The organism is Hymenobacter chitinivorans DSM 11115, assembly GCF_002797555.1.
GTDB lineage: Bacteria > Bacteroidota > Bacteroidia > Cytophagales > Hymenobacteraceae > Hymenobacter > Hymenobacter chitinivorans.
In genome coordinates this window covers 628,775-685,069 of the sequence record NZ_PGFA01000001.1, presented here as the reverse complement: position 1 = coordinate 685,069, position 56,295 = coordinate 628,775, and the positions used below count along the sequence as shown (strand labels likewise).

53 protein-coding genes and 2 tRNA genes (2 of these 55 only partly in view) are annotated in these 56,295 nt (G+C 59.6%); 39 read left to right on the top strand and 16 right to left on the bottom strand.

The features are described from left to right. From CLV45_RS02770 to paaE, 7 genes are all read left to right on the top strand, one after another. Positions 1 to 376 carry the 3' end of a sensor histidine kinase gene (locus CLV45_RS02770; RefSeq protein ID WP_100334863.1) on the top strand. It extends 962 nt beyond the left edge of the window, so 376 of the gene's 1,338 nt are visible here — the last part of the coding sequence; the start codon falls outside the window, past its left edge; its stop codon occupies positions 374 to 376. 651 nt (positions 377 to 1,027) lie between these two features. Continuing rightward, positions 1,028 to 2,296: a cation:proton antiporter gene (locus CLV45_RS02760; protein WP_100336937.1), complete on the top strand. Its 1,269-nt coding sequence runs from the start codon at positions 1,028 to 1,030 to the stop codon at positions 2,294 to 2,296. A 78-nt stretch (positions 2,297 to 2,374) separates the two neighbouring features. After that, on the top strand, positions 2,375 to 3,268 hold the full coding sequence (locus tag CLV45_RS02755; protein WP_100334861.1) for a YitT family protein: 894 nt from the start codon (positions 2,375 to 2,377) through the stop codon (positions 3,266 to 3,268). Between the two features lie 73 nt (positions 3,269 to 3,341). Beyond that, positions 3,342 to 3,572 carry a hypothetical protein gene (locus CLV45_RS02750; RefSeq protein ID WP_157807247.1) on the top strand — a complete coding sequence of 77 codons (231 nt, stop codon included), beginning with the start codon at positions 3,342 to 3,344 and terminating at the stop codon, positions 3,570 to 3,572. 399 nt (positions 3,573 to 3,971) lie between these two features. After that, positions 3,972 to 5,153: an AMP-binding protein gene (locus CLV45_RS02745; RefSeq protein WP_211289894.1), complete on the top strand. Its 1,182-nt coding sequence runs from the start codon at positions 3,972 to 3,974 to the stop codon at positions 5,151 to 5,153. Between the two features lie 95 nt (positions 5,154 to 5,248). Continuing rightward, positions 5,249 to 5,830, top strand: coding sequence for a TetR/AcrR family transcriptional regulator (locus CLV45_RS02740; RefSeq protein ID WP_100334858.1), 582 nt, complete (start codon positions 5,249 to 5,251; stop codon positions 5,828 to 5,830). A 114-nt stretch (positions 5,831 to 5,944) separates the two neighbouring features. After that, positions 5,945 to 7,024 (top strand): 1,2-phenylacetyl-CoA epoxidase subunit PaaE, encoded by a 1,080-nt coding sequence (paaE, locus tag CLV45_RS02735; protein ID WP_100334857.1) that lies wholly within the window; start codon positions 5,945 to 5,947, stop codon positions 7,022 to 7,024. 115 nt (positions 7,025 to 7,139) lie between these two features. On the opposite strand, the gene CLV45_RS02730 is transcribed toward paaE, so the two are convergent. Continuing rightward, a complete protein-coding gene (locus CLV45_RS02730; protein WP_100334856.1) occupies positions 7,140 to 7,430 on the bottom strand; it encodes a GIY-YIG nuclease family protein in 291 nt (96 codons plus the stop codon). A gap of 161 nt (positions 7,431 to 7,591) precedes the next feature. Between CLV45_RS02730 and paaA the strand changes: the two genes are divergently transcribed. The 10 genes from paaA to CLV45_RS02680 all read left to right on the top strand — a co-directional run bounded on the left by paaA (position 7,592) and on the right by CLV45_RS02680 (position 17,006). Next, positions 7,592 to 8,545 (top strand): 1,2-phenylacetyl-CoA epoxidase subunit PaaA, encoded by a 954-nt coding sequence (paaA, locus tag CLV45_RS02725; RefSeq protein WP_100334855.1) that lies wholly within the window; start codon positions 7,592 to 7,594, stop codon positions 8,543 to 8,545. Positions 8,546 to 8,724: 179 nt separating this feature from the next. Further along, complete coding sequence (paaB, locus tag CLV45_RS02720) at positions 8,725 to 9,012, top strand: 1,2-phenylacetyl-CoA epoxidase subunit PaaB (RefSeq protein WP_100334854.1); 288 nt, start codon at positions 8,725 to 8,727, stop codon at positions 9,010 to 9,012. A gap of 48 nt (positions 9,013 to 9,060) precedes the next feature. Continuing rightward, entirely contained in the window at positions 9,061 to 9,864 is an 804-nt protein-coding gene (gene paaC, locus CLV45_RS02715) for a 1,2-phenylacetyl-CoA epoxidase subunit PaaC (RefSeq protein ID WP_100334853.1), read from the top strand. Next, complete coding sequence (gene paaD, locus CLV45_RS02710; protein ID WP_100334852.1) at positions 9,858 to 10,364, top strand: 1,2-phenylacetyl-CoA epoxidase subunit PaaD; 507 nt, start codon at positions 9,858 to 9,860, stop codon at positions 10,362 to 10,364. Before paaC ends, paaD begins: the two co-directional genes overlap by 7 nt. Positions 10,365 to 10,476: 112 nt before the next feature. Beyond that, complete coding sequence (locus CLV45_RS02705) at positions 10,477 to 11,658, top strand: 3-hydroxyacyl-CoA dehydrogenase NAD-binding domain-containing protein (protein WP_100334851.1); 1,182 nt, start codon at positions 10,477 to 10,479, stop codon at positions 11,656 to 11,658. Next, positions 11,633 to 12,070, top strand: coding sequence for a hydroxyphenylacetyl-CoA thioesterase PaaI (gene paaI / locus CLV45_RS02700; RefSeq protein WP_100334850.1), 438 nt, complete (start codon positions 11,633 to 11,635; stop codon positions 12,068 to 12,070). Before CLV45_RS02705 ends, paaI begins: the two co-directional genes overlap by 26 nt. A 98-nt stretch (positions 12,071 to 12,168) precedes the next feature. Next, on the top strand, positions 12,169 to 13,374 hold the full coding sequence (gene pcaF, locus CLV45_RS02695) for a 3-oxoadipyl-CoA thiolase (RefSeq protein ID WP_100334849.1): 1,206 nt from the start codon (positions 12,169 to 12,171) through the stop codon (positions 13,372 to 13,374). Then, a complete protein-coding gene (locus tag CLV45_RS02690) occupies positions 13,371 to 13,964 on the top strand; it encodes an acyltransferase (RefSeq protein WP_100334848.1) in 594 nt (197 codons plus the stop codon). The genes pcaF and CLV45_RS02690 overlap by 4 nt, the downstream gene beginning before the upstream one ends. A gap of 118 nt (positions 13,965 to 14,082) precedes the next feature. Further along, positions 14,083 to 16,134, top strand: coding sequence for a phenylacetic acid degradation bifunctional protein PaaZ (gene paaZ, locus CLV45_RS02685; protein WP_211289893.1), 2,052 nt, complete (start codon positions 14,083 to 14,085; stop codon positions 16,132 to 16,134). A 95-nt stretch (positions 16,135 to 16,229) separates the two neighbouring features. Beyond that, entirely contained in the window at positions 16,230 to 17,006 is a 777-nt protein-coding gene (locus tag CLV45_RS02680) for an enoyl-CoA hydratase/isomerase family protein (protein WP_100334847.1), read from the top strand. A 205-nt stretch (positions 17,007 to 17,211) separates the two neighbouring features. On the opposite strand, the gene CLV45_RS02675 is transcribed toward CLV45_RS02680, so the two are convergent. The 5 genes from CLV45_RS02675 to mltG all read right to left on the bottom strand — a co-directional run bounded on the left by CLV45_RS02675 (position 17,212) and on the right by mltG (position 20,252). Next, positions 17,212 to 17,296 (bottom strand) — tRNA-Ser (locus CLV45_RS02675). Between the two features lie 67 nt (positions 17,297 to 17,363). Continuing rightward, positions 17,364 to 17,450 (bottom strand) — tRNA-Ser (locus CLV45_RS02670). A 148-nt stretch (positions 17,451 to 17,598) separates the two neighbouring features. Next, positions 17,599 to 18,540, bottom strand: a complete 942-nt coding sequence (locus tag CLV45_RS02665; protein WP_100336935.1) for a YihY/virulence factor BrkB family protein — start codon at positions 18,538 to 18,540, stop codon at positions 17,599 to 17,601. Positions 18,541 to 18,547: 7 nt separating this feature from the next. Beyond that, on the bottom strand, positions 18,548 to 19,063 hold the full coding sequence (locus CLV45_RS02660) for an acyl-CoA thioesterase (RefSeq protein WP_100334846.1): 516 nt from the start codon (positions 19,061 to 19,063) through the stop codon (positions 18,548 to 18,550). A gap of 115 nt (positions 19,064 to 19,178) precedes the next feature. Then, positions 19,179 to 20,252 carry an endolytic transglycosylase MltG gene (mltG, locus tag CLV45_RS02655; RefSeq protein WP_100334845.1) on the bottom strand — a complete coding sequence of 358 codons (1,074 nt, stop codon included), beginning with the start codon at positions 20,250 to 20,252 and terminating at the stop codon, positions 19,179 to 19,181. Positions 20,253 to 20,662: 410 nt separating this feature from the next. Here mltG and CLV45_RS02650 point away from each other — a divergent pair, with 410 nt between their 5' ends. Together CLV45_RS02650 and CLV45_RS02645 are read left to right on the top strand one after the other, a co-directional pair. Continuing rightward, a complete protein-coding gene (locus CLV45_RS02650) occupies positions 20,663 to 21,694 on the top strand; it encodes a T9SS type A sorting domain-containing protein (protein ID WP_100334844.1) in 1,032 nt (343 codons plus the stop codon). A 194-nt stretch (positions 21,695 to 21,888) separates the two neighbouring features. Then, a complete protein-coding gene (locus tag CLV45_RS02645) occupies positions 21,889 to 22,518 on the top strand; it encodes an L-threonylcarbamoyladenylate synthase (RefSeq protein WP_100334843.1) in 630 nt (209 codons plus the stop codon). A 245-nt stretch (positions 22,519 to 22,763) separates the two neighbouring features. On the opposite strand, the gene CLV45_RS02640 is transcribed toward CLV45_RS02645, so the two are convergent. Both CLV45_RS02640 and CLV45_RS02635 read right to left on the bottom strand, forming a co-directional pair. Next, entirely contained in the window at positions 22,764 to 23,663 is a 900-nt protein-coding gene (locus CLV45_RS02640; RefSeq protein ID WP_170061800.1) for a lysophospholipid acyltransferase family protein, read from the bottom strand. Next, positions 23,660 to 24,532 carry a hypothetical protein gene (locus CLV45_RS02635; protein ID WP_100334842.1) on the bottom strand — a complete coding sequence of 291 codons (873 nt, stop codon included), beginning with the start codon at positions 24,530 to 24,532 and terminating at the stop codon, positions 23,660 to 23,662. Before CLV45_RS02635 ends, CLV45_RS02640 begins: the two co-directional genes overlap by 4 nt. A 185-nt stretch (positions 24,533 to 24,717) precedes the next feature. Here CLV45_RS02635 and CLV45_RS02630 point away from each other — a divergent pair, with 185 nt between their 5' ends. The 6 genes from CLV45_RS02630 (at position 24,718) to CLV45_RS02605 (ending at position 32,793) form a co-directional block, all read left to right on the top strand. Further along, a complete protein-coding gene (locus tag CLV45_RS02630; RefSeq protein ID WP_245882580.1) occupies positions 24,718 to 25,338 on the top strand; it encodes a WbqC family protein in 621 nt (206 codons plus the stop codon). 122 nt (positions 25,339 to 25,460) lie between these two features. Then, entirely contained in the window at positions 25,461 to 28,061 is a 2,601-nt protein-coding gene (locus CLV45_RS02625; protein WP_100334841.1) for an ATP-dependent Clp protease ATP-binding subunit, read from the top strand. A 166-nt stretch (positions 28,062 to 28,227) separates the two neighbouring features. Beyond that, entirely contained in the window at positions 28,228 to 29,796 is a 1,569-nt protein-coding gene (locus CLV45_RS02620; RefSeq protein WP_100334840.1) for an acyl-CoA carboxylase subunit beta, read from the top strand. Positions 29,797 to 29,928: 132 nt separating this feature from the next. Then, positions 29,929 to 30,999 (top strand): M42 family metallopeptidase, encoded by a 1,071-nt coding sequence (locus CLV45_RS02615; protein WP_100334839.1) that lies wholly within the window; start codon positions 29,929 to 29,931, stop codon positions 30,997 to 30,999. A 103-nt stretch (positions 31,000 to 31,102) separates the two neighbouring features. Then, positions 31,103 to 31,975 carry a glycosyltransferase family protein gene (locus CLV45_RS02610; protein ID WP_100334838.1) on the top strand — a complete coding sequence of 291 codons (873 nt, stop codon included), beginning with the start codon at positions 31,103 to 31,105 and terminating at the stop codon, positions 31,973 to 31,975. Positions 31,976 to 31,992: 17 nt separating this feature from the next. Beyond that, positions 31,993 to 32,793: an ABC transporter substrate-binding protein gene (locus tag CLV45_RS02605; RefSeq protein WP_100334837.1), complete on the top strand. Its 801-nt coding sequence runs from the start codon at positions 31,993 to 31,995 to the stop codon at positions 32,791 to 32,793. Here the strand turns inward: CLV45_RS02605 and CLV45_RS02600 are convergent. Together CLV45_RS02600 and aroB are read right to left on the bottom strand one after the other, a co-directional pair. Continuing rightward, the gene (locus CLV45_RS02600; RefSeq protein ID WP_317045091.1) at positions 32,790 to 34,052 is read right to left on the bottom strand and encodes a 3-phosphoshikimate 1-carboxyvinyltransferase; all 1,263 of its coding nucleotides are present in this window, start codon (positions 34,050 to 34,052) and stop codon (positions 32,790 to 32,792) included. The genes CLV45_RS02605 and CLV45_RS02600 overlap by 4 nt on opposite strands. A 43-nt stretch (positions 34,053 to 34,095) precedes the next feature. Beyond that, a complete protein-coding gene (aroB, locus tag CLV45_RS02595) occupies positions 34,096 to 35,142 on the bottom strand; it encodes a 3-dehydroquinate synthase (protein ID WP_100334836.1) in 1,047 nt (348 codons plus the stop codon). 120 nt (positions 35,143 to 35,262) lie between these two features. On the opposite strand from aroB, the gene CLV45_RS02590 reads away from it, so the two are divergent. Beyond that, complete coding sequence (locus tag CLV45_RS02590) at positions 35,263 to 35,700, top strand: hypothetical protein (RefSeq protein ID WP_100334835.1); 438 nt, start codon at positions 35,263 to 35,265, stop codon at positions 35,698 to 35,700. A 7-nt stretch (positions 35,701 to 35,707) separates the two neighbouring features. On the opposite strand, the gene CLV45_RS02585 is transcribed toward CLV45_RS02590, so the two are convergent. Continuing rightward, positions 35,708 to 36,805, bottom strand: a complete 1,098-nt coding sequence (locus CLV45_RS02585) for a bifunctional 3-deoxy-7-phosphoheptulonate synthase/chorismate mutase type II (RefSeq protein ID WP_100334834.1) — start codon at positions 36,803 to 36,805, stop codon at positions 35,708 to 35,710. 175 nt (positions 36,806 to 36,980) lie between these two features. Here CLV45_RS02585 and CLV45_RS02580 point away from each other — a divergent pair, with 175 nt between their 5' ends. The 6 genes from CLV45_RS02580 (at position 36,981) to lysS (ending at position 45,258) form a co-directional block, all read left to right on the top strand. Further along, a complete protein-coding gene (locus tag CLV45_RS02580) occupies positions 36,981 to 38,171 on the top strand; it encodes a proline dehydrogenase family protein (protein ID WP_100334833.1) in 1,191 nt (396 codons plus the stop codon). A gap of 138 nt (positions 38,172 to 38,309) precedes the next feature. Continuing rightward, on the top strand, positions 38,310 to 38,654 hold the full coding sequence (locus CLV45_RS02575) for a hypothetical protein (protein ID WP_317045089.1): 345 nt from the start codon (positions 38,310 to 38,312) through the stop codon (positions 38,652 to 38,654). A gap of 196 nt (positions 38,655 to 38,850) precedes the next feature. After that, positions 38,851 to 39,672 carry a hypothetical protein gene (locus CLV45_RS25575; RefSeq protein ID WP_394338473.1) on the top strand — a complete coding sequence of 274 codons (822 nt, stop codon included), beginning with the start codon at positions 38,851 to 38,853 and terminating at the stop codon, positions 39,670 to 39,672. Between the two features lie 345 nt (positions 39,673 to 40,017). Further along, positions 40,018 to 42,159: a carboxy terminal-processing peptidase gene (locus CLV45_RS02565; RefSeq protein WP_100334831.1), complete on the top strand. Its 2,142-nt coding sequence runs from the start codon at positions 40,018 to 40,020 to the stop codon at positions 42,157 to 42,159. Positions 42,160 to 42,401: 242 nt separating this feature from the next. Beyond that, positions 42,402 to 43,442, top strand: a complete 1,041-nt coding sequence (locus CLV45_RS02560) for a hypothetical protein (RefSeq protein ID WP_100334830.1) — start codon at positions 42,402 to 42,404, stop codon at positions 43,440 to 43,442. 253 nt (positions 43,443 to 43,695) lie between these two features. Next, on the top strand, positions 43,696 to 45,258 hold the full coding sequence (lysS, locus tag CLV45_RS02555; protein ID WP_100334829.1) for a lysine--tRNA ligase: 1,563 nt from the start codon (positions 43,696 to 43,698) through the stop codon (positions 45,256 to 45,258). A 932-nt stretch (positions 45,259 to 46,190) separates the two neighbouring features. Here lysS and CLV45_RS02550 read toward each other — a convergent pair. Beyond that, a complete protein-coding gene (locus CLV45_RS02550; protein WP_100334828.1) occupies positions 46,191 to 46,571 on the bottom strand; it encodes a YtxH domain-containing protein in 381 nt (126 codons plus the stop codon). 161 nt (positions 46,572 to 46,732) lie between these two features. Then, entirely contained in the window at positions 46,733 to 47,167 is a 435-nt protein-coding gene (locus CLV45_RS25530; RefSeq protein WP_100334827.1) for a YtxH domain-containing protein, read from the bottom strand. Positions 47,168 to 47,461: 294 nt separating this feature from the next. On the opposite strand from CLV45_RS25530, the gene CLV45_RS02540 reads away from it, so the two are divergent. From CLV45_RS02540 to CLV45_RS02525, 4 genes are all read left to right on the top strand, one after another. Next, on the top strand, positions 47,462 to 47,665 hold the full coding sequence (locus CLV45_RS02540; protein WP_245882851.1) for a Kazal-type serine protease inhibitor domain-containing protein: 204 nt from the start codon (positions 47,462 to 47,464) through the stop codon (positions 47,663 to 47,665). Positions 47,666 to 47,686: 21 nt separating this feature from the next. Then, positions 47,687 to 48,055 (top strand): cupin domain-containing protein, encoded by a 369-nt coding sequence (locus CLV45_RS02535; RefSeq protein WP_100334825.1) that lies wholly within the window; start codon positions 47,687 to 47,689, stop codon positions 48,053 to 48,055. Between the two features lie 74 nt (positions 48,056 to 48,129). After that, the gene (locus tag CLV45_RS02530) at positions 48,130 to 48,402 is read left to right on the top strand and encodes a Kazal-type serine protease inhibitor family protein (RefSeq protein WP_100334824.1); all 273 of its coding nucleotides are present in this window, start codon (positions 48,130 to 48,132) and stop codon (positions 48,400 to 48,402) included. A gap of 153 nt (positions 48,403 to 48,555) precedes the next feature. Further along, complete coding sequence (locus CLV45_RS02525; protein ID WP_100334823.1) at positions 48,556 to 49,413, top strand: dienelactone hydrolase family protein; 858 nt, start codon at positions 48,556 to 48,558, stop codon at positions 49,411 to 49,413. A gap of 63 nt (positions 49,414 to 49,476) precedes the next feature. On the opposite strand, the gene CLV45_RS02520 is transcribed toward CLV45_RS02525, so the two are convergent. From CLV45_RS02520 to CLV45_RS02510, 3 genes are all read right to left on the bottom strand, one after another. Further along, positions 49,477 to 52,170, bottom strand: a complete 2,694-nt coding sequence (locus tag CLV45_RS02520; protein WP_245882575.1) for an alpha-L-rhamnosidase-related protein — start codon at positions 52,168 to 52,170, stop codon at positions 49,477 to 49,479. A gap of 180 nt (positions 52,171 to 52,350) precedes the next feature. After that, on the bottom strand, positions 52,351 to 53,910 hold the full coding sequence (locus CLV45_RS02515) for a M28 family metallopeptidase (protein WP_100336930.1): 1,560 nt from the start codon (positions 53,908 to 53,910) through the stop codon (positions 52,351 to 52,353). Positions 53,911 to 54,048: 138 nt separating this feature from the next. Beyond that, a complete protein-coding gene (locus tag CLV45_RS02510) occupies positions 54,049 to 54,462 on the bottom strand; it encodes a response regulator (protein ID WP_100334821.1) in 414 nt (137 codons plus the stop codon). A gap of 184 nt (positions 54,463 to 54,646) precedes the next feature. Between CLV45_RS02510 and CLV45_RS02505 the strand changes: the two genes are divergently transcribed. The 3 genes from CLV45_RS02505 to CLV45_RS02495 form a co-directional block, all read left to right on the top strand. After that, entirely contained in the window at positions 54,647 to 55,201 is a 555-nt protein-coding gene (locus CLV45_RS02505) for a hypothetical protein (protein WP_100334820.1), read from the top strand. Beyond that, positions 55,191 to 55,751 (top strand): hypothetical protein, encoded by a 561-nt coding sequence (locus CLV45_RS02500; protein WP_100334819.1) that lies wholly within the window; start codon positions 55,191 to 55,193, stop codon positions 55,749 to 55,751. The genes CLV45_RS02505 and CLV45_RS02500 overlap by 11 nt, the downstream gene beginning before the upstream one ends. 233 nt (positions 55,752 to 55,984) lie before the next feature. Beyond that, positions 55,985 to 56,295: the 5' portion of a hypothetical protein gene (locus tag CLV45_RS02495; RefSeq protein WP_157807246.1), read on the top strand. The gene runs 256 nt beyond the window's last position; only the first 311 of its 567 coding nucleotides appear in the window; the start codon lies at positions 55,985 to 55,987; its stop codon lies off the right edge, out of view.

Below are 56,295 nucleotides of genomic sequence, written 5' to 3'. Positions count from 1 at the left end.
CGGGGAACCGACCATTATGGCGGCCAACGGCAGCCTGCTATTCACCTTCTTTTACAATTTGCTCAGCAACGCGGTGAAGTACAACCACACCGGCGGGCAAATCCGGATTACGGGCCAGCAGCTGACCGGGCAGCCCTACATGGTGCAGCTCTTTAACACCGGCCGCCCCATTCCGGCCGAGCACCTGCCCCACCTGTTTGAGCGGTTTCGGCGGGCCTCCAACGTGCACACCACCGAAGGCTACGGCCTGGGCTTGGCCCTGGTGCGCACCATTGCCCAGTTTCACGCCTTTCGTTTGCAGGTGGCTTCCAACGAGCAGGGCACTACCTTCACCATCTGGCTGCCCACGGCCACGCTGCGGCACGGCGCAGTCTGATTACCCCGGGTCGGCGGCCAACTCGGGGGCCGGAGCTGCGTTAGATAAGTTCGTCCTCATCCTGTGCCGCTTATTCCTGACCTCATTGCCTAGCCCGGTTTCCATAGCGCTCCGCCTGCGGGCTTTCCTGCTGCTCGGGCTACTGCTGCGGCTGGCCGTTTCCTCCGCCTGGGCCGCAGCGCCCCGGGCCGCGGTGGTGCGCCCCGCCCGGGCCGCCACGACGCAACAGGCGCGCCTCACCCGGCCGAAGGCTCTGCACCAGGAAGCCAATACTCCGTCCTACTTGGGGCTATTCCGGCCGGATGTAGCAGCAGCGGCGCTCCTGCCTACCCCTGCTTTCTACAGCCCGAACCGGATTTATCCTGCCGCCCTTTATCAGGCGACGCCGCCGCTGACCCGGCCTGTTTGGCCGCTGCTCCGGCTGCGGCTGCGGGCTTCTCTTTCTCCGAATGCCCCGTAAGACCCGCCGCCCGTAGCTGGGCGGCAACACCTTGCCGCGCCAGCCTGTTTTTGCCTGCGGCCAAACCAGTTGGTTCGGCGCTGAAGCCCTGTTTAGTTACTGCGGCGGTTCAATCCATGTATAGCTGTGCCCGGTTCGGCTGCCCACGTCGGCGGCCGATGCTGGGCGTGGCTGGTATTTTCCTTTTTTCCATGCCGGTTTACACTACCACTCTGGTTATTCTGGGGGTGGCCATACTGGGCGTGGCCTGGCTGCCTTCCCTGCTCGAAAAGTATCCGCTTTCGTATCCGGTCCTTTACCTGGGCCTGGGCATGGCCATCTACGCCCTGCCCCTGGAGCTGCCCACCGACCCGTTTCGGCACCAGACGCTGGTGACCCACGTGTCGGAGCTGTGCGTGCTGGTGGCCCTCACCGGTACCGGTCTGAAAATTGACCGGGTCTTTTCCTTCCGAACCTGGCGGACGCCCCTGCTGCTGGTGCTGGTACTCATGGTGCTTACCATTGCCGGCCTTACGCTGGCGGGCTGGGCCCTGGTGGGCCTGCCTCTGGCCAGCGCCCTGCTGCTGGCCGCCGCCCTGGCCCCCACCGACCCCGTGCTGGCCGGCGACGTGCAAGTGGGGGACCCGGGCGAAGGGCGGGAAGACAACGTGCGCTTTGCCCTCACCGGCGAGGCCGGCCTTAACGACGGCCTGGCTTTTCCCTTCGTGTACCTGGCCCTGGCCCTGCTGCCCGCTACCGGCTCGTTGGCGGCCACGCTCGGGCACTGGCTGTGGCTGGACGTGGTGTACCGCACGGGGGCCGCGCTGGTCTTCGGGATAGTGTCGGGCAAGCTGCTGGCTTACCTGATTTTTAATCTGCCCAAGCGCATCAGCATCAAGGCCGGGGCTTACGGCTTCGTGGCCCTGGCCGTCACGCTCATTACCTACGGCCTCACCGAGCTGGTGCACGGCTACGGCTTCCTGGCCGTGTTTGTGGCCGCCGTCACGTTGCGCAGCCACGAGCGGCGCCACGAGTACCACCGGCAGATGCACGCCTTCACCGACCAGCTGGAGCGCCTCTTCATCGTGGTCATTCTGATTCTCTTCGGAGGGGCCATTATGCGCGGCCTGCTCTCGGAGCTGACCTGGCCCGGGGCCTTGCTGGGCTTGCTGCTCATTCTGGTTATCCGGCCCCTGGGCGGCATGCTCACCCTGGCCCGCTCCCCGCGCGTGACGCTGGCCGAGCGCGCCGTTATTTCTTTCTTTGGCATCCGGGGCATCGGCTCTATTTTCTACCTGTCTTTTGCCCTTTCTCAGGCTCATTTTCCCGCCCCGCGGCAGCTGTGGTCTATCCTGGGGTTTACCATGCTGGTTTCCATTGGCTTGCACGGTATTCTGGCCACGCCGGTTATGAATTGGCTGGACCGCCGCCACGGCCGTACAATAACGGCCGAGCTTAGCCAGACCGCCGAAGCGGACTAACGTTTACTTCCCCTCCTGAGCATGCTTATTCCCCAGCTTATCGTTCTGCGCCAGCTGCGCCAACGTCTTTCTTCGCCTATGGCATCTGTACCAGCCCCCGCCGCCGAGCCGGGTCATCTGTTCCAAAAAGTAAAAAGCGTGGGCCTGATTGTGCTTGGCATCTTGTGCGCCGGTATGGGCCTCAAAGGCTTTCTGCTGTCCAGCCACTTCATTGATGGCGGCGTCACGGGCATCTCCATGCTCATATCGGCGGCCCTGGGCGTGCCCTTGTCGTGGCTGCTGCTCATCATCAATCTGCCCTTCGTCATTCTGGGCTACCGGCAGATTGGGCTGGGCTTTGCCCTGAAAAGCGCCGCCGCCATTGCCGGCCTGTCGTTGGCCCTGGCCGTGGTGCCCTACCCCGACGTAACCAAGGACCTGTTGCTGACGTCGGTCTTCGGCGGAGTGTTCATCGGGGCCGGTATCGGGCTGGCCATGCGGGGCGGGGCCGTCCTCGACGGCACCGAAGTAGCGGCCCTGCTCATCAACAAGCACACGCCCCTGCTCAAAGTCAGTGACGTAATTCTGGTGCTGAACGTGTTTATTTTCGGCGTGGCGGCCTTTGTGCTGGGGGTTCAAACGGCCATGTACTCGATTCTGACTTACGTGGCAGCTTCCAAAACCCTGGATTTTTTGCTCAACGGCATCGAGCAGTACACCGGCGTCACCATTATTTCGGCCCGCAGCGAGGCTATCCGGGAGGCTATTACCACCAACCTGGGCCGGGGCGTGACCATCTACCAGGGCAAGCGGGGCTTCGGCAAGCGCGGCGACCGGGACCTGGATATGGACATCGTCTTTACCGTCGTGACCCGCCTCGAGCTGCCCCAGCTGCGCACCGAAGTCCGCCGCCTCGACCCCCAGGCCTTCGTGATTCAACACAGTATCGACGACGCGGAAGGCGGCATGGTCAAGAAGCGGCCGTTTCACTAATGAGCTCTGCTTCATGCTGATTTCATTCGGCTGGGCCTAATCTCGCAACATGCTAGCGTACTCCCAATTCCAAATGCTCTCCGCCACCGAGCAACAGGCCTACGTCAAAACCTGGGGCATTTTTATGGTGACCCGCACCACCGGCACGTTCGTCATAGACCTCTACTACCTCGACCAGTACTACTGCGAGCTGTGGCGGCAGCAGCCCTCCTCGGCCGTGGCCTACCTGCACCCCTTCACCGACCAGGCCGGCCTTTACCCCTACCTCAGCCTGATCAGCCTGCCGCACAACCTGCTGGCCTAGCCGCGGGCTGTGTTCTGCTCAACACGCGCAAACGCTGGCCCTACCTTCCCACCGAAGGCGGCGCCAGCGTTTATTTTTTATTGACTGTCAATTGGTTACAATCAACTAAGCCCATTGTGAATCGACGGCAACCCGAAGGATTTACCGGCGGGGCGGGCTCACAAACTAACAAACGTTTGTTTTTGTAAGTAAAGCCGTCTACTTTTAGTTGTCTTTAGCCACTTTTCAGCCCCGCCGCCCATGCTCTTCCAGCCAGAACTTGAACGGATGCCGCTTGCCCAGCTGCGGGAATTGCAGAATGTGCGACTAAAACAGCAAGTAGAGTACGTGTATCACCGGGTGCCTTTTTACAAGGCTAAGCTCGATGCCTTGGGCGTCCACCCTTCTGCTTTTAGCGGTTTGGCCGACCTTACTAAGTTGGGCTTTACCCGCAAAACCGACTTCCGCGACAACTACCCCTTTGGCCTGTTTGCCGTGCCCCAACCCGAGGTGGCGCGCCTGCACTGCTCCAGCGGCACTACCGGCAAGGCCACTGTGGTGGGCTACACGGCCCACGACCTCAGTATTTTTGCCGAAGTAGTAGCCCGCTCCCTGGCCGCGGCGGGCTGCCAGCCGGGCATGAAGCTGCAAAATGCCTACGGCTACGGCCTGTTTACCGGCGGCCTGGGCATCCACTACGGGGCCGAGAAGCTGGGCCTCACCGTCATTCCCGTCTCGGGCGGGGGCACCGACCGGCAGCTGCAGCTGCTCCAGGATTTCCGGCCCGAAATCATCTGCGCCACGCCCTCCTACGCCCAGGTGCTGGCCGAGGAAATTCAGCGCCGCGGTATTGCGCCCGAAGCACTCAATCTGCAGTATGCGGCCCTCGGCGCCGAGCCCTGGACAGAAACCATTCGGCAGCAGGTAGAAAGCGGCCTGGGCGTGCAAGCCACCAACATTTACGGGCTGAGCGAAATCATGGGGCCGGGCGTGTCCCAGGAAGATGTACACGAGCGGGGTACTGGCAGCTACATCTGGGAAGACCATTTCCTGCCCGAAGTAGTGGACAAAGACACGGGGGAGCCGGTGGCCGAGGGGGAGTTGGGCGTGCTGGTCTTTACGACCCTGACCAAGCAGGCCATGCCCATTCTGCGCTACTGGACCAACGATATTACCAACCTCTACTACGGCGAGTCGCGGAGCCGCACCCACGTCAAGATGGGCCCGATTCGGGGCCGGGCCGACGATATGCTCATTATCCGCGGCGTCAACTTCTTCCCCACCCAGGTCGAGGCCATTCTCAGCGGGCTGGACAACGTGAGTCCGTACTACCAAGTGGTGGCCTCCCGCCGCGGCAGCCTGGATGAGGTGGAAGTCAGCGTGGAAATAAGCGAGGAGCTGATGCGCCGCCTGGAGCTGGCCGCCGTAACGGAAGCCGCCGTGGAGCAGCACGAGTGCCTGCGCACATTACAGGGCACGCTGGTCAAGAAAATCAAGGACAACATTGGGCTGAGCATGAAAGTACACCTGCGGGGCTTCGGGCAGCTGCCGCGCAGTGAGGGCGGCAAGATGAGCAAAGTTCAGGACCTGCGTGGCCGCTAACCGGGGCACTATGCATAAATGCGGGGCTTCTTCTAGCTTTACCCTCCACTACTCCCACCCGCCCCCACGTGCACGTCTAATTCTCTGTAAGCTGAATGGCTAAAAAAGCTAAAACCAACAAACGGCAGGTGATTCTGGAAGAAGCCGCCAAGCTCTTCAAAGCCAAAGGCTTCGGGGGCACTTCCATGCGCGACCTGGGCTCCCAGGTAGGCATGGAGGCGGCCAGTATGTACAACCACATCAGCTCCAAGGACGACATTCTGGAAAGCATCTGCTTCCATGTCTCGAACACCTACATTTCCCAGCTTCACGAAATCGAGCAGCTGCCGGTGTCCTACGTCGACAAGCTCAAGGCCCTGATCCGGCTCCACATCCGCCTCATGATTGAGGACGGCGCGGCCGTATCGGTGGCCAATAACGACTGGAAATACCTCAGCGACGACAAGCTCCAGCAGTTCAAGGACGCCCGTAAAACCTATGAAAAGGGCTTTGCCGAGCTCATCGAGCAAGGTATTGCGGCCGGCGAGTTTCAGCCCATGAACGTGTCGGTAGCCCTGTTCACGATTCTGTCGGCCGTGCGCTGGGTGGAGCTCTGGTACCGCCCCGGCCGCGGCATTACGGCCGAGGAGCTGGAAGAAAACATCATGACCATCCTGCTCAATGGATTGGCTAAATAGAGTTGTTAGTTGCTGGTTGTAAGTTGTTAGGATCCACTGTCGGTTGTTATCATAACGGACAACTAACAACGAGCAACTGACAACTGACAACGAGCAACTAACAACTAAACCTGAATGAGTCGATTTCACAAAGTCCGCATCAAGCGCATCGAAAAGGAAACGCCCGACAGCGTGGTGGTATCACTGGACGTGCCCGAGGACCTGCGCGACACGTTTCGCTTCACCCAGGGCCAGTACCTGACCTTCCGGCGGGAGCACAACGGCGAGGAATTGCGCCGCTCCTACTCCATTTGCAGCAGTCCGCTGGAAAACGAGTGGCAGGTGGCCATCAAGAAAGTGCCCGAAGGCCGGTTTTCCTCGTCGGCCGTGGATACGTTCAAGGTGGGCGAAGAGCTGGACGTGATGCCGCCCGCGGGGCATTTCTTCACCGAGCTGCGCCCCGAGCAGGCCAAGCACTACGTCATGTTTGCGGCCGGCAGCGGGATTACGCCCGTCTTCAGCATCATCAAAACCGTGCTGCTGACCGAGCCCCAGAGCCAGGTCACGCTGATTTATGGCAACCGGGGTCGCAACTCCATCATCTTCAAAGAGGGCATCGAGGCGCTCAAGAATAAGTTTCTCAAGCGCCTGAGCGTGTACCACATCCTGAGTCGGGAGCAGGGCGACACCGACCTGCTCTTCGGCCGCATCGACCAGGCCAAAGCCGAGCTGTTCCTGCAGAAAATCCTGCCCCCGAGCCAGATTGACGAGTGCTTTATCTGCGGCCCCGAGGAAATGATTCTGGGCGTAAAAGCCGCTCTGACGGGCGCTGGCGTGGCCCCCGAGAAGATTCATTTCGAAATGTTCGGCACCGCGGGCGGGGGCAAAACCCAGGCCGGACCGGCCAAAGCACGCCCCGCAGGCGAAGACGACAAGCACAGCCAAGTCACGGTGCAGCTCGACGGCAACACCCGCATCCTGGAAATGTCGTACTACGGCAACACCATTCTGGACGCCCTGCTCGAAACCGGCGTAGACGCGCCCTACTCCTGCAAAAACGGCATGTGCAGCACCTGCCGCTGCCGGGTTATCGAGGGCCAGGTGGAAATGGACGTCAACTACTCCCTCTCCGACACCGAAGTGGCTAAAGGCTACGTCCTCTCCTGCCAGGCCCGCCCCACCTCGGAAAAGGTGAAGGTGGATTTCGACCAGTAGAACAGCGCAACGGCCGTCATGCAGAGCGTAGCGAAGCATCTCGCGTGCTGACGTTGCAATGGTATTAACCATTCGTGCAAGATGCTTCGCGGCGCTCTACATAACTAGATAAGCATCAACCACTCCAGGTCTGTAGGTCAATAACTTTCCACTCAGGGTTTGTAGTAGTAATCAACGCTTCTTTCTTAGCCCTGCTCCAGCCTTTAATTTCTTTTTCCCGCCCAATGGCCTGCACGGCATCTGCACATACTTCAAAATACACAAGCAGATTACACTGGTAACGTCCAGTGAAGTTTCCGGCAGTACCTAAGTTCTGACCATGCTCATAAAGGCGCCTTTGCAAGTCATTCGTAACGCCAGTATATAGAACTGTGTGAGCCGGATTCGTGAGCAAATACACGTACATAGCAGATAGAGTTGAATAAGCAGCCTAATATACTATTGCAACGTCAGCACGCGAGATGCTTCGCTACGCTCTGCATGACGGTCCCACGTATGAAATCATTCAAACCCGATATTTTTCTTACTTTTAACTAACGAATGTTAGTTAAACTTTGTTGAAAGCGCATGGAAACGGTAGAAATCAACCTCGAAGAGCAGTTTCAGGCCCGCATTGACGCGGACGTTCGTATTGAGCCCAAGGACTGGATGCCCGATGCGTACCGCAAAACGCTGATCCGGCAAATTTCCCAGCACGCCCACTCCGAGCTGGTCGGCATGCTGCCCGAAGGCAACTGGATTACCCGCGCCCCTTCACTGAAGCGCAAGTCCATTCTGCTGAGCAAAGTGCAGGACGAAGCCGGCCACGGCCTCTACCTCTACTCGGCCGCCGAAACCCTGGGTGCGTCGCGGGACCAGATGCTGGCCGACCTGCACTCGGGTAAAGCCAAGTATTCCAGCATTTTCAACTACCCTACGCTTTCCTGGGCCGATATGGGCACCGTGGGCTGGCTCGTGGACGGCGCCGCCATCCTGAACCAGGTACCGCTGTGCCGCACGTCGTACGGCCCGTACGCCCGGGCCATGGTGCGGGTGTGCAAGGAAGAAAGCTTCCACCAGCGCCAGGGCTTCGAAATCATGCAGACGCTCTGCGAAGGCGCGCCCGAGCAGAAAGCCATGGCCCAGGAAGCCCTGAACCGCTGGTGGTGGCCCACGCTGATGATGTTCGGTCCCAAAGACGCCGACTCACCCAACACCGAGCAGAGCATGAAATGGCGCATCAAGCGCTTCACCAACGACGAGCTGCGCCAGAAGTTCGTGGACATGATGGTGCCCCAGGCCGAGTTCCTGGGCCTGACCGTGCCCGACCCCGCGCTACAGTGGAACGAGACGAAGAAAGGCTACGACTTCGGCGACGTGAACTGGGAAGAATTCTGGAACGTGGTGAAGGGCAACGGTATGTGCAACAAGGACCGCCTCGGCGCCCGGGTAAAAGCCCACGAGGAAGGTGCCTGGGTGCGCGAAGCCGCCCTGGCCCACGCCAAGAAACGCGCCGAGCGCGCCGAAACCCAGGCCGCGTAACTCTGCCAAACACTCCAGAACGTCATGCAGAGGCGCAGCCGAAGCATCTCGCGTGCTGACGTTGGGTTACTACTCATCCTAAACACGCAAGATTCCTCGCCAAGGCTTGGAATGACGTTCTTGTTTCGCCACTACTACCGTGAAACTCACCATTTCACCACTTCACAATTTCACCTCCAATGACGCAATCCGAATGGCCGCTGTGGGAAGTTTTCATCCGCAGCAAGCAGGGTCTCGACCATAAGCACGTAGGCAGTCTGCACGCCGCCGACGCCACCATGGCCATCCAAAACGCCCGCGACGTGTACACCCGCCGCCTCGAAGGCATCAGCATCTGGGTCGTGGAAAGCAAGCACGTGCACGCCTCCAACCCCGACGATGCCGAGGCTTTTTACGACCCGGCCAACGACAAAGTGTACCGGCACCCGACCTTCTACCAGGTCCCGGACTCCATCAAGCACATGTAAGTTGTCGGCCCCTCCGCGCCGACCTTTCCCGTCTTAACTCTGCCCGCTATGCAAGTTGCCCCTTCCGAAACCGCCGCCCTGAACTCGTACTCGCCCGAACTGCGGCAGCAGCTGTTTCAGTACGTGCTGCAGCTGGCCGATACCAGCCTGATTCTGGGTCACCGCCTCTCGGAATGGTGCGGGCACGGCCCCGTGCTGGAGCAGGACCTGGCCATGGCCAACATTGCCCTCGACCTATTGGGCGAAACCCGCAGCCTCTACCAGTACGCCGCCGAACTGGAAGGCCAGGGTCGCACCGAAGATGATCTGGCCTTTTTACGCTTGGCCGTGGAGTACAAAAATCCCTTGCTGGTGGAACAGCCTAACGGCGACTTCGCCGACACCGTGACCCGGCAGTTTTTGTTCGACAACTTCCACTACCACTTTCTGCGGGAGCTCAAAAACAGCCCCGATGAGCGTCTGGCCGCCATTGCCGAAAAAGCCGTGAAGGAAGCCGCCTACCACCTCAAGTGGAGCTCGGAGTGGATGATTCGCCTGGGCGACGGTACCGAGGAAAGCCGTAAGCGCCTCGACAAAGCCCTGGATACCCTCTGGCGCTATTCAGGGGAGTTGACCAAGGCTACAGCTGCCGAACAGGCGCTGCGGGCGGCCGGCATCATTCCGGATTATGCCGGCCTGCTGCCCGCCATGGAAGCCCACCTGCACCACGTGTTTCAGGAAGCCACATTGCCGGTGCCCCAGGGCGTGTTTATGATGACCGGCGGTAAGGAAGGCCGGCACACCGAGCACCTGGGCTACATTCTGGCCGAGCTGCAGTACATGCAACGCACTTATCCGGGCCTGCAATGGTAAGCACTGCGCCCACCGAGGAACGCATCTGGCAGCTGCTGGAAGAAGTGTCGGACCCCGAGGTGCCCGTGCTAAGCATTCTGGATCTGGGCATCGTACGCGGCGTCAAAGTCGAGGGTGAGCAGGTCACGGTGAGCATCACGCCGACCTACTCGGGCTGCCCGGCCATGAATACCATTGCCACCGAAATCCGGCTGCGGCTGCTGGCTGAAGGCATCACCCAAGTGACGATTCACAACCAGCTCAGCCCCGCCTGGACCACTGACTGGATGAGCCAAGCCGGCCGCGAAAAGCTGGAAGCCTACGGCATTGCCCCACCCGTCGATGGTACCGCTACCGGCCACGTGCTCAACCTTTTCGGCAAGGATACCGCCGTGCGCTGCCCGCTCTGCAAGTCTGACCACACTCACCTCATCAGTCAGTTCGGCTCCACGGCCTGCAAAGCCCACTACCAGTGCGACGACTGCCACGAGCCCTTCGACTACTTCAAATGCCACGCGTGAGGTGAATGAGTGATTGAGTGAATGAGTGAAGTACGCCATTACGCCGCTTGCGCTAATTGACCTCTTCGTTCATCCACCACTTCACTCATTCACTCATTTACTCATTCACTCTATGATCATCGGAATTATCGGCAGCGGCGCTATGGGCGCGGGAATTGCGCAGGTGGTAGCTACTGCCGGCCATACGGTGCGGCTGCTCGACCAAAACCGCCAGGCCCTGGAACGTGCCGGTAAGTCGATTCAGGGCAGCTTGGAGAAGCTGGCCGAGAAAGGCAAGCTGACCGCCGAGAAAGCCGCCGACATTTTCGGCCGCCTGCACCTGACGGAAGACATTGGCGCGTTCAACGACTGTGAGCTGGTGCTCGAAGCCATTGTGGAAGACCTGGCCGTGAAGCAGCAGCTGTTTCGGGAAGTGGAAATGCTGGTGCCTGAAACCTGCATTTTGGCCAGCAATACGTCTTCCTTGTCCATTGCGTCCATTGCCGCGGCCTGCCAGAAGCCCGAGCGGTTTATCGGCATTCACTTCTTCAACCCCGCCCCCGTTATGCAGCTGGTTGAGGTGATTCCGGCGGTGCAAACGCGTGAAGGGCTGGCCGAGGAAGTGCGGGATTTGGTGCAAAGCTGGGGCAAGCTGCCGGTGCTGACCAAGGACACTCCGGGCTTCATCGTCAACCGCGTGGCCCGGCCTTTCTACGGTGAAGCCATCCGGATTCTCGAAGAAGGAATTGCCGACGTGGCCACCATCGACTCGGCAATGACCGAGCTGGGCGGCTTCCGCATGGGCCCGTTTACGCTCATGGACTTTATCGGCCACGACGTGAACTACCGGGTTACGGAGTCGGTTTTCGCCGCCTTTTTCTTTGACCCGCGCTTCAAGCCGTCCTTTACCCAGAAGCGCCTGTTCGAGGCCGGCTACTACGGGCGTAAGTCGGGCCGGGGCTTCTACAGCTACGCCGAAGGCGCCGTGCAGCCCGAACCGAACCGTGACGAAGCCCTGGGCCGCACCATCCTGAACCGCGTTTTGGCCATGCTCATCAACGAAGCCGTGGACGCGCTGGCGTTTAACGTTGCTTCCAAAGAAGACCTGGAGCTGGCTATGACCAAGGGCGTGAATTACCCCAAGGGCCTGCTCGCCTGGGCCGACGACCTGGGCCTGCCCACCGTGCTGGCTATCCTCGACGAGCTCTACGACGAATATCACGAAGACCGCTACCGCGCCAGCGCGTTGCTGCGCCGCATGGTGCGTCAGAACCAGACGTTCTTTCAGCATGAGTCAGCCCTCAGCCACCAATAACGAGCTGGCCGAAGCCGTCAAGGAGCGGATGCTCCAAAATGACGCCTTCAGCCGGCTGCTCGGCCTGGAAGTGGACGAAGTGGGTCCCGGCTACTGCCGCCTGCACTTCACCGTGCGCCCCGATATGCTCAACGGCTTCCAGGCCCTGCACGGCGGCGTCACGTTCTCCGCCGCCGACTCGGCCTTCGCTTTTGCCTGCAACAGCCACGGCCGCCATAGCGTGGGCCTTTCGGTCACCATCGACTACCTCGAAGCCGGCAAGCTCGGCGACGTTATTACCGTGGAAGCCCGGGAAGAAGGCCTCAAACACAAAGTCGGCGTGTACGCCATTCGCCTCACCAACCAGCACGGCACGCTACTGGCCCTGTTTAAAGGCACCGCCTACCGCACCAGCAATGAAATTGTGAAATAGTGAGATGGTGAGTTTGCTGTTCAACCCGCGCAAAACTGCGCCAGCGAAACGACAACTCACCAGTTCACCATTTCACTATCTCACCACTTCACCACCTTATGAAACCAGCCTATATAGTTGACGGAATTCGCACGCCCATCGGCAACTTTGGCGGCAGCCTCTCCGCCGTCCGCCCCGATGATATGGCCGCCCTGGTCATTCAGGAGCTGCTCAAGCGGAATCCCAGCACTGACCCCGCCGCCATTGCCGATGTGATTCTAGGCTGCGCCAACCAGGCCGGGGAAGACAACCGCAACGTGGCCCGCATGGCCCTGCTGCTGGCTGGCCTGCCCACTTCCGTGCCCGGCGAAACCGTGAACCGCCTCTGCGCCTCGGGCCTGTCGGCCAGCATTGCCGCCGCCCGCGCCATTCAGAGCGGCGACGGGGACTTGTTCATTTCCGGCGGCGTGGAAAGCATGACCCGCGCGCCCTACGTTATGTCCAAACCCAGCAAAGCCTTCGGCACCGACTCGAAAATGTACGATTCGAGCTTCGGCTGGCGCTTTGTCAACGAGAAGCTGGAGGCCCTGTACGGCATCGATGCCATGGGCGAAACGGCCGAAAACCTGGTCGACCAGTACCACATCAGCCGCGACGACCAGGACCAGTTTGCCTACGAGTCGCACCAGCGCGCCGGCCGGGCCCGGGACTCGGGCCGCTTCAGCGAGGAAATCGTGGGTGTGCCCATTCCCCAGCGCAAGGGCGAGCCGCTGCTCTTTGCCCAGGACGAGTTTATCAAGTCCGAAACGACCCTGGACGTGCTGGCCAAGCTACGGCCCGCGTTTCGCAAAAACGGCTCGGTGACGGCTGGCAACTCCTCGGGCCTGAACGACGGGGCGGCGGCTCTACTGCTGGCCTCGGAAGACGGCCTGAAGCAACACAACCTCACGCCCCGGGCCCGTCTGGTGTCCATGGGCGTGGCCGGCGTGGAGCCCCGCACGATGGGCATCGGTCCGGTACCGGCCTCGCAGTTGGCCCTAAAAAAAGCCGGCCTCACGCTCGACCAGATGGACATTATCGAGTTCAACGAAGCCTTTGCCGCCCAAACCCTGGCCTGCGTGCGGGGCTTGGGCCTGGAAGGCAATGACCCACGCATTAACCCCAACGGCGGCGCTATTGCCCTGGGCCATCCGCTGGGCATGAGCGGAGCGCGCATCCTGAACACGGCTGCCCTGGAATTGCATAAGCAGAACAAGCGCTACGCCCTCATTACCATGTGCGTGGGCGTGGGCCAGGGCTACGCGGCCATCATCGAAAAGGTATGATCTACTCCTTCAACGGTTTGGTGCCGGTCGTGCACGAGTCGGCCTTCGTGCACCCGCAGGCAGCCGTGACGGGCAACGTCATCATTGGCCGCAATGTGTATATCGGGCCGGGTGCGGCTATTCGCGGCGACTGGGGCCAGATTATCATCGAGGATAACTGCAACGTGCAGGAAAACTGCACCGTCCACATGTTTCCCGGCACCACGACGCGGCTCAAGGAAATGGCCCACATCGGCCACGGCGCCATCATTCACGGGGCTACCGTGGGCCGCAACGTGCTGGTGGGCATGAACGCCGTGCTCATGGACCGGGTCGACATCGGTGACGAGTGCATCATCGGGGCCCTGAGCTTTATCAAGGCCGACGAAATCATTCCGCCCCGCAGCTTGGTTGTCGGCAATCCGCACAAGATTATCCGCCAGGTGAGCGACGAGATGCTGCGCTGGAAAACCGAAGGCACCCACATCTACATGCAGCTCCCCGCCGATTTGCACGCCACGCTCCAGCCCTGTGAGCCCCTGCGCGAGGTTCCCGCCGACCGCGCCGTGCAGCAAGCCAGCTACCAGACCTGGGCCGAGCGCAAGCAGTAGCCTTGTAGCGCGAACTGTGTAGTTCGCGTGCTCCGCGCCATATTAACGAGTGTCGTTCTACCACGCGAACTACACAGTTCGCGCTACTTTCTACCCTTCCTTTCCTCCCAATATACCCATGACTCCCACCCTCGAAAACTACGTGCTGGGCCGCTGGACGGCCGGCTCGGGCGAGCAACACGAGCTCTTTGACGCCTCCACCGGCGAAGTCATTGCCATTGCCAACGGCGAAGGTCTCGACTACGCGGGCATGTTTGACTACGCCCGCCGCACCGGCAACAAGGCCCTGCGCAAGATGACCTTCCACGAGCGGGGCCGCATGCTCAAAGCCCTGGCCCTGCACCTGGACAGCAAAAAGGAAGACTTCTACACCCTGAGCTACCGCAGCGGGGCCACCCGCGCCGACTCCTGGATTGACATCGAAGGCGGCATCGGCAACCTGTTTGCCAACGCCTCGCTGCGCCGCAAATTCCCCGATAAGCCGTTCTACGTCGAGTCGGACCCGATTGCGCTGTCGAAGGCCGGCAACTTCATGGGCCACCACATCCTGGTGCCCAAGGAAGGCGTGGCCGTGCATATCAACGCTTACAACTTCCCCATCTGGGGAATGCTGGAGAAAATTGCGGTAAACCTGCTGGCCGGCATGCCCGCCATTGTGAAGCCCGCCGTGCCCTCGGCCTACCTCACCGAAGCCGTGGTGCGCGAAATCATTGCCTCCAAAATCCTACCCGAAGGCGCCCTGCAGCTGGTCGTCGGCTCGGGCCACGGCATCCTGGACCACGTCAACTACCAGGACGTGGTGACCTTCACCGGCTCGGCCGAAACCGGCCGCAAGCTCAAAGGCCACCCGCGGATTCTCGCCGAAGCCGTACCCTTCACCATGGAAGCCGACTCGCTCAACGCCGCCGTGCTGGGTCAGGATGCCGTGCCGGGCACCGTAGAATTTGACTTGTTCATCAAGGAAGTCCGCAAGGAAATGACGTCGAAAGCGGGCCAGAAATGCACGGCCATCCGCCGCATCATTGTGCCCGAAAACCTGGTCGAGGACGTGCAGATTGCCCTGGGTAAGGCCTTGGCCCAAACCACCATCGGGCACCCGCTGGCTGAAGGCGTGCGCATGGGCGCCCTGGCCGGCCGCGAGCAGATGCAGCGCGTGCGGGAGCGGGTCGAGCACCTGGCCAAGAACACGCCCATCGTCTATGGCAACCTGGACGACGTGGCCGTTATCGGCGGCGACTGCAAAGTGGGCGCGTTTATGTCGCCCATCGTGCTGCTCAACCCCGAGCCGTTCAAGTTCACCGACACCCACGAAATAGAGGCGTTTGGGCCCGTGAGCACCATCATGCCGTACAAGGACATCGACGAAGCCATAACGCTCACCAACATGGGCAAAGGCTCCTTGGTATGCTCGGTGGCCACGAATGACCCGCGCACGGCCCAGGAATTCGTGCTGGGCTCGGCCACGCACCACGGCCGGATCTTGGTGCTCAACGAGGAAGTAGCCAAGGAAAGCACCGGTCACGGCTCCCCCCTGCCCCTGCTCATCCACGGCGGCCCCGGCCGGGCCGGCGGCGGCCAGGAAATGGGCGGCATCCGCGGCGTGGAGCACTTCATGCAGCGCGTGGCCATTCAGGGCTCCCCGAGCATGATTACGGCCATTACGGAAGTGTATCAGCCCAAGGCCCGGCAGATTGAGAAGGACAAGCACCCGTTTCAGCACTACTTCGAGGAGCTGGAAATCGGGCAGACGTATACCACCCACCGCCACACCGTCACGGAAGCCGACATTACCAGCTTTGCCCAGGTGTCGGGCGACAATTTCTACGCCCACGTCGACGCTACTTCCCTGGAAGGCACGCTCTTCACCGGCCGCGTGGCCCACGGCTACTACATCCTGAGTAAGGCCGCCGGCATGTTCGTCGACCCGCGTAAAGGCCCGGTGCTGCTGAATTACGGCCTCGACGAGTGCCGCTTCACCAAGCCCGTGTACCCGGGCATGACCATCGGCGTGCAGCTAACCGTGAAGGAGAAAATCGGCCAGGAGAAGCGTGACGCCGAAGACGTAGCCAAAGGCATCGTGCGCTGGCTGGTGGATGTAACTGACGAAACCGGCGAAACCGTGGCCGTAGCCACTATTTTGACTATGGTCAAGAAGAAAAACCAGGAATAGTTTCACGCAGGGTTTCGCAGTGTCATTCAACCGAACACTGCGAAACCCCGCGTTCTATTCACCCCGAGACACTGCGTGAAATAACGATTAGAAGCATGACCACCGATACCCTTTCCGCCGGCAAAGTCGAGGTAACCACTGACGCCCACGGCATCAGCACCGTTTCCTTTTTCCATCCCAGCCACAACTCCCTGCCTGGCGCCCTACTCACTCAGCTGGCCAACACCATTACCGCCACGGGACAAGACCCGAACACAAAAGTCATCATCCTGCGCAGTGAGGGCGAAAAAACCTTCTGCGCCGGCGCCAGCTTCGACGAGCTGATTGCCATCCAGGACGAAGCCCAGGGTCTGGAGTTTTTCTCCGGCTTTGCCAAGGTGATTAATGCTTGCCGCACCTGCCCCAAAATCATCATCGGCCGGGTGCAAGGTAAGGCCATTGGCGGCGGTGTGGGTGTCGCGGCCTCTACGGATTACTGTTTTGCTACCGCGCAAGCCGCCGTGAAGCTCAGCGAACTGGTGGTCGGTATTGGCCCGTTTGTAGTAGGTCCGGCCGTGGAGCGCAAAATCGGGCAGGCGGCCTACGCCCAGCTGGCCCTCGATGCCGCAGAGTTCCGCTCGGCCGAGTGGGCCCACGGCCGGGGCCTCTACGCCGAAGTGCTGCCCACCGCCACCGAGCTGGACGTAGCCGTGCAGGCGTTTGCCGAAAAGCTGGCCCGCTATAACCCCGCAGCCCTGGCCGACCTCAAGCAAGTATTTTGGCAGGGCACCGAGCACTGGGATACGCTGCTGGTTCAGCGCGCCGCCATCAGTGGCCGCCTAGTGTTATCCGACTTCACCCGCGCGGCCATCAGCCAGTTCAAGAGCCGGTAAGCTAAACTTGAGCGCATACCTAAAAGCCCGTTTTCAGCCATGAAAGCGGGCTTTTAGGTAAAGAATCTGGTTTTACCGATTGCCCCACTACCCGCGGTGTTATACCGACGGCAGCAGCGGGGTTGGAATTTCCCCTCTCGGCAAGATGCTTTAGTATAAAAGCAAAAAAGCCCCGTTTGCGCAGTGCAAACGGGGCTTTCTACTGTAGAGAGCGAGGGATTCGAACCCCCGGAGGTTTAACCCTCAACGGTTTTCAAGACCGCCGCAATCGACCACTCTGCCAGCTCTCTAGGTGTGGTAAGTACGAGTATTGTGGTAAAAAGAACGGCTTCACTGCTGAAGCCGTTGCTGAAAATGCAGAGAGGGGGGGATTCGAACCCCCGATACCGTTGCCGGTATAACGGATTTCGAATCCGTCGCATTCGACCACTCTGCCACCTCTCTGTAGGTATTCGTTGAATGGTTTGGGATGGCAAAAGTAATAGGCCTTTGTTTGATTGCAATACCCGCAGCGCATTTTTTTCGCCCCAGTAGTACTCTTTTTTCCCTGCCTTAAACCCCAGAATCCGCTACCTGATTCGCACTGAAGGGCTTACCGATTTTTCAGGCGCCCGGTCACGGCATCGATGCTGACGTTGATTTCGAAGCCTAGAATCAGGGTCATGCACACGAAGTCGAGCCAGACCATGAAGCCGACCAGCGTGCCAATGGAGCCGTAGAAGTGGTTGTAGCTGTCGAAGATCTTGACGTAGAGAATGAACAGGAAGGACACCAGAAAAATCAGCAGGGTGGCTACCACGGCCCCGGCCGACAGGAAGGGCCACTTGTCGTGAATGGGTGGCACGTAGTAGTACACCAGGCAGGTGGTGAGCAAAAACAGGCCGACCACCGAACCGTACTTCAGGATGGAAATCAGCTGATTGGTAAACTGCTCGGGCACAATTTCGTGGAACACCAGCGCGTCGATGATGTAGGTGCCGAAGAAAATACCCACGATGGCCAGCAGCAGCACCGCCGACAGCACCACGGTGAGCAGCGTGGCAATGACCCGCTTGCGCAGGTAGGTGCGGCGCTTAAACGAGGGGTATTTCTTCTCAAACGCGTCGAGCAGGGCCATGATGCCGTTGGAGCTGAGCACCAGGGCCGCGGCAAAACCGAAGGATAGCAAGCCGCCGTGCGGAATGTTGACGATGTCCTCGATGGTGCCCGACACGGCCACGTACATTTCCCGCGGGATTATGTCGCCCAGAAACTGCAGGATATCCACGTTCAGGTTGGGGACCGGAATGTAGGGAATCAGCGTGAAGAGGAAGATAATGGTCGGAAACAGGGCCACCGTCAGGTTGAAGGCCATGTAGGAAGCCCGCTTGCTGATACTGTCGAGCTTGAGCTCCTGAATCATGCGGTCCACCACGTCGTAGACCGAGGCCCGGCCGTGGGAAATGTGCAGCTGCTTGAGCCACACGATAAACTTGCGGTAAGAACGCCGGCGGCGCACGTCGGGCAGGTGGTAGCGGCGAACGGGCAGGCGCATTGCCATCTTACTCGGTGGGCTTGGTGGGTTTATTCGGCACGAAAGCGGCGGCGGCCGGGGCTTCGGCAGGCAATTTCTGCGTGGCCGGGGTAATGGGGCCGGTCAGCTCGTCATCCGAGAAGTACGGGGCCAGTTTGTTCTGGATTTCGGCCGGAATCGGGACGGGGCGGCCGGTGGCCGTGCTTACGAATACCATCAACGTGTGGCCCTCGGTGAGCAGTTCCTGGGCCTCGTTGTAGATTTCGTACTCGAACAACACCCGGGAGCCTTCGGCGGGCTGCTTGAGCAGCAGGCGCACCGTGAGCAGGTCATCGTAGCGGGCCGGGCGCCGGAAGCGGGTGCGTATCTCCCCCACCGGCATGCCCACCCCGTCGGCTTCTAAGTCCTTATAGCGGATGCCGAGCTGCCGGAAGGCCTCGGTGCGGGCTACTTCAAAGTACGCCGCGTAGTTGCCGTGGTACACGTAGCCCATCTGGTCGGTTTCGGCGTAACGCACACGAATTTGGGTGTCGGAAGAGTACATATTTCTAATGTGCTAATGTGCGGAATGTGCTGAGGTGCTAATGTTTAGATGTGGTAAATGTGCAGGTACGTATGATTAGCCTATTCAACCACATCAGCCCTGAGCACACTACACCTTACTTCATAATGCCGGCGCGGCTCAGGGCGGCCTGGTAGCGGCGGGCATTGACCAAGTGGCCGGCCTCGTTGGTAGCAAAGGCGTGGTAGCCGCTGAAGTCCTCCTTGGCGCAGAAGTAGAGGTAGTTGTGCTCCTCGGGGTTCAGCACGGCGTCGATGCTGGCAATGCTGGGCAGGTTGATGGGGCCGGGCGGCAGGCCGGCGTACTTGTAGGTGTTGTAGGGCGAATCCTTCTGCAAATGCACGTTCAGCACCCGTTTGATGGTGAAGTCGTTGTTAGCGTACACTACCGTGGGGTCGGCCTGCAGCTTCATGTTGCGCTTGAGGCGGTTGAGGTACACACCCGCCACCCGGGGCCGCTCGTCGGCGTGCTGCTGCTGCTCGGCCTCCACGATGCTGGCCAGGGTGCTGACCTGCTCGCGCGTCAGGCCCAGCTTTTTGCGCTTGGCATCCCGGGCCGGGGTCCAGAACTTCTCGTACTCCTTTTTCATGCGCTGCATGAGGTTATCGGCCGAGGAATTCCAGTACAGCTCGTAAGTGTTCGGGATGAACATGCCGATGATATTGGTCGTGTCGAAGCCCAGGCTTTTGGTGTAGGTCGGGCTGCTGAGCAGGGAGTCGAACTGGTGGGGCCGGGCATCAATGGCGGTGCTCAGCTTCTGGGCCAGGTCCCGGCGCAGGCGAATGTTCTGAAACGTGAGCTTCAGCGGCGACTGCCGGCCGGCCCGCAGGTCCGAAATCAGCTGGCGATTTGTGTAGCCGTCCTTGATTTCGTAGCGGCCGGGCTTCACCAGCTTGTCGTACTTCATGAGCCGGGCCACAAAGTGCAGCGAGAGTTTATCTACGATTACGCCGGTCCGGTCGATAGAGTCGAGCACGGCCTTGGCCGTTTGGCCGCGGCGCACCAGCACGTAGGTTGGCCGCCCTTTCGTCTCGACGTTGGGCGTGACGAAAATCTGGTAGAAGTAGTAGAAAAACGTAATAAAGATGATGCCCAGCACCCCTACCGTGTAGGCGAAACGGTTGCGGCGGCGGAGCGCGTTGGCTTTGTAATCAATGCGGGGTTTGGTCATTGCAAACGAAAGACGGAGTCAGGGTACTGAAACGAAGCGGTTAGCTCCGGCCCGGCGCTGTTGGAAGGCGGGGCGGAGTTTTTCAGGTCAAAAGTACGCCATCTTGACTGTTTCCCCATTCCCGCTTCCGCAACTAGTCCGCCGGCCTGGCAACGGCCCTGCTGCTTATTGCCGGCAGACCGGGCATGGCCTGCTTCGTTACTGGTAACGTAATGGTAACACAGCGGCAAAACGCACAAAATTTGGGGGTTGGCCAGTATTCACTTAGTTTTAGGATTCAACCCGCCCGTACCCGATTTTTTGGCAGAACAGCTTTGCTTACCTTGTCAGCGAATTTCGCGTACACAGCGCCGTAACTACCTCCTCTTTTTTCACCTCTCTTAACGTTTCACCTTTTCCAACTGACTATCGTGGCACTCTTTACTCCTTCCATTGCCCGCCTGCGCAGCCTGCCCGTGGCCGCTATGCTGCTGGGTTTCTCGCTGGCCGCCCAGGCTCAGACCACCACTCCGATCAACATCACCGGGGGCGCTATCGTCTACCGTCAGGATTTTGACATCATGCTGCCCACGGGGACGAACTACCCCGACGGCTGGACCGGCCTGCGCTACGCTCGCCCCAGCACTACGGCTACTACTGTAGTAAACGAAACTATTACGCCCGTTGTCCTCACGGATGCGTCTACGCTGTCGGGTGCTACCTACAACGCTGGTTTCGCTCAGGGTGCCGCTAATGACTTCGACCGGGCTCTGGGGACCCTGGGTTCGGGCAGCACGGTACCCGCTTTCGGCGCCGCATTCGTCAACAAGAGCGGCGCTGCTATCACCCGCGTGACCATGACGGCTCGCAACGAGCAGTGGCGCACGGGTACCAGCGCTACCGTCAACGAGAAAGCCGTATTCGAATACAGCCTCGACGCTACCAACCTCAACAGCGGTACCACTGCTACCTGGGTTGCTGTGCCAAGCTTCGACATCACCGAAATCACCACCGCCTCCACCACGGCCTCTCTGCAGGACGGTAACGCGCCCGAGAACTCCCGCTTCATCAGCGCTACGCTGACCGGCATCAACTGGCCCAACAACGGCAACCTGTGGATCCGCTGGCGCGACAATGACGACAGCGGCTCCGACGCCCTGTTGTCGATTGACGACTTCGCCCTGGCTACCGGCACCACGACCCTGTCGACCAACAACAAGGCTCTGCAGAACGCTCTGAGCGTATTCCCCAACCCTGCTACCAACCGCGTAACGTTGCGCATGGGCAAGGAAGGCGTAGGTGCTGCAGTTGAAGTATTCAACGTCCTGGGCCAGCGCGTACAGCAGGCTAAAGCCACCCAGGAAGACCTCACCCTGGACGTATCCTCGCTGAAGGCCGGTGTATACACCATCCGCTTCACGACCAACGGGGGCACTGCTACCCGCTCGTTCATGAAGCAGTAAGGCTGATAGCTCTTGCATAAAAAAAGTCCCGACCTACGTAGGTCGGGACTTTTTTTATGCCCTGCTGGACTTCGGCAGGTAACCCTACGCACAAAATGTGCGAATGAGTGGTAGTTGTGTCTTGCAGCTATTACCTTGTCTGCCTAGCAGCGCCGCCGGTGCTGCTTGTTCTTTCCACTCCTCATCTCCCCCCTATGGCTGCTACGTTGCTCCGTATTCACCCCGACAATCCACCCCAGAACCGTTTGTTGCAGGCAGTGGAAGTACTCCGAAACGGCGGCGTTATCATCTACCCCACCGACACTATCTACGGCCTGGGCTGCGACATTCACAATGCCAAAGCCGTGGAAAAGCTGTGCCGCATCAAGGGAATTCACCCCGACAAGGCCAACCTGTCCTTCATCTGCTCCGACCTTTCGCACATCACCGACTATGCCCACGGCATTACCACGCCGGTGTATAAAGTTTTGAAAAAAGCCCTGCCCGGCCCGTTTACTTTCATTTTTGAAGCTAGCCCCAAAGCCCCGAAATACGGCGGCGTGAAACGCAAGACGGTGGGTATTCGGGTGCCCGACCACAACATCTGCCTGGGCCTGGTAAAGGAGCTCGGCAACCCGATTGTCACCACCTCTATCCGCGACGACGACGAGCTGCTGGAATACACCACCGACCCGGACCTGATTTTTGAGAAGTACCGCTCCCTGGTGGATTTGGTTATCGACGGCGGCTTCGGCAACAACATCGCCAGCACCGTCGTCGACTGCACCAACGAAGACTTCGATATCGTCCGCCAGGGCGCCGGTGACATCGAGCAATACCTGTGATAATGTGCTCAGGTGCTAATGTGCGTAATGTGCTAATGTAAAAGCCTCGCGCCCTTGCGAGGCGCAGCTGTAGCCATCCGCTGAAATGTGCGGAGCCTTCTAATGTGAAAAGCCCTTTCCCGTAGCAACGAGAAAGGGCTTTCTGGTAAAAGACTGTGACTATCTGCGCAGAGGACGGATGGCTTCGTAAGCTCGCAAAGACACGAGTTTTGCCTTAGCGCATCAGCACATTAATCATTAGCACATTAAGCCCCCCGTTTGTGCTTCCAGCGGCGGTGCGTCCAGAGGTAGCTGGCGGGGGCGGCCTGAATGTCGCGCTCCAGGTGGCGGGCAAAGGCTTCGGTCACCACGTAGCCATCCTTGTCCAGCGGGGTGGTGCCGTCGTGCAGGGGCAGAATTACCAGCTCGTAGTAGCCCCGTTTCACGCGCTTAATGTTCACGTACACCACTGGGCAGTTGAACTGGCTGGCCAGCCGGTCGGCGCTGCTGTAAAAGCTGGTTTCCTGATTCAGAAACTGGGTCCAGTACGGACGGTCTTCGGGGCCAGCGGCCTGGTCGGTGAGCATGCTCATGGCCCGCCCTTCGGTGCGCCGCTTGATAAGGTCCCGCAGCGTGTCGCGCATCGGAATCAGGTGGGCCCCACTGCGGGTGCGCAGCCGAAACAGAAAGTCTTCGAAGAACGGGTTGCTCAGGGGCTTGTACACGCCGTAGGCCCGGCCGGGAAACTCCAGGGCTCCGGCCGGCAGAATCCACTCCCAGTTGCCGGCGTGGGAGCCCAGGGCCAGCACCGTGCGGCCCTGGGCAAAGGGCCCGGACAGCAGCTCCGGATTCCGGATAACCACGCGTCGGCGCAGCTCCTCGTCCGACATGGCGGCCAGCTTCAGAATCTCGACCATCACCTGGGAAAAGTGCCGGTAAAAGCCCTTGCGAATCCGCTGAATTTCGGCTTCCGGCTTTTCCGGGAACGAGTTGCGCAGGTTTTCCAGCACCACCCGCTTGCGGTAGCCAATAACGTAGTGCATAAGTCCGTAGAGGCCCCCGGCCAGCACGTGCAGCACGGACAAGGGTAAGTGGGCCAGGCCCATCAAGAGCCACTGCAGGGGCAAGTAGCCCCAGTGGTAAGTGCGAGTACTTCGTTCGGTCATCGGGGAGCTACCACACCAGCAGGCGCGTAATCGGCCACGTTGCGGTGCAGTAGGGCATTTTTGGTAAAAAGAACTTTGTTTTTGGCGTCGCGGCCTTCAATGGTCAGGGTAAAGTCGCCGCCGGGCAGCTTGCTCATATCCAGCTCCCCTACTACCGGCGTGCTTTGCCCCAGGGCCCCCTTCACGGTGGCATTGGTCGTCAGCGCATCTTTGGCCGCCCCGGCCAGCCGCAGCCGGTAGCGCAGCTGCACCGTTTGCTCGGGCTTCACGTTGTAGAGCTCACCGTAGAAAAAGGCCCGGTCGGCCCCACGGCCGTAGAGCCCACCCGGGGCCCGGGTCAGGTTGAAGCCGCCGCGGACAAAGTTACTAGCCTCCGCCGACTTTGAGGCCGGCCGGGCCAGCAGCACAATATCACTCAAAGCCAATCCTTTGCTGCCCGACTCGATAAGCAGGGGCTGCTCTACCACGTTGTTTTGCCCGGCCCGGTACTGGTCGCGCACCTGCCCGCGAAGCGTGTACTTGCCGTCGGGCAGCAAAACCCGCTTCTGAAAGCTCACCGGATTTTTCAAGCTTACCGACGTGTCGCTAAGCACCGGCGGCTTGAGCGTAATGGTTTCCTGGTAGGCCGCTGAACCATCTTCGCGGATAATTTCCAACGTCACGCTGGCCGCGGCCTGAAACACTTTCGGTGCCCGCCGCTTATACGTCAGTGACTGACCCGGCACGGTGGCGTAGAGCTCAACCACGGCGCCTTTCACCGCTATGTCGTCGTTTCGGAAGCGGACCACGTCCAGCAGCAGTTGCGGGGGTACGGCCGCCTGCAACGAGCCAGTAAGCAATAAGGCGAACAGCAAAAGCCAGGAGCGCATAGTGTCAGTTTGACGGATGAAAAGGCAAGGTAAAGCTCCGAAAGCTGTTTTGGTAAGGTAATGGTTCAGCGCTGAAGCCGCCAAAGGTGCATTTAAATGAGGATTTACATTCTGTATAAAGCAAATACTACGAACTCCTCCTTTCTTGCCCCAGCTTTCCGCCTCCTTGTTCCCTAACCTCCTCCGTGCCCATCCTCTTCGAATCCCAGTACAACCCGCCCGCCCAGTTCTTTGCCGAGCTGCCCGGCCACGACGCCCTCTGGCTGGAACGCCACGACAACTACCGCAAGCAAACCTACCGGAACCGCTGCCTGATTCTGACCAACCAGGGCGTCAAGCCGCTCACAGTGCCCGTTATTGACGGCAACCGCAGCGAAAAAGTCCTAACCTCAGCCATTGAAATCGACTACCGCCAGAACTGGGTGCACCAGCATTGGCGCAGCCTGCAAACCGCCTACGGCGGTACTCCGTACTTTGAGTATTACGCTGATTATCTGCACGACATCTACTTGCAGAAGCCCGCGCTACTTTTCGAACTCAATCTAGCCTTTCTGCGGTTCTACTTCCGCTGCCTGCGGTTGCGCACTCCCGTGGAGTTCACCACCGAGTATCACCCTCAGTACGCCCCTGCTCTCGTGCTCGACCGGCGCGATTGTCTGACACCAAAGGCCCCGGATGGCACAGAACCTGACAGGAAGTCGGTTCGGCCCTATCCGCAGACGTTTGGTAAAGATTTTGTACCGGGACTCAGCATCTTAGACCTGCTTTTTATGCAGGGACCGGCCGCCGGCAGTTTTCTTGCGTAGTGCAATTACTGCCTCCGAACCTTCGCCCGTATTTACCTGTTTTCAGGTTACTTCGGCCCAACCCGCTCATTGTTCAGTAACCTTGGCTTGCGGGGCACCGTTTTTCTTCATTACTTATCTGCATGGAAGCTAAATTCTCAAATCGAGTCAAGGAGGTCATCTCCCTGAGCCGGGAAGAGGCCATCCGGCTCGGTCACGACTATATCGGTACCGAACACCTATTACTAGGCATGATTCGCGAAGGGGAAGGCACTGCTATCGGCTTGCTCAAGAAATTGGGCGTGTCGGTGGAAGAGCTGAAATACGCCCTTGAGCAAGCCACTCGTAATACGGCCACCCAGGGCACGAGCATCACCGGCTCGATTCCCCTGACCAAACAGACCGAGAAAGTTCTCAAGATCACCTACCTGGAGGCCAAAATCTTCAAGAGTGAAATCATTGGCACGGAACACCTGTTGCTGTCGATTTTGCGCGACGAAGACAATATTTCTTCCCAAATCCTGAGCAAATTCAACGTGAACTACGAAGCCGTTCGCGACTCGCTGGACTACCACGGCAACACTGCCCCCACCGACCGCGCCCCCGACACTGACGACGACGACAACGACAAACTCTTTGGCGGCAGCGCCGGCCGCGGTGGCGCGGGCAGCAGCGCCGCCCCGCGCAAGCAAGGGGAGAAGTCGCGGACGCCCGTTCTCGACAATTTTGGTCGCGACCTGACCAAGCTGGCTGAGGAAGACAAGCTCGACCCCATCGTGGGCCGGGAAAAGGAAATTGAGCGCGTTGCCCAAATCCTGTCGCGCCGTAAAAAGAACAACCCCATCCTCATTGGTGAGCCCGGGGTAGGTAAAACGGCAATTGCCGAAGGCCTCGCCCTGCGCATCATCCAGAAGAAAGTCTCGCGCGTGCTCTTCGGCAAGCGCGTCGTAACCCTCGACCTGGCTTCGCTGGTAGCTGGTACCAAGTACCGCGGCCAGTTCGAAGAGCGGATGAAGGCCGTGATGAACGAGCTGGAGAAGTCGCCCGACGTTATCCTGTTTATCGATGAGCTCCACACCATCGTAGGCGCCGGCGGTGCCTCCGGTTCGCTGGACGCCTCGAACATGTTCAAACCAGCTTTGGCCCGCGGCGAAATTCAATGCATCGGCGCCACCACGCTGGACGAGTACCGGCAGTATATCGAGAAGGATGGCGCCCTGGCCCGTCGTTTCCAGATGGTAATGGTGGACCCCACCACGCCCGAGGAAACCATCGAAATCCTGCACAACATCAAAGACAAGTACCAGGACCACCACCACGTACTGTACACCGACAAGGCCATTGAGGCCTGCGTCAAGCTGTCGGACCGCTACATGAGTGACCGGTTCCTGCCCGACAAAGCCATTGACATCCTCGATGAGGCTGGTGCGCGCGTGCACATCAACAACATCGTGGTGCCCGAGGATATCCTGAAGCTTGAAGAGAGCATCGAGAATATCAAGACGGAGAAAAACCGGGTGGTAAAGTCGCAGAAATACGAGGAAGCCGCCCAGCTTCGCGACAAGGAAAAGAAACTTCTGGAGCAGCTCGACCAGGCCAAAAAGAACTGGGAGGACGAGACCAAGAAGAAGCGCTACACGGTGAAAGAGGAAAACGTGGCCGAAGTTATTGCCATGATGACCGGTATTCCCGTGAGCCGCGTGGCTCAGAACGAAAGCCAGAAGCTGCTCAACATGGGCGAAGAGCTGCAAGGCAAAGTGATTGGCCAGGACAAAGCCATCAAGCAACTGGTGAAAGCCATTCAGCGCACCCGCGTGGGCCTGAAGGACCCCAAGAAGCCAATTGGTTCGTTCGTATTCCTGGGCCCGACCGGTGTTGGTAAGACGGAGCTGGCCAAGGTTCTGGCTACCTACCTTTTCGACAAGGAAGACGCCTTGGTGCGTGTCGACATGAGCGAATACATGGAGAAATTCAGCGTATCGCGCCTCGTGGGGGCACCTCCCGGCTACGTGGGCTACGAAGAAGGCGGTCAGCTGACGGAGAAAATCCGCCGCAAGCCGTACTCGGTTATCCTGCTCGACGAGATTGAAAAGGCTCACCCCGACGTGTACAACCTGCTCCTGCAGGTGCTCGACGACGGTATCCTGACTGACGGTTTGGGTCGCAAGGTTGACTTCCGCAACACCATCATCATCATGACCTCCAACATTGGGGCGCGTGACCTGGCGGACTTCGGCGCTGGTATTGGTTTTGGTACCAAGGCCCGGACGGAAAACCTGGATGAGATTACCAAAGGCACCATCACCAATGCTCTGCGGAAAACCTTCTCGCCCGAGTTCCTCAACCGTTTGGACGACGTTATCGTCTTCAACTCGCTCGAGAAGAAAGATATCCACAAGATTATCGACATCTCGCTGTCGAAGCTGCTCTCGCGCATTCAGACGCTCGGCTACAAAGTGGAGCTGACCGAAGCCGCCAAGGACTTCGTGGCCGACAAAGGCTACGACCCCAAGTACGGTGCACGGCCGCTGAACCGGGCTATCCAGAAGTACATCGAAGATCCGATTGCTGAGGAAATCCTGAAAGCCGAAATTGCCCAGGGTGACGTCATCACCGCCGACTTCACGGAAGGCGCGGAAGAACTAACCTTCGCCGTGAGCAAGAGCGGGGAGCAAACCAACCTCGCCAGCGACGAGCGGCCCGAAGAGGCCCCCGAGTCGCCGGACACCGAGAAAGGCAAGTAATCTGCTTTAAGTAAACAAAAAGCCAGTCCTGAGAGGGCTGGCTTTTTTGTTTGGTGGCCTGTTTACCGCTAAAACCTGGCAAGGGAAAGCCGCCCGAATCTGGTGCGGCTTTTTTTGCGCCCTTACGTTACCTTTGACCTCATTACTCATCCCACCGCTTTCCTCAATGTCCGATCCGCACGCTGAAGCCCAACTAAGCAAACTCGAAATTCTCGACCGCAAAAATCAGGAGGCCCTGCTCGGCGGCGGCCAAGCCCGCATCGACGCCCAACACGCCAAAGGCAAGCTCACGGCCCGGGAACGGGTGGATTTGCTGCTCGACGAAGGCTCGTTTGAGGAAATCGGCAAGTTCGTCATGCACCGCTCCAAGGACTTCGGCCTGGACAAGGAATATTACCTCGGTGACGGAGTTATTACGGGCTACGGCACGGTAAACGGCCGTTTGATCTACGTCTTTTCCCAGGACTTCACGGTGTTTGGCGGCTCGCTGAGCGAAACCCACGCCGAGAAAATCGTCAAGATTATGGACCTGGCTATGAAGAACGGCGCGCCCGTAATCGGCCTGAACGACTCGGGCGGGGCCCGGATTCAGGAAGGCGTGGTGAGCCTGGGCGGTTACGCCGACATTTTCTACAAGAATACCCTGGCCTCGGGCGTCATTCCGCAGCTCTCGGCCATCATGGGCCCGTGCGCGGGCGGCGCGGTATATTCGCCGGCCATTACCGACTTCATTCTGATGGTGGAAAACACGAGCTATATGTTCGTGACGGGCCCCAACGTGGTGAAGACCGTGACCCACGAAAACGTGACCAGCGAAGAGTTGGGCGGCGCCAGCACCCACTCGGCCAAGAGCGGCGTGACCCACTTCAGCTGCGCCAACGAAGTGGCCTGCATCAACCACCTCAAGGCCCTGCTGAGCTACATGCCCCAGAACTGCGAGGAAACGGCTCCTACCCTGCCCTACGAGGCCCAGGGCGACGAGTCGCGCCCGGCGCTGGACAACATCATTCCCGAAAACCCCAACCAGCCCTACGACATTCGCGAGGTTATCGAAGGCATCATTGACGCGGATTCCTTCCTGGAAGTACACCAGAACTTTGCCGAAAATATCGTCGTAGGTTTTGCCCGCCTCGGGGGCCGCAGCATTGGCATTGTGGGCAACCAGCCGGCCGTTTTGGCGGGTGTGCTCGACATCAACGCTTCGACCAAGGCGGCCCGTTTCGTGCGGTTCTGCGACTCGTTCAACATTCCGCTGCTGGTGCTGGAAGACGTACCCGGCTTCTTGCCCGGCACCGACCAGGAATGGCGCGGCATCATCACCAACGGGGCCAAGCTGCTCTACGCCTTCTGCGAAGCTACCGTGCCGCGCATCACCGTTATTACCCGCAAAGCCTACGGCGGAGCCTACGACGTAATGAACTCCAAGCACATCGGGGCCGACATGAACTACGCCTGGCCCACGGCCGAAATTGCGGTAATGGGCGCCAAAGGTGCGGCGGAAATTATCTTCAAGCGCGAAATTGCCCAGGCGGCCGACCCCGAAGCCAAGCTCCAGGAAAAGGTGGACGAATACCAGCAGAAATTCGCCACGCCGTACCGGGCGGCCCACCGCGGGTTCGTCGACGAAGTTATTCTGCCCTCCCAAACCCGGCAAAAGTTAATTCGGGCGTTTAAGATGCTGGAAAACAAGGTAGATGTGCTGCCACGCAAGAAACACGGGAATATTCCACTCTAGATTAAACCAATTTTAATCCTAATATCGTAACTGCCCTGCCCGATACGTTTTAGCAACTGTTGCTACGGCGGCCTCCGGCAGGTGCGGTTTTATTTTCTCATCCGCTTAAAACGCGGTTTGCCTTTACTGCTTATGCGTCAAGAAAGCTTTGATTTCCTTCAGCGCTACCTGAATAACGCCTCCCCCACCGGCTTTGAGAAAGAAGGCCAGAAGCTGTGGCTTGACTACCTCAAACCCTACATCGACGAGTACTTCGTGGATACCTACGGTACCGTCGTGGGCGTTATTAATCCGCAAGCCGAGTACAAAGTCGTGATTGAGGCTCACGCCGACGAAATCAGCTACTTCGTTAACTACATCACCAAGGAAGGCTACATCTACCTGCGCCGCAACGGCGGCTCGGATGCCCTGGTGGCGCCTTCCAAGCGCGTGAATATCCACACCGACAAGGGCGTGGTGAAGGCCGTATTCGGCTGGCCCGCTATTCACGTGCGCAAGGTAGAGCAGGACAAGGCCCCGACCATCGAAACGATTTTCCTGGACTGCGGCGCCTCGTCGCAGAAGGAAGTCGAGGAAATGGGCATCCACGTGGGCTCCGTCGTGACCTTCGAGGATGAGTTCATGGTGATGAACGAGAAGTTCTACGTGGGCCGGGCCCTCGACAACCGGGTGGGCGGCTTCATGATTGCCGAAGTAGCCCGCATGCTCAAGGAAAACGGCAAAACCCTGCCCTTCGGCCTTTACATCGTGAATGCGGTGCAGGAGGAAATCGGGCTGCGCGGGGCCGAAATGGTAGCCCACCGCATCAACCCCAATGTGGCCATCATTACGGACGTGACCCACGATACTCAGTCGCCGATGTACGAGAAAAAGACGGCCGGCGACCTGCACTGCGGCAAAGGACCCGTTATTACCTACGGTCCGGCGGTGCAGAACAATCTGCGGGACCTGATTATCAAGAGCGCCCAGGAAGCCGAAATTCCCTTCCAGCGCGCCGCCGCCACCCGCGCTACCGGCACCGATACCGACGCGTTTGCCTACTCCGGCTCGGGTGTGGCTTCGGCCCTGATTTCGCTGCCCCTGAAGTACATGCACACCACGGTGGAAACCGTGCACGCCGAAGATGTGGACAACGTGACCAAGCTCATCTACGAGACGCTGCTGCGCATCGAGGACGGCCACGACTTCCGTTATTTCAGCTAGGCCTATCTTTGCGCCCGTGCTCTAAAAACGCATGGCCGGCTTGCTTTCGGGCAACGCTGGCCATGCGTTTCTGTATCCTGTTTTCCTCTGCTCCTGCTCCGTTATGAAAATTGCCGGCTTCACCATCGTTCGAAACGCGGTGCTCAACGACTATCCCGTGGTGGAAGCCATTGAGTCGATTCTGCCCGTGGTGGACGAAATGGTGGTCAGCATCGGCGACGGGGACGACGGGACTGAGGAGTTGATTCGCAGCATCGACTCGCCCAAGCTGCGCATTGTGCACTCAGTTTGGGACCCAGCCCTGCGCCAGGGCGGGCAGGTGCTGGCCGTGGAAACCAACAAGGCCTTTCAGCAGATTTCACCCGATGCCGACTGGGCTTTCTACATTCAGGCCGACGAGGTAGTGCCCGAGCAGTACCACGCCGCCATCCGGGCTGCCGCCGAGCGGCACCTAGCCGATAAACGCGTGGAAGGGCTGCTGTTCAAGTACCTGCACTTCTACGGCACGTTCGACTACGTGGGCGACTCCCGCCGCTGGTATGGGCACGAGGTGCGCATCATCCGCAACGACAAGGCCATTACGTCTTACAAGGATGCCCAGGGCTTTCGGCGCAATGGCGAAAAGCTGCGCGTACAGCCTGCCGACGGCTTCGTATACCACTACGGCTGGGTGAAGAACCCCGAGCAGATGCTGCGCAAGATGAAGCACATCAACCAGTTCTGGCACGGCGACAAACCCGCCGAGGAACAGCCACTGGCCACGGCCGACGTGTTCAACTTCGACGACTTCGACTCCCTGGAGAAATTTACCGGCCAGCACCCGCGCGTCATGCAGCGCCGCATTGCCCGTCTCAACTGGCACGTTGACATCGACGTGACCCAGAAGCGGTTTTCGTTGAAGAACAAGCTGCTCTACTGGATTGAGAAAACGACTGGCAAACGCCTGTTCGAGTTCAAGAACTACCAGCTGCTCTAACCCCTACCCTGCCGCCCGTGGAGCTTCCCTTCGTTCAGCCCCCGCTTACCGTCACCGACCAGCTGAACCGGCGGGTGGCGGTGCCGTTTCCGCCCCTGCGCATTGTGTCCCTGGTGCCTTCCCAGACCGAGCTGCTGTATGATTTGGGTTTGGGCAGCCGGGTGGTAGGCGTGACCAAGTTTTGCATTCACCCGGCCGAAGCCCGGCAGCAGGCCACCATTATCGGGGGCACCAAGAACTTCGACTTCGAGAAAATTGAGGCGCTGCGGCCCGATTTGATTATTGGCAACAAGGAGGAAAACTACCAGGCCGGCATCGAGCAATTGGCGCAGAAATACCCGGTGTGGCTCAGCGACATCAGCAACCTGGACGAGGCCCTGGATATGATTCGCCGCGTGGGGCTGATTACCGGCCGCAAGCCCGCCGCCGACGCAATGGCCGACGAAATAGCCGGTTCGTTTGCCGCCCCGCCCGAGCCGGCGGCCCTCACGCCGGCGGCGTACTTTATCTGGCGCAAGCCCTACATGGTGGCCGCCGGCAATACGTTTATTGATACGATGCTGCCCCGGGCTGGCTTCCGCAACGTGTTTGCCAACCAGAGCCGCTACCCCGAAATAAGCGCCGAGCAGCTGGCCGCCGCGGCGCCGGCCGTTATTCTGCTGTCGTCGGAGCCCTACCCTTTCGCCGAAAAGCACGTGGCCGAGTTCCAGCAAATCTGTCCCTCGGCCACGGTGCGTATTGTTGATGGGGAGCTGTTCAGCTGGCACGGCAGCCGGCTGCGGCACTCGGCGGCCTACTTTCAGTCTCTACAGCACTAAGCTTGTTCCGTTACTTCAAAACCCGCTTTGCGCAGCTCGGCCCAGAACTGCGGGTAGGATTTGCGTACGACTGAGGGAGCCAGCACCGTGAGCGGGCCGCGCAACGCCAGCGGCGCAAAAGCCATAGCCATGCGGTGGTCGTGGTAAGTTTCGATGGTTTGACCCGCTACCCGGAACTCCGCTACCGGTACCCGGAAGCGTCCTTCGCCCTCGTCAACCAACGAACCGCCGAACTTGGCCAACTCCGCTTGCAGGGCCGCAATCCGGTCGGTTTCCTTGATGCGCAGACTTTCCAGGCCGGTGAGCACCAGCGGCACACCCAGGGCGGCGGCTACTACGGCTACGGTTTGGGCCAGGTCGGGGCAGTCGGTGAAATCCTGCTCTACGCCGGCGCTTACTGGCTGCTGAGTCAGGGTCACGCCGGTTTCGTGGAACTCGGTGGCTACGCCTAGTTGGTTCATAATCCCAACAATGGCCTGGTCGCCCTGCCAGGAATGGCGGCGCAACCCCGGCAATGTGATGCTGGAACCCTCGGGGCCCAGAGCCACCATGGCGTACCAGTAGCTAGCCGCCGACCAGTCCGACTCAATGGTATAATCGGCGGCGTGGTAAGGTTGGGGCCGCACTTCGATTACCTCTCCCAAATCCCGGCACTGCCCGCCGAAATGCTGCAGCAACGACTGGGTCATGCGGATGTAGGGCCGGGAGCCGACTTTACCGGTCAGACGCAGGCGCAGGCCGCCGGGCAGCTGGTTGCCCACCATCATCAGGGCCGAAATGTACTGGCTGCTGATGTCGCCCCGCACGCTGAGCTCGGCGGGTTCATCGGCGGCCAGCTCGGGCTGCCAGCCTTGCAGTTGCAATGGTGGGTAGCCATCCTGCTCAGTGTAGCTGATGCGGGCCCCGAGTTGGCGTAGGGCATCTACGAGCACGCCGATGGGCCGCTGCCGCATCCGGGCCGTACCGGTGAGCTCCACTTGCCGGCCGGTTACGGCCAAGTAGGCCGTCAGGAAGCGCATCACGGTGCCGGCATCTTCGGCATTCAGCGTATCGGCGCTCAAGGGCGTGGCTAGCAGGCGCTGCATGAGCTCGGTGTCATTGGCGTCGGAAAGATTGGCAAGCTGCCCACCGCCGGCCAGGGCCCGGATAATCAGGGCGCGGTTGCTTTCACTTTTGGAAGCTGGAAGCTGGGCACTGCCGCTGAGCGGCCCGCCAGTCCATTGCAGCTGCAGAGAGGAAGAAGTATCGATGAGTGACAAGAGTTTTAAGCCAGAAAAAGAAACGACGCCGCAAATTAGCCCGCTACAGCCGATGATAGTACCGCAGCGACTCGGCTATTTCGGCCAGGGTCACGGGCTGGTCGTACACGGCCTTGCCAATACCCTGCAACAAGGTGCAATTGATGGTCGAGCCGCTGTTTTTCTTGTCCTGCAGGGCCAGTTGGGCAATGGCGTCGGTTTCCATAGTCACAAACTGCACTTTATCAAAGACCGAGAACAGGAAGGTTTCAATGCGGTCCAGCTCAGCTTCACTCAGCAGTCCTTTCTGCACCGACAGCCAGCTCTCGCAAATCATGCCGGCTGCTACGGCCTCGCCGTGCAGAATCTCCCGGCCCGGCTGCACCAGCAGGTAGCTTTCCAGGGCGTGGCCCACGGTATGGCCAAAGTTGAGCACTTTGCGCAGCCCCGATTCCAGCGGGTCGGCCTCCACGATGCGCTGCTTGGTGGCCACCGAATCCCGGATAATGGGGCTCCAATCGGTTACCAGTACGCCTTCCTGACGCTGGGTAGCCCAGGCGTCGGCGTCGGCAATCAGCCAGTGCTTGACAACTTCGGCGTAGCCCGATTTGAGTTGCCGCTCATCCAGGGTTTGCAGGAACTGCGGAGCAATGAACACGGCGGCCGGCTCCTGAAACACGCCAATCTGGTTTTTGAAGCCCTGAAAGTCGACCCCGGTTTTGCCACCCACGCTGGCGTCGACCTGGGCCAGGAGCGTGGTGGGCACCTGGATAAAGCGGATGCCGCGCTTGTAGGTAGCCGCGCAAAAACCACCCAGATCCGTAACCACGCCCCCGCCCAGGTTGACAACCACCGCAAACCGGTCGGCCGACTTCTCCGTCAGCGCGCACCACACCGTGTCGCAGCTGGCCAGGGTTTTGTACTCCTCGCCCGCCGGAATTTCAAGCAGCGTGTGTGCGGGCAGGTAAGGCTCCAGCACCGGGTAGCAGTGCCGCACCGTGTTGCTGTCGGCTACTACAAAAACCTGGCTTACGGCTTTCTGCTGCAGCATTTCGGCCAGTTCAGCCAATACGTGAGGCCCGATTGCAACCAAACTGTTCAATTTTTTCATTGTTAAACAAAAATTAATTCGCGTGGATACGCGGATTAAGTCAAAATAAAATTACTTTGGTGCAAATATTCGTTAGTATCTGCATTAGACGAGGAAGGTAACAACAACTTTACTACCCCCATGAAAGCTTTTTACTCCGCTTGGTTCTACACCTGTGCCTTGTTGGCTACCAGTTCAGCTTGCAGCCGCGACTCCGTGCCGACGATGGAAGACCAGCTGGTCGGGCGTTGGGAATGGGTGCAAAGCGCCAACCCCACGGCCGCTACCCCAGCCACTACCGGCCACACCGTCGAGGTAGAATTCGACCGGCGGGGACGGGCGCGCTTTTTCCAGGATGGAGCCATGATTGGCGCGGCCAAGTTTCGCCTCAAAGTAGTGGGCAACGGCTGGCGCAAAGACCAAAACCTGATTATCTACCGCGGCTACCGCAGCCAGCAGTTTTACACGGTTTCGGGCAACAAGCTCATCCTCCAGGATTCGGAAAACGGCAAGGGCGGCAATATTTACTATAAAGGCAAGCACTCCAGCCACTACGGCGAGCTGGCCGGCAAGCCCTAAGCCCGGCCTACTCCGGGCGCTGCAAGATTTCGGTTTGCTTGCGGATGCTTTCCAGGTGAATCAGCTTGTAGAGCTCGGCCACGAACTTCTCGTTGACGCGCAGCTGTTCGGCCCACTGCAGGCGAGTGGCGTAAATCTCATTCCACCGGTCGAGCTGCAGAATCTTGACGTTGTTTTCCTTTTTATACTCGGCCAGCTCTTCTACCAGCGACATGCGCCGGGCCAGGGCTTCCACGATTTCGCGGTCGGCCACGTCCATTTTGTGGCGCAGCTCCTCGGCTTTGTTCAAATAGTCGGCATTGTCGCTGGACCGGTAGCGGTATTTTAGCTCCGCCAGGATTTCCCCCAGCCGCTGGGGCGTCACTTGCTGCTCGGCATCACTCCAGGCGTGGTCTGGGTCGGGGTGGGTTTCTATCATCAGCCCGTCGTAATCCAGGTCCAGGGCCTTCTGGGCAATGGGCAGCAGCAAGTCGCGCTTTCCCCCGATGTGGCTGGGGTCACAGATCAGCGGCAGGTGGGGAAACCGGGTTTTTAACTCAATGGCCAGCTGCCAAGTGGGCGCGTTGCGGTAGCGCGAGGGCGCAAACGTGCTGAAGCCGCGGTGAATAGCGGCCAGCTGGGTGATGCCCGCCCGCTCCAACCGCTCCAGGGCTCCGGCCCACAAGGCCACGTCGGGGTTCACCGGATTCTTCACCATCACCGGCACGTTGGTTCCGGCCAGGGCATCGGCCAGTTCCTGCACTGCAAAGGGGTTGACCGTGGTGCGGGCCCCAATCCAGAGCACGTCTACGCCGTAAGCCAGGGCGTCTTCCACGTGCCGGGGCGTGGCTACCTCTACCGTCACGGGCAGGCCTACCTCCTCTTTTACCCGTCGCAGCCAGTTCAGGCCCCCTACTCCGACGCCTTCAAAGGAGCCCGGCCGGGTGCGGGGCTTCCAGATTCCAGCCCGAAACAGGTCGATTTTGCCCAGAGCTTTCAGGTCGCGGGCAGTGGTCAGGACCTGCTCTTCGGTTTCGGCGCTGCAAGGTCCCGCTATCAGCAGCGGCTGCCCTTTGGCGGCCAGTAGCCGGGTGAAGAAGGTTTCGGAGGTAATTGCGCTTTCCATAGAAGGAGTAAAAAAGAAAGAATAAGCGGAACTGCTCCGCTTGCGCCCACAGTGGCTATAACCGGAAAAAGGCGGGACTCTAGGGTAACTAAGCGGCCCGAAACGATGTTTAACGGCTATCTTCGCCCCGCCAAACCGGCCTTTCCCATTAGCCCGCCCAAAGCTAGCCACCCGCATGCCAGTAACCCAATCTCCGCCCATTTCCTTTACCGACACGGCCGTTGCCTTCGCCTCCAAATCGGACCTCGAGCTGCGCAAAATGTACGGCCTGTTTGCCGCTATGAACAACAACACCCTGGTCAAGACCGGGGGCGGCCTGATGAAAACGGCCCTGAAGTGGAATCTGCCGGTGAAGTTTCTGATCAAGAAAACCATCTTCGAGCAGTTCTGCGGCGGCGAAACCATCCGGGAGTGCCTACCGGTGATTGAGGAGCTGGGCCGCTACAACATCGGCACTATTCTCGACTACTCGGTGGAAGGTGAAGGCAACGACAAAAGCTTCGACCACACCCGCGACGAAATTCTGGCCACCATCGACCTGGCCCACCGCTCGACCCACATTCCGTTTTCGGTGTTTAAAGTCACCGGCGTGGCCGACAGCGCCCTGCTGGAAAAAGTGCAGAGCGGCAAAGCCCTGACGGCTGCCGAGCAAACCAGCTACGACCGCGCCAAAGCCCGCGTGGATGCCATTTGCGCCCGCGCCCACCAGTATGGCGTCCGGGTATTTGTGGATGCCGAGGAAAGCTGGTTCCAGGATACGATTGATAACCTGGCCTACGAGATGATGACTAAGTACAACCGCGAGTCGGCCATCGTCTGGAACACCTACCAGCTCTACCGCCACGACCGGCTCGAAGCCATTCAGCAGGCCTACGCGGCGGCTGTGCAGGGCAATTACTACCTGGGCGGCAAACTCGTGCGCGGGGCCTACATGGAAAAGGAAGGCCGCGTGGCCACCCAGCGGGGCTATAAGAACCCCATCAACCCCACTAAGGACGCCACCGACCAGCTCTACGACGAGGCCCTGCGATACTGCGTAACCCACGCCGACCGGATCAGCATCTGCGCCGGTACCCACAACGAGGCCAGCTCCTTACTGCTGACCGAACTCATGCACGAGGCCAACCTGCGTCCCGGCGACCCGCGCATCTGGTTTGCCCAGCTCTACGGCATGAGCGACAACCTTACCTACAACCTGGCCAACGCGGGCTACAACACGGCCAAATACGTGCCCTACGGCCCCGTGGAGTCGGTGATGCCCTACCTGCTGCGGCGGGCCGACGAAAACACGGCCATTGCGGGCCAGAGTAGCCGCGAGTTCCTGCTAATTCAAAAAGAAATAGCGCGCCGCAAGGCTCAAAAATAGGATTTTCCCTCCCCGGCACAGTTTTGGCTAGCGGCGGCCCACAACTCAGAAACGTTAATTCTGGGTTGTGGGCCTTTTTTGTTACTTTCAGCACCCATTTCGCTCCCTACCCAAATGATCGGCCGAGTTCGTAGCCATTTGATCCGTTTTGCCCGTCATCAGGTGGGCACCACCAGCTACCTCAATCTGGTACAAGAAGCCGAGCTCGGTTTCAATCTGGATATTTCCCATGAGAAAGCCCGTTTGAACGAGCTGCTGGCCGAGATTTCGGAAAATGAGTACCAAGCGGGCCGCCCGATTCTGAGTTGCCTGGTAAAAGTGGAAGGCTCCAAAGGGCAAGGCGACAATTTCTATAAGCTCTGCGAACGGCTCGGGCTGGGTGAGTGGCGCACGCTCAAACAGGATCCGGAGTTTCTAAAGACCCTGCGGCGCGACTGCCGCACCTTCTGGAACGACCCGGCCAACTACGAGCAGTTCGCCTAATAGAGGCGGTTATTGGGCGTTAGATAGGTTTTTTAACAAAAAACGGTGGCCAGCTCTTGACTGGTAACAGATTTTTTGTAACCCCTCGTGGAAAGCTCACGTTAAGAACCCCGAAGCTGAAGCACATGCTACTTCCCAGTAGCTTTTCTTCAACTACTCCTTAACTATTCCTTTCCCCACTCAACAACCTACTCTAATGAACAGCAACGAATCGCTCAACCCGCAAAATACTGGTACTGGTGCTGGCGCCAATTATGGCACGTCGAACAATGCTACGGGCATGGGCAACAGCTCCAGCTCGAGCAACGAAAACACCAGCTATAACGCCGGTACGGGTGCTACTTCTTCTAATGTTGGCGGCGACGACTATAGTGCAACGGCTAAAGGTGCTGCAGTTGCCGGCACGGCTGGTGCCGTAGTAGGTCGCGGCATTGATGCCGTACAGAATGCTACCGACGAAGCGGCCCACGCCGTAACCGGCCAGCCTTATCAGAATACCTCGGGCCCGAACATGCTGACCAGCTCGTTCCGTGACCGTGACAGTGCCGAGCGTGCTTACCAGTCGCTCTCCTCGCGTGGCTACGGCAAAGACGACGTGAACCTGCTGATGTCGGACGAGACGCGCAAGACGCACTTCGGTGACAACACGGCCCACACGGACCTCGGTGACAAAGCTATGGAAGGTGCTGGCGTAGGCTCGGCCATCGGTGGCACGGCTGGTGCCGTAATTGGTGCCATTGCTGCCATCGGTACTTCGGTAGCACTGCCCGGCCTGGGTCTCGTAATTGCTGGTCCTATCGCCGCCGCTCTGGCCGGTGCCGGTGCCGGTGGCCTGACGGGTGGCCTGGTAGGCGCTCTGGTAGGCTCGGGTATCCCCGAAGAGCACGCCGCTGAATACGAAAGCGACATCAAGAACGGTGGTATTGTGATGGGTGTAAAACCCCGCAACGCCGAAGATGCTCAGTACTTCGAAGACGAATTCCGTCGCAGCAACGGCGACCGGGTACGTCGCTACTAAGCTTCCGGGTACGCCCGACAGCTTTTGCTAAAAAAGGCCTCCTACCTCGTGTGGGAGGCCTTTTTATTTTGTCATTCGGTCAACTTTTTTCTCCCCGGACTTCGTATATCCTTGTACTCACTGTCTCAGTAGGGCTTCAGAAAATACCAGGAGCTTCACATAAGCCAACGTAGCGGAACGTGGTGCAACCCTCTTGGTGAAAATTTCACCCTTAGCATTGAAAGTTCGGGCCGGGCACTTATTGTAGTTGTCTGCGCGTTTTGGGTTAAAGCCGCCAGTGTGACGGGTTCCTGGGTTCGGAACGGCTTTTGTTTACATTTGATTTTCCATCTCATTCTGATTTCCATGTCTTCCCCCCGACTGAAAATAGGCCTGTATGCCTCGTTGGTGCTGGCGGTCTTCGTGCTGGCTTCCTATAAGCTGTACCGGCGCAATGATGCTAGTCCACCCCAAAAAGATGAGGTGCTGATTAAAGCCATGCTGCAGGGGCTCAGTGCCGCCCACTACCAACCCGAAAAGGTTGACGACAACTTCTCCAAACGGGTATTCGACCTCTACCTCAAGCGCCTCGACTATAACAAGAAGTTCTTGCTGCAGTCGGATGTAGCCCAGCTGCGCAAATACCAAAACGACATCGACGACCAAGTGCGCCGGGGTACCCACGAGTTCCTTGACCTGAGCACCAAGCTCATGGATCAGCGGACCAAAGAAATTCAGGCCCTGTACCGCGACATTCTGGCCAAGCCCTTCGACTTCACTAAAGATGAGTCGTTTGAGACGGAGGCCGACAAGATGGTCTTTGCCGCCGATGCTGCCGCTCAGCGCGAAGAATGGCGCAAATATCTGAAGTACCAAACCCTGATTCGGGTGTCGGAAATGATGGACGAGCAGAAAAAGAAGAAGGATAAGCCGTTGGCCTCCACTTCCGCTCAGCCCTCGGCCGTTACAACTTCCGAGCCTATGCGCACACCTGCTGAAATGGAAGCTGAAGCCCGTAAGCGGGTGCTCAAGTACTTCGATGAGCAGTTCAAAGACCTGGCTCAGACCGATGCCAACGAGCGGCTGGCCGTGTACGCCAACACCATTGCCAACACCTACGACCCCCACACCGAGTATTTCGCCCCGCGCGACAAGGAAAGCTTCGACGTAGCTATGACGGGCCGCTTCGAGGGTATTGGGGCCTCGCTGCAGGAAAAAGATGGCCAGATCAAAGTATCGGACGTTATTCCGGGCTCGGCTTCCTACCGCCAGGGTGAGCTTAAAGCCGGCGACATTATTCTGCGCGTAGCCCAGGGTGCGGCCGAGCCGGTTTCGGTGGAAGGCCTACGCCTGGACAAGGCCGTGGCCCTGATTAAGGGCAAGAAGGGCACGGAAGTGCGCCTGACGGTGAAAAAGCCCGACGCCAGCACGAAGATTATTTCCATCATCCGCGACGTAGTGGTGCTGAAAGAGACTTATGCCCAGTCGGCTACGATTCAGGAAAACGGTAAGAAAATCGGTTACCTGCGCCTGCCTACCTTCTACGCCGACTTCAATGACAACGGTGGGCGCAGCTCGGCCGAGGATGTGAAGAAGGAACTGGAGAAGCTGCGGCAGGAGAAAGTTGACGGTATCGTCTTTGACCTGCGCTCCAACGGCGGTGGCTCTTTGCAGGACGCCGTAGAAATGGCCGGCCTGTTTGTGGAAAGCGGCCCGGTGGTGCAGGTTCGTTCGCCACAGGGCGCCCCAAGCATCCTTAACGACCGTGACCCCCGCGTGCAGTACAGCGGCCCGCTGGTAGTACTGGTCAACAAGTTCAGCGCTTCGGCTTCCGAAATTCTGGCTGCCGCCATGCAGGACTACAAGCGCGGCGTGATTATGGGCGCCAATACGTACGGCAAAGGCACCGTGCAGCGCATCTTCGACCTTGACGATATGCTGGGTGACTTCGGCAGCCTGAAGCCTTTCGGCTCGCTCAAACTAACGACGCAGAAGTTCTACCGCATCAACGGGGGTTCGACCCAGTTCAAGGGCGTGGTGCCGGACATTGCCTTGCCCGACGCGTACAGCTACCTCGACCAGGGCGAAAAAGAGTCGGATTACCCGCTGAAGTGGGATGAGATTACGCCCGCTCGCTACAAGCCCTGGAGCGGGGCCCCGGCCGTCGATAAGCTTCGCACGGCCAGCCAGGCCCGCGTGGCCAGCAGCCCCAGCTTCAAGCTGATGAACGAAATGGTGCAGCGCATGCGCAAGCGCAAAGACGACACGATGGTTTCGCTAAAGCTCACTGCCTTCCGGGCGGAGCAGGAGCAGGCCAAAGCAGAATCGGAAAAGTATGAGGCCGTGCAGAAAGCGGCTCAGCCCCTGGCAATTGCGCCGTTGGCCGTGGATGTGCGCCAGCTTGGCACCGACACGGTAGAAGTAAACCGGGCTGGTCGTTTCACCAAGAATCTGAAGAACGACATTACCCTGCGCGAAGCCGTAGCCGTAATCAAAGACCAGCTGTAAGCCTTGCTTCAGCTACTGAAGAAGCCTCCGCGTCAGTGACGCGGAGGCTTCTTTTTTGCCCAAACAATAAAACCCAATATCATTAGCAAATCGACCTTTTAAACAATCCCTTCACCTTACCAGATAATCCTCTTATTTTTCATCACAATCATTTGTATTTCAGTCATATATAAGCCCGTTGATAATTGCGAATAATTTTAGTAAATATGCAACTAATACTAGCCTCTAGCGGTTTACTAAGCATGACAACGACAACTGAGAACAACATCCTTCCGCTCGTCACGGACGAGCAAAAGCAAGCCGAGGAAACCTGGCGCAAGTCTATTCCGGCCCAGGTGTTTCTCAACTACTTCTTTGCCATCAATTATCATATTCAGGAGAATGATGACGCAACGGGTGGCTTGCAGAACCTCCCCTTCTTCCGGGCCCACGAGGCCGAGTTGACGGAAGTCGACATTCAGGCTATCGGCAAGCTGTTGCAGGCCTGCTGGAGCACGGAGTATGCCCTGCGCGCCACGGCCGAGCTGGGCGACGAAGAATATCTGCGCAACGCCCTGCACTGGACTTTCCCCCAGGCCTACCACACTATCTTGTCGGGTTTGCAGGCTTTTCTCTACACGGCCGGGGTGCGGTCCAACAACCCTTCCCTGATTCGGCGGGAGGTGGGCCGCTTGGTGGTGCGTAACGCCTACCCGCGGCCGGTGTCATTCTACGCCGCCGGGGCTTACGGTGACTTCAGCATTCACCGCCTGCCGCTGGCCGGTTACAAGCCGGGCCTGCACATTGCGGGCAAGGAAATCGAGGCCCAGGCTCAGATTGGCCAGTTTCTGCGCACCACGCGCAAGATGAAGGCTCAGCTTACCCGCCAGCAGGTGCAAGCTAACCCCAACACGGCTATCCGCAGCCAGAAGACGGGCAAGGTGCTCGATAAGTGGACCGCCTCGCACTGGCAGCAGATTACCTGGCGCCTGGGCTACACCACCATCTTCGACTTGCTGGGCCGTCTGCGCATTTCCCAGACCAGCCGGGAGATTGAGCGCTACGTGGAAGCCGAAATTGACTTTAAGCTCTTCCACCAGTCGCTGCTCAACATTGTGAGCTACCTCAATGGCATTCACGAGAGCTACATTGCCAAGGCCATGGGCCTAGAGCGTTACCAGCAGCTGGTGCGCGAGCTGCCCAAGCACCTGCAGAATAACTTTGTGGTTGAGCGCCTGCATACCCGCATTGAGCCCCTGCTCACGGGTCAGGAGCCGCAGCAGCCGATGGGTATTGCGGCCTAAGGTTTCCCGCTCTTGTACAGTGTACCTTACTACATATAGACCTAAGCGCCATTCCTTTGGGATGGCGCTTTTTGTTTGTCTAAGGACCGGCAGATTAACCGTAGGAAGACATCTTGCGTGGTGACGTTGTAATAGTAGCCTGATTACCATTGCACGAGAGATGTCTCGCTTTACTCGACAGGACGTTCTTTCAGACAGAGTGTAAAAATCTAGGTTTCAGACTACCTTTGCAGGCTTATAAACGACCATTCTCATGCAGCACCTCAGCGAACAGGAACAGATACGCCGCCAGAAGCTGGAGGAACTTCAGAAGCTCGGCATTGAACCGTATCCGTCCGAGCTATTCGATGTGAACTTCTACGCCCAGGAAATCCTCGACAACTACCACCCCGAGCTCAACAACTTCCAGGAAGTAAGCCTGGCGGGCCGGCTGATGTCGGTGCGGGTGAAGGGCAAGGCCTCGTTTGCCGAGCTGCAGGACGCATCGGGCCGCATTCAGCTCTACATCAACCGGGACGAAATCTGCCCCGGCGAAGACAAGGAGTTCTACAACACCGTGTTTAAGAAGCTGCTCGACCTGGGCGACTTTATCGGCGTGAAAGGCCGCGTGTTCGTCACGATGGTGGGCGAAACCTCAATTCACGTAACGGGCCTGACGGTGCTCAGCAAAAGCCTGCGCCCCCTGCCCGTGGTAAAAGAGCGGGTCGACGAAGCTACCGGCGAGAAAATAACCTACGATGCCTTCACCGACCCCGAGGCCCGCTACCGGCAGCGCTACGTGGACTTGGTGGTGAACCCACACGTGCGCGAAGCTTTCATCAAGCGCACCCAGCTGGTGCAGGCCATGCGCAACTACCTCAACGACAAAGGCTACCTGGAAGTAGAAACCCCGATTCTGCAGCCCCTGTACGGCGGTGCGGCGGCCCGGCCCTTCAAGACCCACCACAACACGCTGGACATGACGCTCTACCTGCGCATTGCCAACGAGCTGTACCTCAAGCGCCTCATCGTGGGCGGCTTCGATGGAGTTTATGAATTCAGCAAGGACTTCCGCAACGAGGGCATGAGCCGGTTCCACAACCCGGAGTTTACCCAGATGGAGCTCTACGTGGCCTACAAGGACTACTACTGGATGATGGACCTGGTGGAGGAAATGGTGGAGCGCGTAGCCCTGGCCCTGCACGGCAAAACCGAAGTGCAGGTGGGTGAGAACCTCATCAACTTTCAGCGCCCCTGGAAGCGCTTCACGATGGCCGAGTCCATTGAGCACTTCACCGGCTTCAACATCGACGGCAAGAGCGAGGACGAGCTGCGCGCCGCCGCCAAGGAGCTCAAAGTGGGCCTCGACCCGAGCATGGGCAAAGCCAAAATCATCGACGAAATCTTCGGGGAGCACGTGGAGCCCAAGCTGATTCAGCCCACGTTCATTACCGACTACCCCGTGGAAATGTCGCCGCTGGCCAAGAAGCACCGCTCGAAGCCGGGTTTGGTGGAGCGGTTCGAGGCTATCTGCAACGGCAAGGAAATCTGCAACGCCTTCTCGGAGCTCAACGACCCCATCGACCAGCGCCAGCGCTTCGAGGACCAGCTGGAGCTGGGCAAGCGCGGCGACACCGAGGCCATGGTGCTCGACGAGGACTTCCTGCGGGCCCTGGAGTACGGCATGCCGCCCACGGCCGGCCTGGGCATCGGCATCGACCGGCTGAGCATGATCATGACCAACTCCAACTCGATTCAGGACGTGTTGTTCTTCCCCCAGATGAAGCCCGAGTACAGCAAGTCGGAAAACGCACCCAAGCCCGAGTCGGGCGAATAAGCTGCCCGAGTTCTGGCGGGCACCCTTAGAAACTTCGGGGGGCCTATCAGAACTCTGGCGGGCACCCGTGAAAACCTGGGGGTGCCTACCAGACCTGTGCCGGACTACCCGAGAAACTTCGGGTGGCCCGGCACAGTCGTTTTGGGCCGACCTAGAAACTTAGGATGGCCCGGCACAAGTATTCTGAAGCACCCTAGAAACTCGCGGTGGTCCAGAACACTTGTTCCGAGTCATCGAAGAAAGTTAGGGTGGTCCGGAACACCTGTTCCGAGGTACCCGAGAAACCTGGGGCGGCCCACTACACCTGTAGCGGTCTATTGGAAAAACCTACGGGGCTCCTACCCACCCAATGAATGGGCAAGGCATAAAACTCGAAAAGCCTCCTGCGTATAATCGCAGGAGGCTTTTCTTTTGATAACTAACTTATTGATGTCTTAACGGGATTCCTAAAAGAAGCTTACCACTGGTCCTGTACGATTTTGCTACCGGAGGTTTTGAATTTCTGGTAGAAGCTCTACAGCGGGCAATTTTGCTTTCAAGACAACCCAACTTCTTATAAGTCGGTTATGGTGTCTTTAACGGCCGGTCGGCAACAAGGTTACAAACCGGGCAAGAAAATTTATCAAATGGCTGCTACTGCTTGCCAAGGCTGTTTTTAGGCCGGTTCGGCAGGTCCTAAAAATCGAAAAGCCTCCCGCGTAATGTCGCGGGAGGCTTTTCTTAAGTACAACTTGCTTACCCTTCCAATCGGGAGGCAGCAAAGAAATGTGCGATGGACAAGTCTGATTTTGCTAGCGGCACATAAACCGTTTCCGCTAGAAGCTCCTACTGTCGGCAATTTTGCTTTACCGGTTTCTCCGACCTTCTTTCAAGCTCGTTGTAGTGTCTTTAACGGGGTAGCAACGGCAAGGTTACGGTCCGCCGAAAAAAAGTTAGAGCGTCCGGCCGTACTCGCTCGTGCCCGAGGCTTCGGGGTTGGTAGTTTCCTCGGCCGGGGCGCCGGGCGTATTGGCGGCCGTGGTGGCGTGGGAGCTGGTGCCGGTATCCTGGCTCATGGAGTTGAGCACGTCGTCGGCGGCGCTGCGGCTTTCGTCGCCGGCGTTGGTGGCAGCATCCCCGGTTTGGGCGGCGTTGATTTTGGCCAGGGAGTCCTTGAGCAGCTTGCCCAGGTCGTCGGTCCACTTCGAGGCCGACTTCTTCAGCCCGGAGCGGGTTTCCTCGCCGGTTTCGGGGGCCAGCAGCAGGCCCGCTACTACACCGGCGGTGGCACCCGCCAGCAGGGAAAGGATTATTTTACCATTGTTGTCTTTCATACTAGAAAAAGGTAGGCAGTGAGAAAAGGATAGTCAAGCGTGGGGCCCCGGGGCGGCGGCCTCGAAAATCTAAACGCGGATATATTCCGAAGGTTCTACAAAAAACGGCCTTGCTCCACGGTGGGAGCAAGGCCGTTTCAAAAGTTGAAAGCGCCAGGGGCTTACAGGTCGTTCAGCAGCTTGGTGATTTCACGCTTGCCTTTGCCGAGCTTGGCCTGCAGACGGCCCACGAGCTCATCGCCTTTGCCTTCGGTGTACTCCAGGTCTTCGTCGGTGAGCTGGGCGTACTGCTGCTTCAGCTTGCCTTTCGACTCATTCCAGTCGCCTTTCAGGTTCAGGCTGCTGCCTACGCCGGTGATGCCCAGATCTTCGAGCTTCTCCACGTAACCTTTGAATTTGGAGTCCAGCTCTTCGCCATATTTGGAGAGCTGCTCGCCCAGCGTGCCGCTGTATTTGGTAGCGGCGCTACGCAGGTTTTCACGGGTTGCTTTGCCTTTATCGGGGGCCATCAGCATACCGGCAATGATACCAGCGCCGGCACCGGCCAGAGCAGCCAAAAGGATTTTACCCGAGTTGTCTTCTTCGTGATACGACATGGTGTTAGGGAGAATGGGGTGAACAATTGAACAGTGGTGGTCGGACTAGTTCGTGCGGGTTAGGCAGTCAGGACAGGGCGGCATACGGAAAGTAAGCTCAGCCGCTCCGGGGCCAGTCTGCCTGCCTATACGAAGCCCAGCCGGCCGGGTTATGGACGCAAGCTAAAAATAGTCAAAGTAAAATATCTACTTCCCTGCGCCATATTTGCAGCCGCCTCGTTTTAGGGCATATTCACTTCTTACTTTCGCCTTATGTTCCGATCTGCTGCAGCCCTAGGGCTGTTTTTCTCGTTGATGGCCTGCCACCGCAGCTCGCCCGTAGCCAGTGCCCCGGCCTGCATCGACCCGGCCAAAGTGCGCCCCGACGCCGTGTGCACCATGCAGTACGACCCGGTGTGCGGCTGCGACGGCAAGACCTACTCCAACGCCTGCGTGGCCACCAATGCCGGCGTGACCTCCTTTACCAAGGGCGAGTGCCCGGCTTCCACGACCAAGTAACTAATCTCGCCCCCGCAGACTATGGCTGAAAAACGGTATTTCCGGCAGCAAAACCCCTTCCGCGTACCCACCACCGACGGCAAGCTCATTGAGGAGCACATTGGGCTGGCCAGCACCCAGACCGGGCAGTACAGCGTGGCCCACATGGTGGCCCCGCCCCAGTGGAGCGAGCCCCACCAGAACCCGCAGTTCGACGAAGTCACCATCGTGGTGCGGGGCCGGAAGCGGTTCGAGGTCGACGGCGACACGATAGAGCTGGGCGCCGGCGAGTCGTTGCTGATCAAGGCTGGGGCCCGGGTGCGCTACTCCAACCCCTTCGACGCCGAGTGCGAGTACTGGTCGATCTGCGTGCCGGCCTTTTCGCCCGACACGGTGCACCGGGAAGAATAAGGGTGGGCCACGCAACCTTCCAGCCCCGGCGGGACTCCTGGGGAAAAACACCCGTTCACCTATTCCTCAGCCCCATGAAACGCACTTTACTGTTCCTGAGCCTGGCAGCAGGCCTGCTCACGGCCTGCCAGCGCACCGAAGTAGAACCAGCACCCGAACCCGCCATCTGCCCGATTGGCCCGTTGGAATGCATTGACCCGACCCGAATTAACCTGAATGCGGGCTGTACGGCGCAATATGACCCGGTATGCGGCTGCGACGGCAAAACCTACTCCAATGCCTGCGTGGCCGATAATGCCGGGGTGCGTTTCTATACCAAGGGAGCCTGCGCTACCAAAGCCAACTAGCCGGCCATTCTTTGACCCGACAAGAGCTGTAAAACCCCAATTGCTCGCTGTAATTGGGGTTTTCTGCTTTATATGCCCGGCCTCCGCGCAGCCCACAAAGCCGGACTTATGCCTATATTACCTCAACAAATCACCGGCCTCACCCCTGCTTGTATGGATCAGCGCATTATCAACCTCTTCGATGAGTACACCCACAAGCCCCTGACCCGCAAGGAATTTATGGAGCGCCTCGTGAAGCTGACCGGGGGGCTGGCCCTGGCCATGACGGCCCTTTCGGTGCTGGACCCGGGCTACGCCGAAGCCGCTACGGTGGAAGAATCCGACAAGGACCTGGTGCTGGAGGACGTGACCTGGCCGGGCGACTCCTCCCCCATGAGAGGCTACTTGGCCCGGCCCAAGGGCCGCAAAAAGCGCGGGGCCGTGGTGGTAATTCACGAAAACCGCGGCCTGACGCCCCACATCAAGGACGTGACGCGCCGGGTGGCCAAGGCCGGCTACCTGGCCCTGGGCGTGGATGCCTTGTCGCCGTTTGGGGGCACGCCGGCCAACGAGGACGAGGGCCGCACCCTCATTGGCAAGCTCGACGCCCAGCAGAACCTGAGCAACTACCTGCGGGCCCTGAACTACCTGCGCAGCCGCCCCGACAGCAACGGCAAAACCGGCTGCGTGGGCTTCTGCTGGGGCGGGGCGCTGGCCAACCAGCTAGCCGTGCACGACTCCCTGCTCAACGCGGCGGTGGCCTACTACGGCATGCAACCCAAAGCCGAGGACGTGCCGATGATAAAGGCCGCGGTGATGCTGCACTACGGCGGCCTCGATGAGCGGGTAAACGCCGGCGCTGCCGCCTACGAGGCCGCCCTGAAAGCCGCCCGCGTGCCCTACCAGCAATTCATTTACGCAGGCGCCAACCACGCCTTCAACAACGACTCCTCCCCGGCCCGCTACAACGCCGAAGCCGCCAAGCTGGCCTGGGACCGGACGCTGGGCTTATTCAAGGAAAAGCTTTCCTAGCCCTTATAGCTCCCAAAAAAGGCCCGGCAGCTGACTGCCGGGCCTTTTTGCTGCGAGGTGGCTTCAGTCAATCTTGGTCAGGCGCAGGTAGTCGAGCATAGCCTGGTTGACTTCGCCGTTCATGTTTTCGTTGGCCGCCTCGAAGGTGAGAGTGAGGGGGTGCAGACCTGTTTCCAGGCGCACGAGGATGGGGTTGGAAAAGCCCCAGTCGGACCATTCGTCTACTGCACGCTGGGGCAATACCACGGTGCCTAGCTGCTGCCGGCCCCGGCGCAGGGTCCGGATTGCGCACTTATTGCTGGTATTGAGGGGTCCGTTGCCGTTGGCGTAGCGAAAATCAATGGCGTAGAGGCCAGCTTCGGGCACCGTGACGGGTACGGCCAGGGTTTTGTTCTGAGTGCTGCTGATTTCCACGAACCCAGCGCCGGTGTAGCCTTTGTAGGACTTACTCGACTTGGAGCGGCCCGTACCCAGGTCGTAGATGCGCTGAAACTTGCGGGCCGGCACGGCCAACGGCTCACTGGCGAAGGACTCGTAGTTCCGCGAGTCGACGGCCACCACCTGGTATTCGGCGTAGGTGGGGGCTGAGGGCAGGGCAAACTCGGGCGAGGTGGTACGGGCCGCAAATTGGCCGTTGCGCAGCACCTGATAGGCTTTGGCCCCTTCCACCGGTGCCCAAGTCAGGCGGCCGGCGGCGTAGTGCACTTCCGGGGTCATCGGGGCCGCGTGGGGCGGGGCGTGCGTCACTTTGTAGCTGACCTCGGGCAGGCTGTTTACCAGTTTAATCTGCACGGTGTGGGTACCGGTTAGGGTGGCGGGCACGGCCGCAGCGGGCAACTGCTGGCCATCAAGAGTAATGCTGTCGATGCGGTTGCCGAAGCCTTGCACTTCTATGTCAAGCACGGCCCGGCGGTAGCGAAAACCGGTGAGGCGGCGGGTACCCTGCAAAGCTTGGGGCACGAAGGGTTGGAAGACCAGCCGGTCGGGCTGAAAATCCATGCCAAACAGGCCCTTATACACCAGCCCCAGGCTCCCGGAAAGGCTCCAGAGCATGTTGCTGCTGTTGATTTGGGTGCCGGCAAAGTCGCCGTTGGAGGCTACGAAGTTCTCCTTGTTGGTCAGGAACAGCGCCGCGGGGCGGGCCACGGCCATCAGGCTTGCCAGAAACGAATCCTCGTTGCCGACCTTAGCCGCCGCCAGCCCCCAGTAGCTTTGCACGAAGGGCCAGACGGCGTTATTGTGGTAGGGCGGAATGCCCGAAATCTGCGGGTAGATGCAGGGAATGCCATAGTCCATGACGGGTGTGTGGGTTACCACCGTTTGGGCCCGGCGGCCGGCGGCCACGCCAAAGAGCACCGTCAACGCCTCACCCAGGGCCTCGGCTTTCGGCGAGAGGTGCTGATACACCCGGCCGTAGCGAAATTGCCCGTAGTAGCCCTGCTCTGCCAGCCAGAGGTATTGGTTGATACCATTTTTTATCCGCGCGGCCCGCTGCTGCGCCGCCTGCGCCACGACGGCGTCGCCGAGCGTAGTGGCCATCTGTGCCAGCACCTGGTTGGCCTGGAAATGCACGGCATTGGTGCCCAGGCTTTCCGACTGGTAGATATCCACGGGCTGCATCCACTTGGGGTAGGTTTGCTCCCGCCAGTCCAGAAACGACGATTCCCCGCGCACGAGGCCGGTTTGCGGATTATAGGCATTGAGCACATCGTCCTCAAGCGAGTTTTTGATAATCGGGTAGACCTGCCTGAGCCAGGCTTCGTCGCCGGTAGTGAGGTAGATTTCCCAGGCGGCCACGGCCCAGATCATCCGGTCGGTGGAACACGGGTAGGCCCCGCCGGTGCCGGTGTCCTGAATGATGCGGCCCCGGGGCGTGACTTTGCGCAGCAGGCTGGTTTTGGCGACTTCCGGCTGCAGGGCGGCCTGGGCCAGAATGATGCTGTAGCTGATGTCGCGGGTCCAGACCCCGGCCCACTCCTTGCCGGTGCGAAACGTGCCGTCGGGCTCGACGGCCCGCTTGGCTTCTTCCAGGGCCAGGTTGTACAGCGCGTCGAGCAGCGGGTAGTCGGAAGTGAGCTGCGGAAATTCGGTGGTATCGAGGGTTTGCTGCCAATGGGCGGCAGTGGTTTCCGCGTCGGAATGGGCGTTGAGCACCACCGTGGTTTCGTAGATGCCGTTGCCGTCGGGGTCAGTCAGCTCCAGCCCGGGCTTGTGGATCAGGTTGTCGAAGTCCCAGCTGAGCGGGGCGGTATTGCCGGCCACCAACACGTGCTTGAAGTCGGCCTGGTAGAGCTTCTGCCCATTATAGAGCTGGTAAAAGCCCTGCTGCCGAAACGCGGCCAGCATAGGCCGCAGATCCAGCCGAATCCGGAGCGGAGTGTTGGGCGCCAGATAGGTATCGGCGGGCACGGGCGTCTGGTCCACGTACTGCTGGCCGAATACGATGACCGGCGTTTCGAGCGGCTGCCCGGCCCGGGGCAAGGCCATGATGACGTGGTCCTGGCCGGGCGGCATTTCGTTGTCCTTACCGTTGAGGCTGAATTTGAAGCTGATCCGGGGGCTCTGAAACGCGTTGGCCGGGCTACGGTAGCTTGAGGTCAGTTCCCGGCGCGACACGGCCCGGGCCACGTGCGGCCCCTGCACCACCGAGTCGGGGTACACCGCGTAGGCCGCCGAGTGCCACAGCGGCGCCGCGCTGGCCGGCGCGGCAACTGGTGGCGGAGTAATGGAAGAAGTAGAAGGCGAATTTTTGGGCACCTGGCAGGATCCTAAGGCAAGCAGTGACAGGAAAAAACGGGCGGGGAATTTCATACGAAACGGCTGTGGCGGGGTCCTAAACTACGCGCCGAACGGCAAACCAGTGGCCCGGCCCGAACGCGCAACGCCCCGGCAGACGAGCTGGCGGGGCGTTGGGTATTTGTTAACTGCCAGCCGTTGTTACTGGGCCTTGGCGGCGGGCAAAGGCTTGCGGGGCAGCTTCTGGTCCCGCATGGCAGCGTTATACACGAAGGTGGCCACTACCACGGCCGCCTGCTTGAGGTCGTTGGGCGGCAGCCGCTCGTAGGTGTCCATGTTGGTGTGGTGGGTGCGGGTGCCGTAGTCGAGAGGGTCCTGAATAAACTGGAAGCCCGGCAGCCCCACCGCGTCGAAGGAGAGGTGGTCGGTGCCGCCGGTGTTGCGCTTGGTGACGGTAGTGGCGCCGAGCGAGGCCAGGGGCTTGAGCCACTCGGTGAAAATGGGCACCACCGCCTCGTTGCCCTGGGTGTAGATGCCGCGAATCTTGCCCGCGCCGTTGTCCAGGTTGAAGTAGGCGGCCAGCTTGGCGTGGTCGGGCAGCAGCTGCATAGTGGCCGGGTCGGCGAAGTGGTTTTTCACGTAGTTTTTCGAGCCGTGCAGACCCTGCTCCTCCTCGCCCCACAGGGCAATGCGGATGGTGCGCCGGGGCTGCACGCCGGCCGCTTTCAGAATCCGGACGGCCTCCATCATAATGGCGCAGCCGGCGGCGTTGTCGGTGGCCCCGCTGGCGGCGTGCCAGGAGTCGAGGTGGCCGCCGAGCATGACGACCTCACTTTTGAGCTTACGGTCGGTGCCCGGAATTTCGGCCACCACGTTGTAGCCTTTCAAGTCCTGGGTTTGGAAGCGGGTGCGGGTTTCGAGCTCAATTTCGACCGGAATACCGGCTTCGGCCAGCCGAATCAGGCGGAGCTGGTCTTCGGGCGCCATTTCCATTTCGGGCAGCACGGGCTTGGCGTCGGGGGCGTAGGGCGCGCCGTTGGTGGTAAAGAACGTGCCTTCGGAACCGCCGCGGCTGCTGAGCACGGCCACGGCCCCTTCGCTGAGGTAGAACTCGGCCAGCTTGGCGCGCAGGGCGGCCTGGGCCCGGCGGGTAGCCAGCTGCCGCTCGGCGTCGGGAGAAGCGGCCGGCGTGGCCGGGGTAGCCGGGGCTTCGGTCAGTTTCTGGAGCTCGGCGTCGGTGTAGCGGCGGGCATCGGGCTCGAAGTTGGTTTTGGGCGGCTGGGCCACGTCGGTCAGCACGATTTTGTCGCGCAGCCGGCCCTTGTAGGCGTCCAGGTCGGCTTCGGCAGTGGCTTTTACCACCACCACCTGCTTTTTGACCGTGCCCGGCGTCGAGGGCGTCCAGGCCTTGGGGGCCCCAATCATGGCGTGGTAGTAGGGCGCCGTCAGGGCCACGTACGACTTCTCGATGTCCCAGCCCCGGCCGAACGTGCCCCAGGGCTCGATGCTGGCGTTGACCAGGCCCCAGCTGGTGAGCTGCTGCTTGGTCCAGGCGTTGGCGCGCTGCAGGCCGTCGGAGCCCGCCAGGCGCGGGCCGCTGACGTCGGTTAGGTAGAAGGCCGTTTCCATCACCTTCGAGCGGTTCAGGCCTTCATCCTTGATTTTTTCCAGCATGGCCGCATCCACTTTTTCGGATTGCTGGGCCTGAGCCGATTGCAGCAGCACGCCGCCGGCCAACGTGAGAAGGACGATTTTATTCATCATAAATAGCAAGAAGCGGAACGGGATAATACCACCAAAGAACCGGGGGCCGCGCCGAAGTTGCAGCGCGGCGGCCTTGCTACCCAAGATACGGTTCTGCCGGCAGCTTTACCACCGCTCCCGCGGGCCGCTGATCAGCTAGTTTAGTAGCTGGCCAAAGTGCTGACTTAGAATGGTGTGCACCTTTTCCCGGGTTAGGGGCTTGTTCAAAAACCCGCCAATATGCAGCTGCTCTACCCGCTGCACGTCGCGCGGGTGCAGGGAAGTAGAGAGCATGATAACCACGCTGGAGTGCTGCCGGGCCAGGGGTAGCTCGGCGTAAGCGTCCAGAAAGTCGAAGCCGTTCATGACGGGCATGTTCACGTCGAGCAAAATCAGCACCGGGCAGCCCTCCGCGGCGGCGCAGTGCTCTTGCAGCAGGGCAATGGCCTCCTTCCCGTTTAAGGCAATCAGCAGCTTCTCAGTCAGGTGGAGCTCGTCGAGCAGGCGCTGGTTGAGAAAGTTGGTAATAGGGTCATCATCGACCAGCAGAACACAGGGAAGCTTGGGCATGCGCGGGGTACGAGGAATACAGCCCGCCGCAGTTGGCCGCGGGCTAATCTAACAGCATACGCAACGGGGCGGGCAGTGTTGGTAAAGCCGGCCACCCGGCGGGCCGACTGTTACCCTGGTAGTATCCGGCACTTTGTGCATCTTCGGCTTCCGGGCCACGGCAGCCCGGTATCTACCCCGAATTATGACCTTTTTACTGCGCCTCCGGCACTGGCAATTATTTCTGCTGACCTGGGGCATCGGCCTGCTGCTCGACGTGGTTTCCGTGTTCAACCTGAAACTGCTGCTGTACTCGTTGCCAGTAATTATGCTGCTGTTCTGCGTGGGGCTGTTTGGCTGGGTCTGGGCCATTGCCACGGGCTTGTTTGCCCAGCTGCCACCGGGCACCACGCTCCGGCTGGGGCGGTTCAAAGCGCTGTTTCTGGTGCCGCTGCTCTACATCGGGCTGGTCCTGGCCGTCATGGGCGGCCTTTTCTGGTTCAGGGCCGGGCCCGCTGACTCCGGTCTGGGCGCGGCGGCCTTTCTCATCGTGCCCCTGCACCTGTTTTCGATGGGCTGCATTTTCTATGGGCTGCGCTTTGCGGCCAAGGTGCTCAAATCGGTGGAGCTACAGCGCGAGGCTCACTTCAGCGACTACGCCGCCGAGTTTTTCCTGCTCTGGTTTTCCTTCGTCGGCGTCTGGATTCTGCAGCCCCGCCTCAACCAATTGGCTGGTTCCCAGGCACCCGATGAGTTCTAAGCCGCTCCTGGGCTTTGGCTTCTGGCGCAGCCTGGCCGAGCCGCTGTTGCCCGACCCGGCGTGGTTTGTGGACGCCCACTGGGCCGCTTCGGAAAGGCAGATGGTGCTGGCCTATCTGCGGCAAGGCCGGCCCCTGCAGCAGTGGATGGGCCAAAGCTGGTGCCGTTTGGGGTGCGGCAACACCACCCTGGGCTCGGCCGACCTGACCGACGGCACTTACTGCTGGCCCGAAGGCCTGGCTCACTACCTGGAACAGCACCAGCTGCGCCTACCCGCGGAAATTATTCACCACATCCGGGCGCAATCGGCTTTTCCGTCTGCCCAAGCCCAGGCCATTGCCCCCTATTGCCCCGTCGACAACAGGTGGTGGCTCACCCAACGGGGCTGGCTCGACGCGGCTTCGGACTTTTCCACCGGCTCCGCGGCCTCAGACCAGGACCTGCTGCGTCGCCACGAGCGGAACCTCCTTGACTACGGACCGGAGTCGGAAGAAGCTCAGCAAATCCGGCGGCAGCTGCTGGAAAACATCCGCCGCAAGTGGCAGCAATAAGCATGGCTCCAGAACGCCTGGCTTCGAAGCATTTAGGTAGCAATCAGTAGCCGGCGCGACCCTTTTTTTTCGGCCGCACTGGCTACTTTCTTGCCTGAAGTAAGACCCCACTTATACCGCTCTACTTGCCCACCTCCAAGCCCAACGGCCGGGAGCTCGACCCGAAATTATGCACTCCTCTTTCGCCCCGTATTTCTGGTAAATGCTGCCCCAGGGCCGTATTTTCAGAAACTATGAAGCGACTATTCTACGGCAGCATAGCCCTTCTTGGTGGCAGCTGCGCCCCGCACTCCCCGGCTAGCCCACCCGGCCGGTTTTATGATTTCAACATCGAAGTCAGCCTCCGACACCCGGTGGGCGGTTTGCAGGAGCGCTACATCCTGGCCAACCTGCGCCCCTCCGAGCACACGGCCCACAACGTGGGCTGGAACCCGGGCCAGCTCCGCCCCCACACCTTGCACGTGGTCAAGTACGCCACCTCGACCGACGCCCGTCGCCGCCCGGTGGCCGACCCGCGCGACACGCTCCGCATCGAGCTGCGCCG

What these genes read in the sequence shown, in the direction of transcription:
- mltG (WP_100334845.1), bottom strand. Translation starts at nt 20,252, where the DNA reads ATGACCAAACCCCGCATTGATTACAAAGCCAACGCGCTCCGCCGCCGC.
- CLV45_RS02690 (WP_100334848.1), top strand. Translation starts at nt 13,371, where the DNA reads ATGATCTACTCCTTCAACGGTTTGGTGCCGGTCGTGCACGAGTCGGCC.
- paaA (WP_100334855.1), top strand. Translation starts at nt 7,592, where the DNA reads ATGGAAACGGTAGAAATCAACCTCGAAGAGCAGTTTCAGGCCCGCATT.
- CLV45_RS02525 (WP_100334823.1), top strand. Translation starts at nt 48,556, where the DNA reads ATGGATCAGCGCATTATCAACCTCTTCGATGAGTACACCCACAAGCCC.
- paaI (WP_100334850.1), top strand. Translation starts at nt 11,633, where the DNA reads ATGAGTCAGCCCTCAGCCACCAATAACGAGCTGGCCGAAGCCGTCAAG.
- CLV45_RS02760 (WP_100336937.1), top strand. Translation starts at nt 1,028, where the DNA reads ATGCCGGTTTACACTACCACTCTGGTTATTCTGGGGGTGGCCATACTG.
- paaB (WP_100334854.1), top strand. Translation starts at nt 8,725, where the DNA reads ATGACGCAATCCGAATGGCCGCTGTGGGAAGTTTTCATCCGCAGCAAG.
- paaC (WP_100334853.1), top strand. Translation starts at nt 9,061, where the DNA reads ATGCAAGTTGCCCCTTCCGAAACCGCCGCCCTGAACTCGTACTCGCCC.
- CLV45_RS02660 (WP_100334846.1), bottom strand. Translation starts at nt 19,063, where the DNA reads ATGTACTCTTCCGACACCCAAATTCGTGTGCGTTACGCCGAAACCGAC.
- pcaF (WP_100334849.1), top strand. Translation starts at nt 12,169, where the DNA reads ATGAAACCAGCCTATATAGTTGACGGAATTCGCACGCCCATCGGCAAC.
- paaZ (WP_211289893.1), top strand. Translation starts at nt 14,083, where the DNA reads ATGACTCCCACCCTCGAAAACTACGTGCTGGGCCGCTGGACGGCCGGC.
- paaD (WP_100334852.1), top strand. Translation starts at nt 9,858, where the DNA reads ATGGTAAGCACTGCGCCCACCGAGGAACGCATCTGGCAGCTGCTGGAA.
- CLV45_RS02550 (WP_100334828.1), bottom strand. Translation starts at nt 46,571, where the DNA reads ATGAAAGACAACAATGGTAAAATAATCCTTTCCCTGCTGGCGGGTGCC.
- CLV45_RS02510 (WP_100334821.1), bottom strand. Translation starts at nt 54,462, where the DNA reads ATGCCCAAGCTTCCCTGTGTTCTGCTGGTCGATGATGACCCTATTACC.
- CLV45_RS02645 (WP_100334843.1), top strand. Translation starts at nt 21,889, where the DNA reads ATGGCTGCTACGTTGCTCCGTATTCACCCCGACAATCCACCCCAGAAC.
- CLV45_RS02680 (WP_100334847.1), top strand. Translation starts at nt 16,230, where the DNA reads ATGACCACCGATACCCTTTCCGCCGGCAAAGTCGAGGTAACCACTGAC.
- CLV45_RS02590 (WP_100334835.1), top strand. Translation starts at nt 35,263, where the DNA reads ATGAAAGCTTTTTACTCCGCTTGGTTCTACACCTGTGCCTTGTTGGCT.
- CLV45_RS02705 (WP_100334851.1), top strand. Translation starts at nt 10,477, where the DNA reads ATGATCATCGGAATTATCGGCAGCGGCGCTATGGGCGCGGGAATTGCG.
- paaE (WP_100334857.1), top strand. Translation starts at nt 5,945, where the DNA reads ATGAGTCGATTTCACAAAGTCCGCATCAAGCGCATCGAAAAGGAAACG.
- CLV45_RS02750 (WP_157807247.1), top strand. Translation starts at nt 3,342, where the DNA reads ATGCTCTCCGCCACCGAGCAACAGGCCTACGTCAAAACCTGGGGCATT.
- CLV45_RS02560 (WP_100334830.1), top strand. Translation starts at nt 42,402, where the DNA reads ATGACAACGACAACTGAGAACAACATCCTTCCGCTCGTCACGGACGAG.
- CLV45_RS02540 (WP_245882851.1), top strand. Translation starts at nt 47,462, where the DNA reads ATGGCCTGCCACCGCAGCTCGCCCGTAGCCAGTGCCCCGGCCTGCATC.
- CLV45_RS25575 (WP_394338473.1), top strand. Translation starts at nt 38,851, where the DNA reads ATGAACAGCAACGAATCGCTCAACCCGCAAAATACTGGTACTGGTGCT.
- CLV45_RS02505 (WP_100334820.1), top strand. Translation starts at nt 54,647, where the DNA reads ATGACCTTTTTACTGCGCCTCCGGCACTGGCAATTATTTCTGCTGACC.
- CLV45_RS02585 (WP_100334834.1), bottom strand. Translation starts at nt 36,805, where the DNA reads ATGGAAAGCGCAATTACCTCCGAAACCTTCTTCACCCGGCTACTGGCC.
- CLV45_RS02615 (WP_100334839.1), top strand. Translation starts at nt 29,929, where the DNA reads ATGCGTCAAGAAAGCTTTGATTTCCTTCAGCGCTACCTGAATAACGCC.
- CLV45_RS02635 (WP_100334842.1), bottom strand. Translation starts at nt 24,532, where the DNA reads ATGCGCTCCTGGCTTTTGCTGTTCGCCTTATTGCTTACTGGCTCGTTG.
- CLV45_RS25530 (WP_100334827.1), bottom strand. Translation starts at nt 47,167, where the DNA reads ATGTCGTATCACGAAGAAGACAACTCGGGTAAAATCCTTTTGGCTGCT.
- CLV45_RS02500 (WP_100334819.1), top strand. Translation starts at nt 55,191, where the DNA reads ATGAGTTCTAAGCCGCTCCTGGGCTTTGGCTTCTGGCGCAGCCTGGCC.
- CLV45_RS02580 (WP_100334833.1), top strand. Translation starts at nt 36,981, where the DNA reads ATGCCAGTAACCCAATCTCCGCCCATTTCCTTTACCGACACGGCCGTT.
- lysS (WP_100334829.1), top strand. Translation starts at nt 43,696, where the DNA reads ATGCAGCACCTCAGCGAACAGGAACAGATACGCCGCCAGAAGCTGGAG.
- CLV45_RS02640 (WP_170061800.1), bottom strand. Translation starts at nt 23,663, where the DNA reads ATGACCGAACGAAGTACTCGCACTTACCACTGGGGCTACTTGCCCCTG.
- CLV45_RS02755 (WP_100334861.1), top strand. Translation starts at nt 2,375, where the DNA reads ATGGCATCTGTACCAGCCCCCGCCGCCGAGCCGGGTCATCTGTTCCAA.
- CLV45_RS02530 (WP_100334824.1), top strand. Translation starts at nt 48,130, where the DNA reads ATGAAACGCACTTTACTGTTCCTGAGCCTGGCAGCAGGCCTGCTCACG.
- CLV45_RS02625 (WP_100334841.1), top strand. Translation starts at nt 25,461, where the DNA reads ATGGAAGCTAAATTCTCAAATCGAGTCAAGGAGGTCATCTCCCTGAGC.
- CLV45_RS02565 (WP_100334831.1), top strand. Translation starts at nt 40,018, where the DNA reads ATGTCTTCCCCCCGACTGAAAATAGGCCTGTATGCCTCGTTGGTGCTG.
- CLV45_RS02730 (WP_100334856.1), bottom strand. Translation starts at nt 7,430, where the DNA reads ATGTACGTGTATTTGCTCACGAATCCGGCTCACACAGTTCTATATACT.
- CLV45_RS02515 (WP_100336930.1), bottom strand. Translation starts at nt 53,910, where the DNA reads ATGAATAAAATCGTCCTTCTCACGTTGGCCGGCGGCGTGCTGCTGCAA.
- CLV45_RS02535 (WP_100334825.1), top strand. Translation starts at nt 47,687, where the DNA reads ATGGCTGAAAAACGGTATTTCCGGCAGCAAAACCCCTTCCGCGTACCC.
- CLV45_RS02740 (WP_100334858.1), top strand. Translation starts at nt 5,249, where the DNA reads ATGGCTAAAAAAGCTAAAACCAACAAACGGCAGGTGATTCTGGAAGAA.
- aroB (WP_100334836.1), bottom strand. Translation starts at nt 35,142, where the DNA reads ATGAAAAAATTGAACAGTTTGGTTGCAATCGGGCCTCACGTATTGGCT.
- CLV45_RS02610 (WP_100334838.1), top strand. Translation starts at nt 31,103, where the DNA reads ATGAAAATTGCCGGCTTCACCATCGTTCGAAACGCGGTGCTCAACGAC.
- CLV45_RS02665 (WP_100336935.1), bottom strand. Translation starts at nt 18,540, where the DNA reads ATGCGCCTGCCCGTTCGCCGCTACCACCTGCCCGACGTGCGCCGCCGG.
- CLV45_RS02620 (WP_100334840.1), top strand. Translation starts at nt 28,228, where the DNA reads ATGTCCGATCCGCACGCTGAAGCCCAACTAAGCAAACTCGAAATTCTC.